This window comes from Pseudoalteromonas rubra (genome assembly GCF_005887095.1).
In the GTDB taxonomy this organism is placed as follows: Bacteria; Pseudomonadota; Gammaproteobacteria; order Enterobacterales; family Alteromonadaceae; genus Pseudoalteromonas; species Pseudoalteromonas rubra_E.
In genome coordinates this window covers 1-46,636 of the sequence record NZ_PNCI01000054.1, presented here as the reverse complement: position 1 = coordinate 46,636, position 46,636 = coordinate 1, and the positions used below count along the sequence as shown (strand labels likewise).

The following is a 46,636-nucleotide window of genomic DNA, read 5'->3' as shown; positions in this document are numbered from 1 at the left end:
TCCAGCAACTGGCACCATGACACATCTGTGCATGCTGCAGATTTTTACCAAAACGGCGTTGCCCAGTTATTGCTACCGACAACGGAATTATATTCCACAAGCCTGGCTGTGATGGACATCAAAACTGAAACAGTATCCTACCAGCTAAATATCGATTCAGACGCAACGCTGAAGCGCGTTACAGGCGCAGATGCTAATGGCGATAACATCCCGGATGCCATTTATAGTACTTCTCGTGGCGTGGAGTTTGTTGATGTGTACAACGAGGCATTGATTGCAAGTTACAACACATCATCATACAACCTGTCTGACTTTAGCGCACATTATGGTGAAGCGCTTAATCTGGCAGTCGCTGAGGATACGCTCAAACTGCTTAAATCAAATGGTAACAACTTTGTACAGCTAAGCTCCGTCGATCAAAGTTGCAACCGTATTGCATTTTTTAACTATGACCAGGACCCTGAGCAAGAGCTGCTGTGCCTGCAAGTGTCTGAACACCATTATCAAGTGCATACTGCAACGATCTACATATATGAGATTGTTAACAATGTTCTGCAGCAGGTTCATCAACAGAGTCTCAATGAGCAGGTCAAAGATATTGTGGTATCTCCAACTCGGACAGCCTCACAAGAGCTCATCCTCGTCATACAAAACGGCAAAGATTGGGATTCTGAAGTATCATCACAGCTCATCTACACTGACTTCAGAGGCTACCCTCTGTGGTCTAGTCCGGTGTTCCCTGGTGCAGTTTCAGGCAATGCAATTAAAGTCAGACAAGACAGCAAAGGGAAATTGAACCTGCTAATGTCTACATCAGAGGCCATGTACCAGATACACTAGCCTGTTTACGGTGCCTCCGGTTCCCCGGAGGCACCGTCTCAAGCAAGTATCACGCACCAATGCAGCGGTCTTCAAAGAACAATGAGCCGGTCTTGTAGTCCAGTCTGGACCTTACTAAGCTTTCCATCTGTAAACCCAATAAGAACCAGCCAACTATTCTACGAGTGAGTATTGCGCTGTGCGTTGGTAGCTCCCGGCTCGCACGCGTCCGGGATGACGGCGGGGTTTGAACAGGACACAATGATGCTATGCGTCGGTAGATCCCGGCTTGCACGCGCCTTGGATGAGGGTGGGGTCGCTTGAATTCGGCGTGAACAGGTAAATACTGAGCAGCTTATTAGTAATTTCCCCATTCTCAAGCCTTCATTTCTACTACAGTTTTTTAAATACATTCCGTTTACTTTTTCCATCAAACCACCTGCGCGCAAAGACTCGGTCTTTTTCTAACCATTACAAGAAGCTATCTACACTCAAATCAAGCGAAATTAGAGCTAAAACTCTCATCTTCACACTTTTTGCACTTTTGAAGCCTATATTTGCCGCGGTTGCTCGTACGGAGTGCCTAAACGGCACTCTGATTAAGGACCAGCTTCACACTAAAAGGAGAGGATTTTGACTATGAAACCACACAAAACACTGGCGTTGCTGCTGGCAGGTGCAGTCGCGGCATCTGGCGTATCGTTTGCGGTACATGCTGCAATAGATACCGACGATGAGAAAGTGACACGACTGGACCTGCAAGGGCAGATAGATAACTTTGCGCCCTTTTCTAAAACCCTGTGGGCCGGGGCGCACAATGCCTATGCCTCACATGCCTGGAGCAAAGGTACTTATACCGATGTGAATCAGTACTATTCCCCCAAAAGTCTGCTAAAACGCGGCATACGGGTGATGGAATTTGATATTTACCCGGAAGGTACCTTTGATTCTACCCCTATGCTGTGCCACAACTCGCTGGAAAATAAAGCCATTTGTTCAAGCTTTCATGCAAAGCTGTCGGAAGGGTTAGACGATATTAAAGACTTTTTGAAAGACAACCCGGACGAAGTGGTGTTACTGAAAATCGAATCGTACAAGCATAACGACCATAAAAACTGGCACAACAAAATTGGCGAACGCCTGGAAAAAGACATCGGCGATTATTTGCTGATGCCCTCTGACTGGGGCTATGCCGATAAAAGCTGTGCCTCTTTGCCGGTGTCGCACCTCACCAAACGCGACATTCTGGCGGCGGGTAAGCAGCTGGTTGCCGTGGTGCAAACACCCAGGGATCACAGCAACCTGTGCTCTTATCACAGCAGCGGCAGTTATTCTAAATTCTGGAATACCGTGTTTATCGGTGTCGATGCCTTCGACGCCAGTGGCAAGCTGCAAAGCAATCAACCATTTTGCCAGAACGGCAGCAATGAGTGTGTGAACGGCGATCAGACCGCACATTATCTTGCCAACAATATGACAGTGATCATTGATGGCGCAACGCAGCTTAACCCTGACGGCCCCAGTTCAAGTAAGACTGGCAGCAATGTGATCAGTAAGTGGGCCAACAAAGGCGCGCAAATTCTTGAGCTGGCGCTGGTCGAGGCCAATAACACCAGCGCAGCCAGCGGCTATGGTGCCAATGAAGTCCAGATTGAAGACTTTATCTGGTCGTGGAAATCGAACCGACCCAATGGTTCGGGCGACTGTGCCAGCCTGGAAAGTGATGCCGCTATTGTCGATAAAGCCTGCTCTACCTATCAGTACCACGCTTGTGTGGATGACAACCGTAACTGGAAGCTGACCACCAGCAAGGGCAGCTGGGAAATGGGTTTTGCGAACTGTCAGAGCCTGGGTGGCAGCTATACCTTTGCGATGCCATTCAATGCCTATGAGCATGTGCAACTACAAAACACCATAGGTGCCAGTGCAGAGCACCATTGGGTGAACTATTACAAGGCGTTCGATGATTTCTGGCTCTCTAACGCAGCTGAGCATATCGACTGGCAGTATGTGAAAAACAACGCGGTGGGTTCGACCAGTAAAGGCGATGGGTTTAACGATATTGCCTTGTTAAAACGTAAAGCCCTGGTGGGCGGCACCTTCAATCTCAGCTCAGTGCGGGTGCGCTCAAACAACCGGGTGGATGGCTTTCAGGCCTGTTACGAAACCAAACAGAGCCTGTCTCATGCCAGTGTTGGCACATCAGAAATGTGCGTTACCTACGGCGGCAGCGGCGGTAGCTGGGGTGATAAACTGACCTTTGATAGCAGCAAGGGCGAGCACCTAAAAGGCCTGCAGATCTGTAAAGACGATGGCAAATATGGCTATGATACGGTGTATTATCTGAAGCTGACTTCCAGCAATGGCAGTTCAATCAAAGGTGGTACTTCGTCTGGCAGTTGTACAACCTACTCGGCCAGCGCCAGCCAGCAACTGTTTGCCTTTCATGGCACCGATAATAAAGAACTTAACTCACTGGGCGTTTATCGCATTGCCAGTTCACAGGTTAACGGCGGGCTCTATGCCACCGGCTGGCTTGACCGCGATGATCCGGCCAGCGGTGATAATGAGTTATTCAGTTCCCACCAGTCAGTGGGTAACATCGGCGCCAGTTGCAGCACCAGCGATGTTGCGGGAGTGATTGCACGGGTCAAAGGCAGCAAGCTGGACTCAAGCCTGACCGGACAAAACCTGGTTAACAACAGCTCAGGCTTTGCCTGCTGGAACTCCAGCAATGGCGGAAGCAGCAGTTACACCACCTGTGAGGACTACGAAGTAAGATACTTCTTCACCAAGGCCAGTTGTTTACCTTAACCGGTTTACCTTTATTGGTTTAACATGCCACCTTCAAAAAAAGCGCCCCTGGGCGCTTTTTTGTTATTCACTTGCTTGTATCGACAACGTCATGGTCGACGACAAGGTTTCCTGCGGCCCCACTTTGGCAGCGCCTCCAATAATATGGACCTGCTCGTTAAACGAGACTGAGCCATGACCATGGCGCGGTTGCGGCAAGTTGGGCAGTGCCTGCCACAGATCCGTTTGCGGATCGTATGCCCAAACGTCATCGAGGGCTTTGCCTGCCTGCCAGTCCCCATTGGGGCCAAACACCTCGCCACCCGACACTATAATTTTACCATCCAGCACACTGGCCGACAGCCCGGCCGATGCAACAGGTAAAGGTGCAATCGGTGACCAGCTATCCGTTTTGGTGTTATAAACTTCGCCGTGGCTGAGGTTTACGCCCTCTTTGCCGCTGGTGCGTCCGCCAATCACGTAAATTTTATGACCAATCACCGCGCTGGCAGCGGAATTGCGCGCCACAGTTGCAGACTTGACCTTACGCCAGTAGGCGTTGTTAACCAGCACATAGTGTGCGTCGGTATCTATATTTTTACCGCTGTCCCGGCTGGGCGTTTTACCGCCAATCACATGAATGTTTTTGCCGACACTGGCATACACAGATTCAGCAAGCGGCATAGGTAAAGACGGCGCGTTACGCCAGGCCTGCATATTGCCATCGAGTCTGAATACCGAGCGCTGAATTTGCCAGGCATCATCCTTAGCCCCCGTAAAACCACCAATGGCATACAGAAAATGCTGGTTAGCAACCATGCCCAGATGATGTCGGGCAGCGGGCAAAGCAGGCGCTTTGGTCCATCGCGCGTGAGCCGGGTGAAGTAAAAACACGTCAGTGGTGGGACCTAAGTCAGAAAACGAGGGGAGATCGGAGGGCGTAAAACCGCCCCCCACGAAAATACGCTTGTTAAAAACAGCAGGATACACTTCCTGCAGCGCAATGGGTAAGTCGGGCCCAGCCGACCAGCTAAATGACGTCCGAGGCTCAACGTTTTGCTCTGCCCCAAGCGATCCCGATAGCAACATTGCTGTTATTACCATAAAGACCCGATTTGCAGAGAATAGGCGCATTCTGACTCCTTAAAATTTAATCAAACTATGATACGGTACTGCCAGGGCGCAAGATCAGTGCGCGCGTCATCCTATACAGTTACCGTAAAACATAAGCAACATCAAATAAAAGAGCCAGCATGCGAGCCTGGTTAGGCATCAGACAGTGGTGTACTGAGGATTTCCTTACGCACAATTTCAGCACCGGCACTGAGGGCATTTAATTTGCCCCGAGCCACTTCCCGTGCAAGCGGTGCCATGCCACAATTAGTGCAGGGATAAAGCTTATCGGCATCCACATATCTGAGCGCTTCTCTGAGTGTTGCTGCGACTTCTTCTGGCGTTTCTATGGTATCCGTCGCCACATCAATGGCACCGACCATGACCTTTTTGCCGCGCACCAGGGATAATAACTCAACCGGTACCCGCGAGTTATGGCACTCCAGCGAGATAATATCTATGTTCGACTTTTGCAGCTTAGGCAACACTTCCTCGTACTGACGCCACTGCGAACCCAAGGTTTTTTTCCAGTCGGTGTTGGCTTTAATGCCGTAGCCATAGCAAATGTGTACGGCCGTTTCGCACTTCAGCCCTTCAATGGCACGCTCCAGGCAGGCTATGCCCCATTCATTCACCTCATCAAAGAACACATTAAACGCCGGCTCATCAAACTGAATGATGTCGACACCAGCCGCTTCCAGTTCTTTGGCCTCCTGATTCAGTACCTTGGCGAATTCCCAGGCCAGCTTTTCACGGCTCTTATAATGATCATCGTACAAGGTATCTACCATGGTCATCGGACCGGGCAGCGCCCACTTTATTGGTTGCCTGGTTTGCTGACGCAAAAACTTCGCGTCTGCAACAAAGACCGGCTTCTGGCGGCTAATAGGACCAACCACGGTCGGTACACTGGCATCGTAGCGGTCACGAATTTTAACCGTTTTACGGTTTTCAAAATCCACGCCGTCGAGGTGTTCAATAAAGGTGGTCACAAAATGCTGACGGGTTTGCTCGCCATCGCTGACAATATCAACCCCTGCCAGCTGCTGCTCCTGCAACGACACACGCAGTGCATCTTGTTTGCCGTCAACGAGTGCCTGTCCTTCGAGCTTCCATGGCGACCAGAGTACCTCAGGTTGTGCCAGCCAGGCAGGTTTAGGCAAGCTGCCTGCAGTGGAGGTAGGTAAAAGTGTTTTCATAATTTCTGCCGCTTCTATCTCGTTAACTATCAGGCGTAATTCGCCGACCACTGCTCAAGTACATTCTGGTAAGGTTTAATAAAGTGCTCATGGGCAAATTTACCCTGCTCCACCGCCAGCCTGCTACGCTCCTCACGGTCGTACACAATTTGCGTCAGTGAGTGATCCTGGTTTTTTAGGTTTGGCTGGTAACGTCTGCCTGCCACTGCATTGGCGTTATAAATCTCCGGGCGATAGATTTTCTGGAACGTTTCCATCGTGCTGATGGTGCTGATCAACTCCAGGTTGGTGTAGTCATTCAGCAAGTCACCGAAGAAATAAAACGCCAACGGGGCAACACTGTTTGGCGGCATAAAGTAGCGCACCTGCAAACCCATTTTCTTAAAGTACTGCTCTGTCAATGACGACTCATTTGGCTCATATTCAAAACCCAGTACCGGATGCTGGTTTTCGGTTCTGACATAGGTTTTGCTGTCCGACACACTCAGGCAGATCACCGGTCGCTTTTTAAAGTTCTGTTTATAGGCACTGGAGTTCACAAAGTGTTTAAACAGTTTGCCGTGTAATTCCCCAAAGCCTTCGGGAATACTGAACTGCGGTTTACCTTTATTGTGATCGAGTAGCACCACACTGAAGTCGTAATCGCGAACATAAGATGAAAAGTTGTTACCGACTATGCCTTCGGTGCGCTCACCGGTTTTGTGGTCAATAATATTGGTTTTCAGTACTTCGATTGAAGGAAAAGCTTCGCCGCTGCCCGCAATGTCGATGTCTACCGAGATGATCTCCAGCTCAATGGCATATCTGTCGCCATTTGGGTTGTCCCAGCTCGCCAGCGCATTAAAACGGTTATCGATCATCTTTAATGCATTACGCAGGTTCGCCTGACGACTTTCCCCTCTGGCCAGGTTGGCAAAGTTGGTTGTGATCCGTGTATTGTCTGACGGATGATAGTGCTCATCAAAAATGAGGCTTTTGACTGTAAAAGTAAACTCGTTGTTCATGGCGTTCTGGTATCCAATTTTCTTTATTTAACCCAAATGTACAGTGCTCTTCTTGGTGCAGCGCTTGCGCTTAGCCATAATCAAGTAGGTCCGGCGTTGAGAGCACATACATTGTTACCCGGGCAAGCACTTGAAGAAAAACGGTTTAATTTCACCTAAAACTTGAGCTGTGCTCATGCTTGTTACTCAGCTGCGTTTTTTCGTCGGCCAGCCACAAGAAAAGGGTCGGAAAAACACCTAGAAATTTAAACATCTGGATGGCTAGATGTTTAAGTTGAATTTCCTTCAACTAAAACGTGAGGAATATTCAAAGCTTATCTGAAAAGCCTGCGCCCTTATCTTGGTATACTCCTGTGGAACTTGGCGAATCGGTTGTCTGCAAGGCAATCCCCTCGTCATCTGTCTAAATCCGAATAATAAAATGAGACAAACACAATGAGTGACTTGTTGTTATTGATAATATGCTGCGCCGTGCTGGGCAGCGGTGTGGGCTTTCTGGCCGGGCTCCTTGGTATTGGCGGCGGGCTGGTGATTGTTCCGGTGCTAAGCAGTATCTTGTTGTACTTTGCGGTGTTGCCTCCTGAGCAGGTGATTATCGCCGCCATTGCCACCTCTTTGGCCTCTATTTTGTTTACTTCGACTTCCTCTGCTATCGCCCACCACAAAAATGGCAATGTGCCCTGGGAACTGGCTCCCTGGATCATGACGGGGGTGGCACTGGGCGCGCTGATCAGCGGCTTTTTAGCGGCCATGCTGCCCGAGCAAATTGTACGCTGGGTGTTTGCCATCAGCGTGATCCTGATTGCACTGAAGATGTTTTTTGGCAATAACAAACCCGCGTCTGACGAGCGCACTATGCCCAATAAAGGGGTGTTAACGGGGTTTACAACCTTAACTGGCGGGCTCTCAGCCATGATTGGCATCGGAGGCGGCGCACTGCTGGTGCCACTGCTGACGTTTTTCTCAATTGATATGAAAAAAGCCATTGGCTGCGCCTCAGCCTGTGGCATTGTGATTGCCCTGTTTGGCTCTGTTGGTTACGTCACGTCGGGCAGTGCTCAATTTGCCTTAGCAGATGGGTTTGCCGGGTTTGTCTACCTGCCAGCACTACTGGGAATTGTCTGTACGTCCTGGTTTACTGCACCGCTGGGTGCCAAAGCGACTCACCATTTACCCGTACCCACCATCAAGAAAATTTTTGCTGGGTTACTGGTGGTGGTTGCAGCCAATATGACACTCGCTTAACTCGGTGTTAGTTCGCCTTAACCGGTATTGCCCAGTTCACACTCAGCACAAAAACGAGTTGCAGCGCCAAACGCGCAGCAACTCAAATACATTTAACATATGAATGTCGTTTCGCAAGCCGTCGGATAATATGAAGGGCAGTCGTTGGCAAGACTTGGAAAAGTAGGATTGATAGTTACCAGATTTAGGTCTCGTCCACCTGCCACATTGGGTGTGTCTTCAAGTGCCAAAGTCGCCTGGGTGTTGCTCAAGTTTTTAATCTGTTTTTTCTTAAATGTCAGTTTCATAGTCATTCCTTGTGTTGATAAGTAAGTCTCATTAATTATCTTAACTTAATTTAAATTGTTTGCAATAAAGGAACACACTTACAACTCCGCCTCCGTTCAGAGCGAGCGATTGAGTGGTATCCGCTGTGGCGCCTTTATATAACCGGCTTCACTCAGTTGCAGCCTGAATGCTAACAGGGCATTTTTACCGTCCGGATAATCCTCAAAAAAGAAACAGGGGCTGTACGAGCAACCTGGCATTCGCCTACAGCTCATGCTCCTCAGTCACCCCGCTGTCATTCAGAACACTTTTGCTGCCTGCTGTTTTGCGGTTAAGGTAAAACGCTGTGATAAACCAAGGCGTTTGTATTTGGCCCGCATAGCTAGTTGCTTGTCATTACCTTTGCCGTAAAATCCGTTGTGAAATCGCAGCCCTTGCTTATGGTCAACGCCGACAAACTTGCCCATCACCACAATCTGATCTACCTCGGTCTGGTCGCCGTGATGAGCGGTCTGCGGTGAGAGGATCAGCCCTTCAATCTTCTGTGTGGTCTCGCCCTGAGTCATAAAGACTTGCTGCTGAATTGCGTTGAATATATCCCTGTGCGCTCCTTTAAATTCATGAACTGACAAATGCCCATCGTTATCAGCATCCGCATCTGGAAAACTCGTCGGGTCGATGGCCACCACCAGGTAAGCACCCGACTCGTCAAAATTCAGGGTGCCCTGCTCGGCCACCATTAAGTGAGCATGGGCTGCGCAGCTTAGTGAAAGGCTGGCAACCAGCAATAATTCTGTGATGAAATTTCGCATGTTTAGATCTCCCAGTGACTATAACTGACCTTTTACACAGCGCTGAAAATACGGATAGGTGTCGGTGGCATAGTAATGGTAAATGCCTTGAGGGAACTCAGGAGTGACGCCATAGCGGCCATTACATTCGTCCAGGTCGCCACTGCCCGCCACATACTCCCAATCCTGGGCAAAGGTCCCCAGTGCATACACAGACGTTGAGGGGCGGTTGCTGCTGATGTCCTCCACCAGCTGATAACTCCCCGTCATCGCCTTTAACGACGAGGTTGCGTCTTGTGCATCGCTGTAACCATAACGGGCGTAAATAGGGAAGCCGTCTGCGGCCCAGCCAATCAAGGTCATGCTGGTATTGTCACCACCACGCAGGGCAATAAAGCCTTCCGGCATACCATGGTAATGATAAGCGCCATTGGGCTGTACATGGGCATTGTTATCGTCAGTACCAAAGTCAAAGCTGGTCTGGCCAAGCGCTTCGATATGCCAGTTTCCGGTGTTGCCGACCAAACTACAGCTGTTGCCGGAATCATCGCACGAGCCTGCCGTATTGGCGTCTATTTTAACGCCATTCAATACGTACCCCGTTGCGCCTCTTGGCCCGCCGAGCGTTGAAACCGTATCCGTTTGTTCGGGCGTCAGGGTGTAACTAACAGAAACCGCAGTCTCGCTGATGGTGTTCGGGTTTCCCGGGTTAGGAAAAGTGCCCGTTTCATGGTCTGGAATGCCGTTGGCTGTGAGTTGTCGGGAGGTGCCTGTGCAGCTCCAGTCGGCATTGCTGGTCATTTGTACCGAGGCGGAATCATTGAACTCGCTGTAGAAGTAATCACACAGCACGCCGTCGGTCGAGCCGGATGTCACTGCGGTACCATTGTCGGTTTCGAGTCCTGTTTCTGAGCCCTCAGAGCCTGAGTCGCCAGTTCCTGATCCGTTGTCGGATCCCACAGTGCCCGAGTTATCAGCCTGCGTTGCAGAACCTGAACTCGTGCTACTGACATCTGTGGTTACAGAGTCATTCTGAGTACTACCCTCACCACCCGATCCGGACCCACACGCGGACAACATAAACATCGACATCCACAACGCCAAAACAGACTTTTTATGCAATGTAACCATATCTGATACTCCCACAGAGCTAACCACCTGGTAGCCTGTCGGCTACCTCTGGTTTTCACTATAGGAGTGGACTGTGCAAATACGGCGCAAAAAAAGTGCAAATAGTGTGCAAGTTGCAGACTCTTCACTGGGGATGAGCGCCCTGAGATTAGACTGCTCGACCAACAACAGGGCTAACCTTTCGGGCTTTGGAGTGACTTTTCCATAAAGAACAAGGGCTGCCCATTGTGCTCCCCCTGTTTAAACTGCCTGTAACCAAGCTTCTGATAAATATGAATACCGCGGGTATTTTCGGCAAAGACATCAAGCCAGATACGCTTGCACCCCAGCTCATCGACGCAGTATTTTTCCATTTTGATGATAGCGCGCTGACCAATACCGCGGCCTTTAACGCCGACCACAATTCTGCGAAATTCCACACAGGTTTTACCATCGCGTGCCAGAATGATAAAACCGACTAACGACTGACTGTCGTAGATAGACAAATACACTATGTGTGGCAGCGCCATCGCAGCGCGGTGTTGCTCTGCACTGTTTGGCAGAATAAAACCAGATGTATCAGCCGCCCCTTCCATTTCAACAATTCGCGCTATGTCTGATGGGTTTGATTTTTTTAGTTCAATAGTGCGTGGGTCAGTAGTAGGGTCCATATTGAACTTCCTGTATCTGATATCTTTTGGTTTCAAAATCAAAGAATAAACAATTATGCACCTTACTAAAAGCGGATGGCTGCGTGATAACTCTGTCTTTATGGATAACCAATAGTCATTGAGAGCAAAAGCAGTAACGATGCATTCCAGTGTAAGAAAATATGAGTGCCGGGCCTGTATATCTTAAGTTGTCTGGCTCTACAATCACTAATATGCGATGACCCCAAGGACCGACATAGCAACGTCAAGGGTCCGTCCATCATATCGGATGTGATTAAGCCTTTATCATGACAACAGCTGGCAGGCAAAGCCATGTAAGTAATCGACCAATAAACACGGCCATTGGAGTTTAAAATTGCCAGAAGTGAGATAGTGCCGCAAGACTTAGTTCAAACTACTTACGTACGACAGGCATAACCGTTATTTTTATCAGTACTGTCCATGAAGTGGCGCGCCTCAGCGGTTAATTATCTCAAGGTTGCGCATACTTTTCCTGACTGGGTGGCGACCACGAAATACACTGAACTTGCGGCACCCAGATATAGCCTTGCTGGTCGCAACCATAGGTTATTCCGGACACTTTAGTCTGGTACAGCCCGGCAATGTATAAACAGAAAATGGCATCCAGTGCGTCTTCATTGCTTTTAAGGGCTTGCCCGCTCAATGATTCTATGTAGTCCTCAGACAAAATACGCGAGAACGACTCTGGCACCTCAAGCGCTAAAACCGGTGAAGACGCTAATTGCGCAATTAAGCTGGCCAGCGCCCTTTGACCTGCCTTGCGCGTGGCCACATCGCCCTTTTTATAAAGGAGCCTCTCCGGTAATTCAAAGCACTCGATCATGGCAGGGTGCGGATAACACTCAATTTGCCATTGTGCCAATGCCAGATGCCCAAACCCCTTGTCCTGTAGGGCCAACGAGAGGCCGACACTGGCAGCGGCGGGATATAAGGTGGTGTTTGAGGTATGGCAAGACGCTTTGCGCGACCCATAGTCTCTGCTGAGCTGCTTTTCACATTCCCGCTGGCCCGTTTGATTTTCGATGATTAGCGGGGCATCAATGGCAATGCCAGTGAGCAATGGCTGATTTGAGATAAAAGCCAAAATATCGCTAAGCCCAAATAAAGCGGGCTCCAGCTCCTCCAGTGACAAAACACCGTTGTCCAGACGACCCACCGCGGCTGCAGAAGGGTTCTTTTCGCTATGCCAGGCCAGATCCAGTCCCATCAATCTCATAAAACTCTCCTTAACGTTTTCCCTATTTTTACGCTGGGCTTGTTTGTCTCACCGTACCTCAGTAGCCAGTTTAAGTAAATGTGCGCTAAAGTTCAGGCCTCGACGCTTTGCATCAGTCAGATTAACCCGAAAACTGAGGTTATTGGCGTCGGCTATCAGACCTATCATGGCGCCCTGACGAAACCCCTCACTGGTATCCGACACCACCAGCACAGGAGACTGCTCCAGATCCTCGAGCCAGTACTGAGTTTGCTGCCGGTTTTGCTGGCTCAGAAACAGAATGTCGCAGCGTGATATTTGTTCGTTGTTTGGTAATTCGATTACTTCAGTGTCATCATCCATATCCTGCGCATGCAGCAGTGAAGTAACCGCCTGATACAGCTCCGGGTTGCCCACAACACAAAAGCGCAATTTATCGGGTGGTGGCGGAGGCCACTTGCTGAACTGACTGAAACGATATAAAAACGCCGCTTTGAGCTCATTTTCGCTCAGGCTTTGCGCTTTCCCCTCGCCAGCAAATAACAATAAACACAGCGCAACCAGATGTTTAATCATTATTCCAGCTCCAGTTAACCGACAAATGCACTTGCCGGCGGCGCTGCAAATAAGGAGTAAAACCATCATCGGTGATTTCGAGTATGTCTTTATCTGTGATATTTCTGACTCCCAAAGCGACAAACAGATCCGGGTTATTTTGCCAGTTTAAGCTAATGTCATGGCTAACATACCCAGGTAAATGGCTATCAAAGGTTCTCCTTTTGCTGACACCATAAGTGTTGAGGCTCAGTGTAAGATCAGAGTTGCCAAGGGGCATGCTAAAACGCATTTTGCCAATAAATTCAGGTGAGTTCGCTATACCAAACCCGCCTTGCAATCTGGAGCGTTGAATGGCTAAATTGGTAATCAAAGACATCCCCCTCGACCAGCGTTTATCCATCCCGAACTCGAATCCATGACTCCTGATTGGCGGCGGATTAAAGTAAATTGGCCGAAAGAAGTCCTGGTGAATGAGGTTATTTATGTCGGCGTAGTAAAAAGTAGCAAAAGACGACAACGAGTCACTCCAGCGCTGCACAAGACTCAGCTCGTTGTAATCTATCGTTTCGTTTTGCGGGTTTGGTTCACTGAACACGCTGTTGGCGTTGCGTTCCAGAAAATTCGCCACTCTGAATGCCCGGCTGTGACGCAATAACAGATGATGACCTTCCAAAAAGCTGTATTTAAGGGTAAAACTGGGGGACCATCTGGCTGGGCTAAAATCAGAGTCATCGTGTCTTAAGGCCCACTGCAACTTAAATCTTGGCGTAATACGCCACAGATCCTGAAAATACAGGCCGTAGCGGCTTTCATTGCTTTTTTGTTCAAAGTTAAACTGAGACGGTAAACTGGAACGAGAGCTAAATTCCTGTCGGTGATCCTTCTGAAAATCAACACCTACCATCAGTTCATGATTTTCGACCCCTAAAAAGACCAACTGCCCGTCCAGATTGCTCCAGCGCCCGGAATTCATGGGCCTAACAAACTCCACTTCACCGCTTTGCAGTGTCAATGGCACGCTGCGTACCAGATCATTGCCATGGGTGGAGACATGAAAGTAGGCTTCCATATCATCTGAAATCTTGTCATCAAAGGTTAAAGCCAGAAAATAAGCTTCATTATCCAGCGTTTCAAGTTCAGGTGCCGCCTGCTCAGCGCCACCGCTAAATAACACACTAAAACCATCGGGAAAACTACGCTGACGCCTCGAAGCCGCAGCCTGCAGTTGCAAACTACCCGTTTGGTGGCTGAGCATAATTCTGCTGCTGCTCTCCTTGTTCAGATCTTGCCACACCAGCAACTCTGCTGGCGCGCCGGGCACAGGAAAGTCCTTTGATCTTAATCTGGAGCCACTGAGGGATAACCAGCTGTCGGCGCCTGAGTCAGAGCGCATTCCGACAGTTACCCGGCCATGCTGTGTGTCATCATTGGTCACAGACAAGGCGGTGTTCAGGCCTCGTAACTTACTACTGGTTTTAGTGACTATGTTAATCACACCCAAGAGCGCATTGTTCCCATACAAAGCCGCGGACGCACCCGGGCTGTATTCAACCCGTTCAATCAAACCTACATCGACAAAGTTTTCGTAACCCAACAGCCCTGCATCCAGCAGGTTTTCATTCATTCTGGTGCCATCAAGCAAAAACAAAAACCGTGAGTTAAAGTCGCCCGGCCGACCTATGCCTCGCGCGCCCAGATAAATAAACGAGCTGTTATCCCGCGTAGTGATCCCTACAAACATGGTGAGTATGTCGGCAAGTGATTGCAGGTTAAATTGTCTGATGTCTTTATCCGTGATCACATGGGTCACGGCCATACTGTCGCTACTGGAACGTTCGATCCGCGACCCGGCAGATATTTGCGTATTACTGGGCAACTGATTGAGCTGCTGACTGAGCAAGTCTTCAAGATCCGGGAGTGGGTCATTTTTTGCCTGTACGCTGAGCGACAACACGCCCATGAGTCCGGCAATAAGATAACGCTGTTTCATACTGATGCCTGTTTGCTAAAGACCTTAAAGTTGTTCTTGCCCGCACGTTTTGCCGCGTACATGGCATCGTCGGCGCAATTTAACAAGTCCATAGGTGCGCTGGCATCCAGCGGAGTATAGGCAAGGCCAATACTGATACCAATTGGCATCACAGTATCCTTTATGACAATAGGCCGGTTAATAATGGTAACTATCCTTGCAGCCAGTTTTTCTGCGTTTTCTGTCGACTCTATGCTTGGCAGAAGCAATGCAAACTCGTCGCCCCCTAATCGACATAACAAATCATCACTGCGGATCATGGCACTGATCCGCTTACCAACTTCAATGAGGGTTTCGTCGCCGGCATCATGCCCATAGTTGTCATTGACGAATTTAAAGTTGTCTAAATCAATGAACATAAGACAACTGAGCGGTCTTGGCATGCATGCCTCGCAGGTAATCTCTTTGAGCATTTGATTTAACGCAACCCGATTAGGGAGGTTAGTGAGCGGGTCGGTTCGTACCATTTGTTTGAGTTGCTGACCCTGCGCCTGTTCCTGCTCTAATTGTTGGCGCAGTTCCGCCTGAGAAATATCGACACGTTTAAGCAGCTCATTAAAACTGCGGGTCAGAATGCCGATTTCATCGTCCCGGATCACGGTTGCCCGCAACTGAAAGTTATGCTCACTGGATACCCGCTGGGCCAGCTCTGACAGTGCTATCAGAGGTGTCAGGGCTTTGCGCTGTACACGCGATAGCAGAAAAGCCGACACCGTAAACAAGGCGGCAATCAGTAGCGCCAACATCAGCACCAGATGCAAATACCAGTACATCATACTGGTTAAATCGATCACCATAATGAGATCACCTTCGACTTTGCCTTTAATGGCAACCGGGTAATATAAGCGCATTCGCACGCCCTCGTACTCGCGCTGCGGCTCAGATCCTATTTGCTGGTATAGTGCAGAGGCAGGAACAAAACTGGGGTCGGCATATTCACTGAATACTTCACCGGAGGTTTTTCGCAAAGACACAAACAGTACATCCTTTTTGATCCCAACCAGTGTGAGCTCTTTGGTTGCGGTATCTACATCGTTGAATACCAGCATAGGCACCACATTGTGTGCCAGTTGAGCAAGATTAATTTCAGCGGCTTCGGCCTGGCGGTCTCGAACGACAAACCACAGCAAAATGGATGTCAGTGAGAACACCAACAGCATGCTACTTGCCATCACCGACAAATTTAGCTGGGTGAGTCTCTTTACCAGAGACATAGATGGTAACGGCTCGCGCAAGTGCCCCCCAATAAACCAGATGACTGTATTGTCTTAATAAATATAGAAGAGAGCTGTACAAAAAACAGTAAGTAGCAGGTAATTCACGAAGTTTATTGAGTTTATTGCAATATCAGTAGCATCAGTGGAGCAGTTCATTGCTCTCAGCAAATCGCGCACAGAGTGTCAGTGGCGTATCCGATTAAAGGCACTCTGTAACTTGATGTTCCTTCAGCAAGGCTGATAATGTGTCCTGGGAGCGGTAACCCTGGGTGTAAAAAATAAGCTCGCCATGCGCATTAAATATCAAAGTCATGGGCACGGGTGGCTTTTTCCCCAGAGACTGAGTGATTGCCGGGCTACTCAGAAAGGCCGGAAATGTATTGTGTTTACGTCGCAAAGCGCGCCGCAGGTCTTGTCGATTGCCATTGACCCCCATCATAATCGGCTGTACCCCGGCGCAGTGCTCAACCAGATTACTTAATGCCGTATGCTGCTTTTCACACCAGCGACAGTTTGGCATAAAAAAAGACATCACGACTGGCGTCCCACTAAAAGGGGTCAGCGTTTGCTGCTCACCATATACAGCGTCATCAAGACGCTGCATAGGTTGGGTATAAAAGTCAGTCGCCTGACTCTCAAACCCCAGGCAAGTGACCAGCAACATGGCTACCCATTTAAAACTCATAGGTGAGCCCAAGGTAAGCCTGCCTGCCTCTCAGTGGACCGTGAATATACACCACATCATAACCCCCTTCAGCATCGTACATCAGCGGGCTCCCCAAATCTTCAGCCTGGTTATAATCAAACAGATTGCTGGCACCAGCATAGAGGCTGAGCGCTTTGGAAAGAGGCTTTACCACTTTAACGTCAACCGTGACATAACTCTCAGCCGTGGTGGGTTTGGCAAACTCACCATTGGCATCGTTAAAACCTTCATAACCATATTCTGTCAGATCTCGACTCGCTACCCAGATAGCGCTGGTTATGATTTCCCAGTCATTAATATGCAAGTCAGTGCTAAGTGTCGCGCGCTTTTCAATGGGTGCGATGCCAAATGAGGCTTTAAAGGTTTTATCATAGTGATATTGCTCGGCAATGGCCGACACTGTCAGAGTGTCAGAGACCTGCCAGTTTGCAGAAATATCCGTTGCTGTCACAGCCGCGGTTTCTGTTAACTGAGTGAGCACCGGCGTGCCAGAATCGGTATGAGATAAAGTTGCCAGGTGATCCACTTTGGTATGAGCGGCTGACGCTGTCACAGTGAGCATTTCTGTTTCGTAACTGAGTGAGTAAGTTGCCGACTTAGAGCGCTCCGGCTCACTGACGTTTACCTGAAACCCTTTACCTGAATCCAGGATGCCATGATCACTTTCAAAGAAGGATAATGGCGCACGATAGCCCTGGCCCAATGACAGGCGTGAGGTAAAGGTTTCGTTGTGAAAATAACGCATATCAACTCTGGGCGAAAAGATGGTTTTATCGATTTCTATGCCGGGCTTTTGCGGGTCAACAAAGTCGGCCTGGATCTGATCTAAACGCAGCGCCGCTGACACTTCAAATGACTCATCAGGTAACCAGGTATCCTGAATATAGAGGCCGGTTGTATCGTAATCGAAGCTGTCGGATACATAATTTGCCGTGTTTTGCAGCGCAGCAGACGATGAGCGCATCTTCTCATCTCGTTTGTCCACCCCAAAGGTAAGCAGGTGCTCTGCATTCAAATCATAATTAAAACGTACCGAGTAATAGTACATAGTGTCTTCAGCATAGTAATCTGTGCTTTCGTAGAATGAGTCCTGAATATGATCCACATAAGCCAAACTCGATGTGACATTCAGGCGCGAAGAAATTTCATGTAACCAACTGATGCTGGCCTCTTCTCGCTCTGTTTTAACCCATTCTGCGGTTTCCCAGGCATTACCGATATAACGATTTCTCACATCATCGTTCACAAACAAGGCGTCAGCTTCTCCCTGGCTGACACTGGCCAAAGTGGCAGAAATACTGGTTGCGGTATCACCCAGAACCGGGCCGCCAAACACTTCTGACTGGGTTTGATTCAGACGTACACGGATATTGTCTGAATAACCAATATCATGAGAGACCATTAACGTCAGTGACTGGTTGGTCAGAGCCGGGTTTTCACTGACGCCGTTGCCATCGCCGTCAAACTGATCTTTATTATCATACTGACCAATCAGGGTTGCGCGGGTATTGCCGTCTGCACTAATGCCGCTGGCCAATGCCGAGATGAGCTTGTATCCACCTGTCCCCATCGCCATATCAAGCTCAATTTTATCTTCGGTAGGCTCAGCCGTTACCAGGTTAACTGTGCCTCCAATCGCCTCTGGTGCAGTCAGTGACGCGCCTGCTCCACGGGCAATCTCTATTCGACCAATTCCGGATGCCGCCACTGAGTCCATACCATAAAAACCGGAAATCATGGTGTGCATGGGGATGCCGTCAACCAGAACGTTCGTGTGTTCTCCTTTAAGGCCATTGATCATGATCCGCTTTGCGCCACACATAGCACACTCATTGGACACCCGAATGCCAATGGCATTTTGGATTGCATCAGCCAAACTGGAGGACTGGGTATTTTTTATATACTCGTTTGAAAGCAGCTCTGTTTTAGCGATATCGTCTTTTAATGCACCCGACTTGATCAGACGTGAGCGCACACCTTGTACCTCAATTTTTTCTACCGGCTTTTCCACCCCTGTTGCAGGCGCAGATGCAGCTGACGCAATAACCGTTAGCGTTGGCAATAGCAATGACATGTTTGTGAGTCCTAGTTCTTATCTTAGTTATAACACAAAAATGTTATAATATAACATTTCAATTATCACTAAATTGGGGTTAATTACTAAAAACGTAAGACGAAGTGAATAATTTAGTCGGTTGAAGACCGATTGTTGTGCCGACAGGATCGCTCGTATTTTTACGTTGCTTGCCAGTAAGTCACTTGCCAAACAAAGCGCCTGTCGATTTAATGACCTTATCCCTGTGCAAAGTCAGGGCGACCCACATGTTTTAAATAAGGAGAATTGACATGTCAGCACACAAGCATATTGACCTGATCGAGGCTTATATTCATGCCTACAACACCTTTGACATTAGCGCTATGCTGGCGCTGCTGGATGATCAGGTCGTTTTTGAAAACGAAGCAAATGGCGAGATAACAACACGTACTCAAGGTAAAGCGGCATTCGAACAACTCGCTGTAAAGAGTGCGGCGTTATTCGAAACCCGCCAACAGACAATCACCGAGCTGGCTCTGGGGGAGTATGCGGTTACAGCCTACATTCAATATCAGGCAACCCTGGCAGCCGACTTGCCAAATGGCTTGAGCGCAGGAGATACACTAGAGCTTAAGGGCGAAACCCAATTTCGATTCCACAATAACAAAATCACTTATATTAAAGACGTAAGCTGAGATATGATCCGTCTGGATGTTTTATTGAGCTAAAAAGGATAGAGTGCATGACCTTTGAACATTATCTCGCATTATTTATTGCCATGTTTCTTGTCGCCGTCATACCCGGCCCCGCCGTATTCGCGATTACTTCGGCCTCCGTTGCCAGTGGCTATAAGCGAGGTATAAGTATGACACTGGGCTTACTGCTGGCCGACTATGTGTTCATTTTACTTGCGATTTCAGGTCTGGCAGTCGTCGCCGAAGTGCTGGGCAGCGCCTTTGTTATCATCAAGTACCTCTGCGCGGCTTATCTGATCTGGATGGGAATTTCCCTGCTACTGTCCAAGCCCGATACAACGCCTACAGACACCGCAACACACAGCACTCACTCGGCCATACTGAGCGGTTTTTTGCTCACGCTGAGTAACCCTAAAGCCATTGTTTTTTATGTTGCTTTGTTTCCCACCTTCGTGGCCATAGAAAGTATGACCTATGTGGATATTTTGGGGATCATGGTATGTGCAACGCTGGCATTTGGCTCAGTTAATCTGGGCTATGTTTATTTGGGTGGCCAAGCCAGAAAGCTGATCTCAACACCTCGACGACTCACCTTGCTCAACCGATGTGCCGGTTCTGTATTAGCAGCATCTGGTGTGACGGTCGCTATGCGCTGAGAGTTTCAGTAACGACCACACTGGCATTTGTGTGGTCCCCACTGATAATGCTCTGCATTATTTTTTGAAACTGGGGTCATAGTTACTCCTGTGCAAATGCCCTTTACAGTACTGTGTATCACTATGCGGTTACCAGAGCACAACAGCATAGAGGTAATCCATTTGGCGTCATTCCGTGTTTTGTTGTTCAATCCTCTTTTACAGCTCACTATACAAACATACAAGTGGCAATTTTAGAACAAACCAACCTGCTCGTTATACTTTATTGGCTTTGCTCCTTTTCACAAACTCAGTCTATACTCGACACAAAATAGATTTATACCGATGGAAATATGCACAGACTAGAAAAGGAACTCTACGATCGTATCAAAAGTGATCCTGCGCTGTTTGAGTTTGTTCAAGAGTCTTCGCTGGATGGGATCTGGTTTTGGGATCTGGAAAACCCCGATGAAGAATGGATGAGTGACAAGCTCTGGCGCACTCTGGGCTACGACCCCAACACAAAAACACATAATATATCCGAGTGGCAGTCAATCATTGATCAAGATGACTTGGCAAAAGCTATAGAAAACTTTAACCGTCACGCTGAAGATCCAACTCACCCATACGACCAAATCGTCCGTTATCAGCATGCCAATGGGTCAACTGTGTGGATCCGTTGCAGAGGTATGATCCTGAGAAATGCGCAAGGAGAGCCTGTACGCATGCTCGGTGCGCACACTGACGTCACCAAAGTGAAAGAAAGTGAGCAACAGGCCATTGATGCTTTGCGTGCCAGAGATCGCTTTTTTGCTCGTATGTCTCATGAAATTCGCACGCCTCTATTTGGTATGTTGGGGGTTGCTGAATCGTTAAAAAACACCGTACAAAACCCCGATATACTGCGTGATTTACACACTATATTAGATTGCGGTGAACAACTTCAATCGCTGCTCAATGACATTCTCACACTGACTAAACTGGAAGCCGGAAAACTTACCACCAGTCTTGAAACCGTTTCATTGCAACAAATATTTTTGCATCTCCAGCGACTCTATGAAGGCACAGCAAAAGAAAAAGGGCTGACCTTGGAGGTCGCAAATACGAATTGCCAGGCTTTATTTTGTAAAACTGACAAAGTCCGCCTGACTCAGGTCCTCAGTAACCTTTTGAGCAACGCCATAAAATACACCAAACAAGGCAAAGTCTCTGTGAATGCCAAGTACCATAATGGCAAATGTGATCTCATGATTCAGGACACTGGTGTTGGAATAAAAGACGTAACAGCAGTTTGCGAGCCCTACTCACAGGAAAAACATGCGGATCTCACAGGAATAGGCAGCACCGGACTGGGGCTGGATGTTGTAATACAACTGTGCGATATTCTTGGATACGAGTTTTCACTACAGTCAGAAGTAAATGTGGGCACTACAGCCATCATACGTTTGGCTGCACAGAAGGATGTATCACAAAAGAGCAGTTCAACCGAGCATGAACAACACAGTCCCGAGTCGACTTTGCAGCTGGGAAATGTGCTCGTAGTCGACGATAACGCCATAAATCTAATTGTGGCAAACCGAATGCTAGAAGGCCATTGCGCATTGTTAGACAATGCACAGAACGGAATAGAGGCACTTAACAAACTTAAGAGTGGCCCTGGCTACGACATTGTATTACTCGATATAAATATGCCAGGTATGAGCGGTTATGATGTACTTAAACAACTCACTGAACTCAGGTTACCAGTCACACCAAACATCGTGATGCTTTCTGCGGATGCATATGAAGCCACCAAAGTTACCTGCCTTGAACTGGGCGCACATGATTATCTGGTAAAGCCGTATTCGCAAAATCAACTATTTTCAGTCCTCAGTAGATTGCCATAACACGTACCTTCATCAGTGGTAAAGCTTGGTTTGTTTGCTGAACAAGGTCACAAAGTGTGGCAATACTCGCTCGCTGATCCGTTCACCGAAGAGGCTGCTGTGGTCGCCTTCAAACACCTCAACCTGTACTTTGCTGTTACTTATCTTGCTCAGCTCACGAAGACGCTGGTTTCCTTGCGCAATCCAGCTATATTCGTCTTTATTACCCACTTCAACGCGCACTGTATCCAGTTTATTGAGGATCTGTGTAAAGCCGTAACAACTCGCCAAATCCACTTTAACCTTAGAAAAAAGATGAGTCACAGTCCATTTAATTAAAAATTAATATTTATTTACTTGATGTTTAGAAACATAAGTAGATAAATTGTTGCACAAAACCAAAATACAAAGGAAATGAAAGATGAGTACAAAAGTAAAAGCACTGACACTGGCAGCGGTTTTAGGCACTAGTTTTTTGCCTGGTATGGCATCAGCCGCAATCAACAACAATATCGGTGAGTGTGATTTCTACAGTTTATTTGAGCAACACCATAGGGACGATTATGTTACCCGGGTTACCGCGTCTGTTTCTTACAAAAGCTATCAAGGCTGTGCACTGAACAGAAACAATCACGTAAAATCAGTACTGACAAAAACCTCTTATCGCAGGCAAGCACTCGAAGCTGATATCCGCCAAAAGGTGTATCAGAGTATCGACTCTAACCTCAATGGCAGCTTTGACCTGGACTACGTAAACACCAACCTCAATGGACCTTTGGTATTTGAATTACGTGAATCTGGCGGCCGTATTTTAGCTAAGGCAGGTGGCATAGGTATTAGCTCTACGGCAAAAATTACGTTAAAAAACACCCCATCCTTTATTTTCAAAGCCTATGGCAAAATCAATTCTCCTGAAATCTGGGCAACTGCAGACTACAATCCTTATAGTGGTGAAGTTAGCAACATCAGAGTTAACCCGGTGAACCTGAATATTGACTTTGAAACCCGCTTTTTGGGGATCAGCATTCCTGGCTTGTCAAACCTGATAGACAACTTTGTTGAGTCCAAGCTATCGAGCATGGTTTACGGTGCCATTAACAGTGATAAACTAACGGGTTCCCGTACTATTTTCTCCCTAGATAAAGCCATCCCGAGTGGTGAATTTTTCTATGGTGGTGAAGATTTAGGTGTAAAGGCAAAAGATGCTATTCAACACATCATCAGTGGGCAGTCAGTCCGTATTTCAATCTCTGGTAATTCGCTGGGATACACCACGCACTCCGCTTCTTTAAACGTCAAGCTCTCTGACACACTGGAAATACAATTAGACAGTCAACGCAGAAAGAACCCGCTGGGTCCTGATACCTGCCCTGTTAGTTGTCTCTAAATATAGAAACTGAGCAAGTACGCAGAGGCACCTTCATAAGTGCCTCATTTCTCAGCGATCAACCTGCGCTTATCTGGTCACCCACTCTAGGTAAAGCGTTTATCGAGTAGCTTAAAGGTACTCAGGTCAATCAGTGCACTAAACACCTGTTCCTGCCTGGAAAATACAAGCAACAAGTTACCCTCGTTGTTCACAGCCTGAGTTATTATTTCAGTATAGCCTTGAATAATTTCGGTATAGCCTTGAATAATTTCGGTATAGCCGGAGCCATCCAGACGACTCAAAGCAAAAATGAGTTCATCCTCATAATCGAGCTGCTTATCCGCATTAGAGTCCTCATTGATAAGCTCATAAAAAATTGCCTGGTTTTGCTCGCTGAGCCGACCGTTTTGCCGCTCCAGCGTACCATAACGATAGATAAGCTGATCCACAGAGTCGAATAACCAACGAGATTCATTGTTACTGGCGTTGATCAATATCGCGTTTTTCATACGAGATTCTCGATAACGACTATACACTTTAAAAGAACTGTTGCTACGCTTGAACCCCTCTACACTTGGGGTATCTGTCGCGTCGACGATGAGCTTTTCAGATTCCAAAGGTATAAGAAAATAGTCATAGTCTCCAAGCTGCACCGGGAAACCCAGATCCCAGTTTTCTTCCTGATCTTTATCCTCCGCCAAATTTAACGACACATTCTGCTCGTCGTGCTCTCTGAACACCCCCTTGCCCACTTCATAGGCAAGGATTGCGCCCAAAAATAACGCCGAGAGTAAAATTATTACGCCGTTAATCCGCCAGACCCAAGTAAAAAAAGCGTTTGTTTTCATAATAAAGCAGCACTAGATGTATTGAGACAGTAACGATAGCACGGCTATCTTTTAGGCACAAAAAAGGCGCTGTGACAGCGCCTTTTCTTTATGAGTTATGCCTGGGAGGCGATGGGCTCCACGTCTGTGGGTGCCACCTGTTTCTCGCCTGCATATACCCGCTTCATTGCCCCAACACAAATTACAGATAATAACAGTAAGATAGCATCAACCAGTAAAACGTCGCGTAACACACTCCCTTCAAGCTGGCTGGAAACACCATACAGCAAGGTCCAGTCTGCAACTGCGACCAGAGCAAACAATGCAGCACATATACCGAGTAGCCCCTTACAGAACAACTTTTGATTGGCAAACAATTGAGCAATGACGATGCAGGCAATCCACACGGCGTAAAAACTGCGTTCAATTAAGTCCGCCCTGCCAAGCTGCTCTATCGGCAGTACTCTTGCCAAAGCAAAGCCTACTGCTGTCGCCAGAACAACCCCGATAAAACCGCCAGAGGTTAGACGTCTGACAAAGTTCAGACTGCGTACACTTTGCTTACGTTGCTTGGCACGTTTGTCGATCCACATTAAATTACCTGTGATAATCAGATATGCTGTTGCCAGGCCAAACAAGAAAAAGGCCATACGCATGCCATAGCCGGCAAAATCACCAAAATGCAAACTCGCAATGGTTGATAAGCCACCACGTACTGCATTGTCGTAATTGTCCATCGTCAGGTAAATTTGCTCCTGACTACTCATCAGATAACGTACTTCACGCCAAAGAGAAAAATCGTCATTACTGGTAGCAGCAAATACCAGAATGGCACTCTCGTCACCATAGTGCTCTATGCTAATACGCTCTAGTGTCACATCACCCATGGTTGCCATCGCACGCCGGTACATCTCGTCTAAGCCTGTCATGGCCATGCGCTTATCTACTTCTTCCAAATGAGGCTGGTCGAATCCAGCGGCATCAAGTAACGCGTCCTGGTTGCCTTGATACAAAATCACGGCATAAGAGATCTGATAAATAATCACCAGGTTGAATACCAAACCAGTAAAGGCATACATAATATGCATCGGCAAACCCATAGTGCCAATGAGGTTGTGTGCATCCAGCCATTTGTCTTTTTTGCCGTCTTTACGGTATTGAAAGAACTTGCTAAATAACTTGCGCCAATGGATCACAATACCGCTGAGTATCGCAACAAAGAAAAATAAGGTCACTAAGCCCACGAAATACAGACCCGGGCGGTCCAGCCCAAGATTGTAATGAAGCAAATAGACGAACTCGGCATAGTTATATTCATGACTGTCCCCGACCAGCTCTCCCGTGGTTGCGTCAAACAACAACGTGTGATGTTCATGATCTTCACCAGTCACTGGATCCGGCTGTGCTAACTCGCTTTCAAAGCCAATTTCGATATAAGGATTATGTTCGTCCGGGGGAAAGATGAAAAAGCCGCCATGCATTTCCACTTGGTATCGTTCTTCAATGGTTGCCAGTGCTTTGTCGAACGCTGGCGTGCCCGTTGCTGCCTTTGCATCGATCAACAAAGGGGTGCGTTCCCAACTGGTGATATTGGCCTTAAACAACGAGATTGCGCCTGCAAAAAAGATCACAAACAGGACAGTGGAAATGATAAGCCCAACCCAGGCATGTGCATTCGTGAGTGATTTTAACGTCTGATTATTCATCGTCATTGCCTACCTTAGCATCATCAGAGTTGTATTAAGTATGACGGAGGGCACAAACATGAGCATGAGTGCCTTAAAGGATTTCCACGCAGATGGGTAAGCATATGCCCATACGATGCAGCCCGCCCAAATGGGAAATGCCAGGATCAAACCAATCAGCAGCCTGGTTCCTTCAGAAAAAGGAAGCAATAAGTTTAAGTTCAGTACCAAAGAGACTGACAAAAATAAACCGATGAACAAACCAATTAATGTTCTAGGCCACATAACTTGCCCCTCCGAAAAGTAAACTCACCAGGCACAACGCCGCGGTTATTGAGAAGGTGCGTACTTTTGAGTAACCCGAACTAATGGTGACCGTAAACAAACTCAGCATAAACACCACTAAGGCCGCCAACATTGACGATACCCAGGGATAATCAAAACTAAATGTCACGATCCCGAGAATGAACAAAGAAAGCGCACTAAACCCAGCCAACGGCTTGGGCCATGCTCTTGAAATGAGGGTTTGCCGTTCACTGCCGAGGTATAAACTCAGTGCAGACAGCCACAAAGGAATAATTGCAATAAAACTCATATTTATACTAATCGTTATCATTTGCAATTATGGTACGGTTTTACACCCAGACATTCAACTGCAAAGCGCAAAATATAGTCGCTGATAAGGCGCGTATTGTGGCGCAGTCTTTTTATTCTGAGTGCCTCAGCGCCAGATTTTCAGGTTCATTAAAGTTTTGTTTCTTTGAACAATTTACCCTTGCAACCCCAAAAGCATTGGGATTAGATAAGCAATAGCACTATCCACTCTTCAGCTTGTGGTTCAGGATGGCGAGGTGCGGCCGGCGAGGTACCAACAAGATCTGAGCGACAGACCCAGACAATAGTGAGGGAATATGGAGATAGAACTAAGACAAGCCAGCAATGCCGACAAGCCTTACCTGTTACAGCTTCGCCTGCAAACCATGGTAGAACACCTTGAGCAGGCTGGCATTTTCCTCTGCGAAGAGGCACACCTGTGCCGGCTGGAAGAAGACTATGCCTGCTCCCACTTGCTGCTCATTAATAAGGTGGTAGTAGGGACTCTTAAATTTCGGCTAGTAAATGGTCAGGTAGAAATTATGCAGCTTCAAATTGCGCCTGAATTCCAGAAACAAGGGCTTGGCCGCTGCACGCTCAAACACTTGTTCGAGCAATACCCCGATACCCCCTTAATCCTGACAGTGCTCAAACACAATCCGGCGCGTCGTTTGTACCTTTCATTGGGTTTTGAGACCTATGATGAAGACGAGTATGAATATCTTATGCGCAGACCTGCACACAAAACATTTATGGCTTAGCTTGCGCTGAGCCGGATAACAAACGTTGAAAATGCAGGTCAATCAGTTCATCGATGGCAGCCCGATTACGTTCGATGGCCAGATTGAACTGCTGTAACCGTTTCTCGCTAAACAAGCCCGGCCGAATCATATAATGTGCGGGGTTTTTATGTACAGTTAAACGACTTGCCCTGACGTGTGCTTTATAGGGTTCCCGGTTGATTAGGTAAATGCCGGTGAACAAATCTTCCACCGCGTAATCAACACGCTTTCGCACCAGCAAATTAAAGCGCTCCGTCGCTAAATTGATATCGACCACACAATCCGGACACTGCTGAGCAACGCGGGAAAATGCTTCGCCATAGACACTGCCACGATTCACAGCCACAAGCGACTTGGTCAAAAAGTGCAGGGTTGGCGCAAATGCATGTTGCGGGCTCAGGGGGTTATCCGCATGGCGGAACAATTGCATGACTTCATCCCGGTACGGCACGCTGAATTCGGAGAATTTGCGTCGCTCCTGCGTGAAGCTGGCTGCAAAAATCACATCGACTTTGCCTTTTTTAAACTCTTCAAAAGTCCGGCTTGAAGAGGGAAAGGACACATAGCGCCAACATAAATTGGCATGTTTCAGAACCAGCTCCAGGATCTCTATATCCAGACCCTGATACTGCTCCCCCACTCGATAAGAGTATGGCGGCCAGTTGTCGCTGGCACTGACAGTGACCGTTTGATCGCAGGATTGTGCAAGGGCCATATATGGCGTCAGGCACACAACACTGACCAGCAAAAAGCTCATACAATAACGAAAAAAGCGCATAGTCCCCTCACACAACACTTACCAGCTTAGACCATAACACGCTCTTTAACCGAAGACTCTAATTTTGCGCAACAAATCAAAGCATTCAAATCTGGCAAAAAAGGGGGGGTTATCCAAAGCTCAACTGCTTAAAAGCCTTGACCAAATTCGCTGACAGCACGTCAAGCCAACGCTGACTTACAATACCCGTATCACTTTTCAATTCTACCGTCAAACCGCTCTCTTGCTCCCTCACAAAGCGGATCTGCAACCAGTGATAGAGCTGCCCAAAGGAAAAAACCTCTGCGTCGGTGAGCCAGTCGGTTGCACTCAAACCAAGCCCTGGCTGAGCAAATAATTGCTCCTCAGGCAGCTCAATATGATCGGCAAAAGCCACCGAAATTCTTGGCGCCTGAGTTTGAGCAAGCGCTTTAAAAGACGAGTCCTTGCTGAACAAACTCAGCCAGCCATAACTGTGCCCGCCAACCGGAGGTGCAAGCAAGTCCGCGCAGGTCGTTTCGAATTGCGCTTTAACAGACTCACAGCCATGCAGCAGCAAAGGAGCACTCTGAGCAAACCAGCCCACAGCCTGCCCTGTTTCGACGGTTATGCCGCACTCTGGATCTTTTAAAGGTTGCCTGCCGTTGTTTTCAAGCGCCACCACCATAGACTTTTCTGCTGTGCACCTCAGGTAACTGTGAGCCAGTGCCGCAAAGAGAATGGTCTGCAAAGACTGACCTTGCTGAGCGAGCCGTGACATCAAAGCAGCTACCTGCTCCGCTCCTCCCAACACAGCTTGATTACTGACTGAGTGTAGCCTGTCTATATGCTTGAGTTTGCGTTCTGCTTCCAGACAAAAAGCGCCCCTGCCGCTGAGCGCTCGTCGCCAGTAAACGAGATCCCTGTCAAACCAGCCAGCCATAACTGCACGATGCCACTGCTGCTGCCAATGTAGCAACGCCCAGTCTCGCTGCCTGTCAAATTGGCTCGGCGCATGAAGCAGGCTATCCAGATCATCGCTGAGCACCTGAAGGCTGATATCGTCCACTAACAGGTGGCTCAGCCCCATAGCCACAATATGACCGTAGCGACTGCGATAGCTGGCAATGGTCACCAACTGTTCCTGTAATGAAGACTCCGCGAGGCAGGACTTAAATGCATCGCAGGCCTGTCGTTTAAAGTCATCAAAACTCGCTACGTCAAGCTCATCCGTCAGGTGTAAAGCCCCTTTACTGATAGACTGTGTCATCTCTTTTACATTGAAGCGCAATCTCAGTGTGGGGTATTTACGCAGTATAATCCGCGCAACCTGGTGCACTTTTTCGCTGCTGAACTGCTGGCGGGTAAACAATACAGAACACACTTGCCAGCGGGCGATCTGCTCAACATGGATCATGGCCAGTTTATTCGGCAAAGCGTAATTGAGCAGCTCAGGTGAGAAGTGGAGCTTACTGGCACCGCCATAGTTTTCCAACTGAGCCAATGGCGTGTCATTCAGCAATTGAGACAAAGACAAGGTCCAGCCATGCTGCTTGGCACGTAGCTGCAGTGCCAACGCTTTGAGTGAGTCACCTCCTTGCTCCTTATACCCTTTAGACATGGCGAGCCTGGCAAGTGGTATATTCAAACTGTGTGCAATGAGTTCGCTCACAGATGCCACCTTGGAAGATTGCACAAACCGCTGCTGCGCGGTCCGCTGTAAAGCCTGTTTATCAATTTTGCCATTGGCCGTGGTTGGCAACTGAGAGTAATAATAGAACTGTGCAGGCAACATATAGTCAGGCAAAGATTGGCTCAACGCCTGGCGTAGCTTAGGTGTGTGTTTGTCATTAAGCGCTCCGGCAACAAAGGCTATCAGTTCAGTACCAACAGCCAGTACCGCTGAACTCTGTACACCGGGACAGTGATCCAGCACAGCCTCGATACCTTCAAGCTCTATCCGGTGTCCCAGTAAGTTAACTTGATTATCTTGGCGGCCCAGATAAGTGATAAGCCCTTGTTCGTCTCGCTTGACCAAATCACCACTACGATAGAAGCGCTGCGTACGGCCTAACCGCTGCATCGTTATAAACTTATCGGCCGTTTTTTGTGGCTCAGCCAGGTACTCCAAAGCCAGGCCCTCACCCCCAATCAGCAACTCCCCTTCTTTGGCTGGCCGGTTCTGAGCATCAATGATCAGTAAGATACTGCCTGCCGACGGACGACCAATGGGTACTCTTTGCCGCTTCAGATCCTGACGAGTAATCCGGTGCAAACATGATGTCACTGTGGCTTCGGACGGACCATACTCATTATAAAGCGCGACTCGCTCGAACAAGTTTAGCCGCTCCCAGTGGCGCACTATATTATGGCTGAATTCCTCACCGCCAAGAATTGCCGTGCTAAGTGTCATGTCAGAAAGCCAGCCTTGAGCACGCGGATCCGCCAGAAAGGTTGCCAGCAGGCTAGGTGGTACATCAATATGGGTGATTTTGTGCGAGATACACACAGCCGCAAACTCTGCCGGATCAAGGGCTGTACGCTGTGTAAAGTATACACAGGCACCGGCTGAGAGAAACATCAGCAGCTGCTGCAAATAAGCATCGGTCGAACTGGATAAAATACACAACGCACGGTCATCTGGGGTTAATTGATACTGTTGTCTTGCGGCCTGGATCTGCTGAGCCAGGCTGTACCGCGAAATGCTGATGCCTTTGGGCAGACCAGTACTGCCGGAAGTGTACACATGATAAGCAACATGCCGTTTTTCGTTATTGATATTGTCTGCAGAGGGTGTATGCACATAGTGCGCAGCAGGTGCTTGATCACAAGACAGGGCAATTTTGCAACCAGCGACACCTAATTGAGGGTAATTCTGGCTGTAAAGCGCTACCCGCACCTGACTAAGTGCCAGCATATGCTGCTTGCGAGCCTCCGGAAAACGGGTATCCAGGCATACAAAAGGGCATCCCATCAGCAACGCACTCAACACACCTGTCGCACTTAACCGAGGATCATCCCCATAGATGGCGACACACTCATTCGGCTGAACGTCAAATCTCTTCAGCTGAGCAAGGCAGCAGGCAACCCGTTCTCGCAACTCACCATAGGTCAATGTCCAGTCATCGCCAACTAAAGCCCGTGCTTGAGCCGGTTTTTCGAGGATCTGGGCGACCATATCAGCCACTGTGACAGGGTTCATGCCGACTCCTTTACAACGCTGAGTCCGGAAAATCCGTTGACACCCACTAACATATCACTCCAGTGCTGGAGTTCACGCCCTTCCATCCAGGGCTCATCATTGTCAAAAGTGTACTTACGGGTAAATGCCAATCCGGGTCGGCTGTGTTCAGACAGCTCATCGTGAAAGGTTGCCACCAGCAGGCCCACCTTTGCGTTTGGACACACCTGTTCAAGCGTTGCTTTTAAAGCCTGTATGTTAGCCAGGATTTCGTCGGGTGTTTCAAATTGCCAGTCTGCATGCTCCTCCATGGCTACACTCAGGAAGAACAACACACTATCGAGGCTTGTAAGCTCGGTAAAAAAGCGCTCGCAGATCCCATCAAATTTCTCGCGAAAGATCGGATACTCCCGAGCCAAATCGTGGTTTTCCAGCGCAAAATCGTGAGCTGATAAATATCCAGCCGAGGGGTCGGCATACTTGCGATACTCTTTGCAGTCAGGCTCGTAGGGCATTAAGTTTTCCAGTAACAGCACTTCTTTGCAGCGCGTTTGCAATGCTCTGTCGAGATCAGCAACAGAGCGCCCGCCGATCCAGTCGAACGGGCCACGCCGACACCCCAAACCCAGTTGACGGGTCAGGTGTCTGGGTCGACAGTCCATGCCCAGACTGTGCACCCGACTATAATTACCGGCAATATAAGGGTTGCCTGCCTGGACTGATAAGGGGTTACTCATGCACAGGCTCCTTTACCTTGTAATTTGTTTAAACAAACGCGCCCTATCACCCGCCACCAGGTCGGTACTTCCAGCATCACGCGCGCAAATGGGATCAGACAGAGTTTGAGCTTATGGTGAGGGATAGTCCGAAACTCACTGCTCGCCTTGCTGTATAGCCAGAAGGTTTCGACAAACCCCAGCGCTGTCCAGGCCAGCACCAGAGCAACACCAACCGCCGTACTAAACAAAAATGCGCTTAGCAAAATCAAAGGCATCAAAAGAAAGATACTGACGGAGATCATGTCAATACGATGGCGCAGGCCCAGAATGGTTTTTTCTGCCATCTGGGCACGATAAAACTCGGCCTTATGCAGTGCCACTTCCACAAACCCCTGCGACCAGCGACGGCGTTGCTGTAGCAGCGCACTGAAGGTTTGCGGGGGCTGCGTCAGTGCCTCTATTTCGGGCGCATAAAACACGGTATAACCCAGTTCCAGGCCCAACAAACAGGTTTCTCTGTCTTCACCGCTACGCAACCCGCTATGGCGAGATAATAAATCAGTGATGATGGGTCGCTTGTACAAGCACCCTGCCCCCGGCATGATAGGCACGCTGCCTTCATTTTTGCTGAACTGATAGCTGGCTCGCTCCAGAGCATATTCCAACATCTGAAACTGCACCGCAGGTGTATTGCCCGCCGTGGGGCGCATGCTGAAATAGCACCCCATAGAAGAGGGATCAGCTGCCAGTTTGCGATGTACTTCAGGCAGATTATCCAAACCATGAAGCTCTGTATCAAAATCGGTGAAAATGATGTATTGATGCGGTAAAGCTTTGATCAGGGTGTAAAGTGCCCCAATTTTTTGCCCATTTGGCGTCACCCGGCTAAGGCTAAGATGTGTCAGCTGCTCAGTATTGGCCGAAAATGGTTGGTCGGTAGAGCCATCATCAATCAGGATGATATCGAGCTCAGGATGGCGCGCAGCCAGCGCATCAAAGTATACAAGTCGCTCGGCAAAGTGCGTTTTATCGCCCGCTTCGTTATAAAACGGCACCAATACTGCCGTCGTTTGAGTGGTTACCCGCTGTGCCAGCCAGGTTAACTGATAATCTTTCATCGCACGCTCCTTAGTGGGATTTGACCAGCGACAGCGGCTGTGCCGGATAAGGGTGAAGCTGACCATCACGCATCAGGTAATGGCTGTCACAACAATCAAAGTAAGCCTCGTCATGGGTGATCACAAACAGGGTTTTACCCATTTCTTTGAGTGTGGGTAACCACTGACGATAAAACACCTGACGGCTTTGCGGGTCGATATTGGCAGCAAATTCATCCAGCACCAGAATCGGCCGCTCTTCCATCAGCGCCTGCACCATGGCCAGGCGTTTTAGCTGGCCCGTCGACAGGCGCGTATTGGTAAAACGACCGTCACGAAACTGCACTTTGTCGCTCAGCGCAAGTTTGTCCAGCCATTGATTAATTTGCGCCTCGCCCATCGGCTGACCATAACGATTAGCAAATACCACACTGTCTGCGGAAATCCCTGCAAAGAGCTGCCGATAGGCCAGTAGCTGCCCCTTATCCAGCGCAGCGTTATCGAGCCAGACTTGTCCGCTTTTTGGCGTATACAGGCCACTCAGCAGACGCATAAAAGTGGTTTTACCGGAGCCATTGCCGCCGGAGATAAACACGATATCGCCTCGATTCACCGTCAGATTGATTGGCCCCACAGCGAACCCTTGCTGATACTCAAAGGTTAGCTTTTGCAGTATCAGCTGATGTGAAAACGAAGCCTGATTAAACGCCGCATTGTCTTCGCTCGCGTCACAGGCCAGTTGTTTAATTTCGGCCAGCTTATCTTGCGAGACCTGAAGCTGGCTGAGCACCCGAAACAGCTCCATGCTGCTGTGAAATGGGCTCACCATAAACAAAGTGATGATCACAAAGCTGATACTCTGCTGAGGCGACAAGGCAAACCACAACGGCGCGACAAATACCGCCACTGCCGCCAATAGATAAAGTGCAGCCATCAGCATCAGCTGATTATGAGCAAAGCGACATTCGGCCATGATTTTGTTGTGCTGAACGGCGGTGGCATCGCGACTCAGGTGCTGTTCATACAGGCTGTCATTGCGCAGCGCGTTTTGTTTTACTTCGCGGATCCCCATCAGCAGGTCGTGCAGATGAGTAAAAAAGCTGTCTTCGGCTTCTCTTGCACGCTCATATCCATGATGAATGCGCCCGAAGCGCAAACAATAGGCCGTCACTGCCAGCGCTATCAGTCCCAACGCCAGTAATGCGCCCAAAGGGGCAATCACAAACATGTATATCAATGCCGCAATCACGGTGAACAAATGGCCCACACTCAATGCGACGAACTGATTGAGCTGGCTGAGTGTGTTGGCATCATAAGCAATCGCCGAGAGGATCCGCTCCTGGCCAAACTGCTCTATCATCTGCAACCTGGCATGGCGCACCGCGTCGAGAATATCCAGCCGCACGGCCTTAATGGTGGTTTCGGTCAGCCGGATCACACTGCGCTGAAAAACCAACTGCACCACCACAAAGCCAATGAATGCCACAGAGAACCACACAGCCCCCTGAACCAGATTAGCCGGATTGCTGCTATCCAGTTGCAGTGCCATAGTGAAAGTGTGCAAGATCAAAATGGTGGTGCAAGCGCTTAAGCTGCTCAATAAAACTAGTTTTAGCGACAGCACCTGCCACAGGGCTCGGCATTTTTCTATCATGCTTGTCCTCCCAGACTGCGAGCATACAGGCGCGGCGAAAGCTGCCACAGTACGCCCCCAAGCAACAAGGAGCCGTAATAGCGTAAGTAACCATGGGTGCGAAATTTGCGCTCATTGTGGACAAAATAACAGCGCCCAAGCCATTGATAATGACCGCCCTGACGCTGACAACGCACGCCCAGGTCGGTATCTTCACCACGCAATAAGTCCGTGTTGAAGCCCCCTACCGCTTTAAACAAATCGGCCGACACAAAACAATTGCCGCCCATACTCAAATGGCGCCGATTAAAGCGGTTGATATCGGCCGCAACAAACCGACCGAGCCAGTGGCCGCTGTCACTTTTCAGTGGCGCGGTGCCATACACAGCTCTGTGACTGCCTTTGCCAAACTGAGCAACCTGCGCTGATAGCTGTGCACTGCACACGGTATCAGCATCGAGAAACAGCAGCATATTGCCACTTGCCTGTGCAGCGCCAAAATTACGCGCCGCAGCGGCACTGCCTGCTGAGATAGTAAATACTTGCTCAGTGTAGGCCCTCGCCACCTGTACAGTTGCATCTAAGCAGGAATCACAGACCACGATCAGCTCAGCATCCAAAGGCAACTGTTCAACCAATCGCGGCAAGGTAATTGCTAATGTTTTTGCTTCATTGTGGGCCGGCAAGATCACAGACAACATACGCACCTCTAGAGCAAAAAGTTATGCGCATCGGGGCAAGCATTAAGCACTTTAAGGCTCTGCTGACGCATTGTTTTAGCCGCTCGTTGATATGGCTCGGAAGCAATTAACTCCTCAATGGGCGTGTCGAGCACATTACCAAAGACCAGATCAGGGAACTGCTTGGTCATCACCAGCTTGCCACCAATATCAACATCCAGTTTCACACCCATTTTGAGATAATGTGGCCGAGCCGGCATTTTGCCGCGATAGTACTGACGAATTTCATCAGCATCGTAGTCTGGCCCGAATAGCACCGGGATCTGCGCAGGATACGCACGCAATCTGTCTATGGTCTCGATTACCTGCTCAATGTAGTCCGGGCGGAAATCACCCATATCGAACCCGGTATACGAATTTGGTACTGTGTCATAGTCCTCACAAAAACGGTGATATTCACTGCGCGCCATCATGTCCACCACCCACAGGTGGTTGTAAATCATCCAGTCGACACCCGCTTGCTCGCATTCATTCAGTAACTCAGTCGCTCTGTCCAGGTTCTTGGCCATCATGGTGTTTTCCACCCCAATCAACCATTGTTTGCCTTCTTTTTTACCCTCTGCCAGCAGCTTAATACCGGCCATGGTTTTGTTGTAGGTGCCTTTGCCCCGGATCGAGTCATGGATGTCTTTTGGTCCGTCGATGGAAATTAAAAAGGCCAGCTGATCGTGATACTTGCTCAGCACCTCAAAGTGACGCTTGATCATCAGACCATTGGTACAGATATAAATAAAGCATCCGGCTTCTGCCAGACGGCTGAGAAACTTTGGAAAGTCAGGGTGTAAGGTAGGCTCACCACCGGTTAATATAATGTCGCAGCGCTGACGCTCAACAAAATCAAACAGGTGCCCACTCTGATCATAAGGAATGGCGGTGGGATCCAGGCCATGGTGAAAACCGGTTTCACGCCACTGAAAGCACTGTTCACAGCGCAGGTTGCAGCTACTGGTCATTTTAATTACCAGCTTGCAGATATTGTCTGCTTCAACTTTTCCGCTCGCGGCATAGCGTCTCAAGGCATTAGCCACACGCTCGGTACTGGCCTGGTGATGAGCGGTAAAGCCCGGATTTCTGGCCATAAAGTTTTGGTGTGCTTGCGGTAATTCGCTGACCGCTAGTTGCGTGGCTTTTTTAGTCCACATATTCGACTCCTACAATCTTATCTGCTACTTGCGAGTAAATGATGACAAATCTGTTGTGATGCATTGGCATTAACCAAAGAGGCTGCTCGCATGGCCGTCTGCCTGCGCAGCTCGGCAGATGTCTGCAAGCGGCTGAGCAACTCGCTCAGCTCCTGCTCGCACTGAGCATTCAGCGCAGCGCCCTGTGCGACAAACACCGCGCGGTTGTGTTGCTCCTGCCCGGGTAAAGCGTCATGAATGATCAAACAGGTATTAGCCAGCGCCGCCTCTGTCAGCGTCAGGCCACCTGCTTTTGTGATGATGATGTCGGCTTGCGCATAAAACGGCTGCATGTCAGACACAAAGCCAGTCAGCTCTAGTCGCTGCTGTGTAATATCATTGCTAAAACGTATTTTCAGCTGTTCATACAACGCCGTATTCTGACCACAAATGACTGTTACTTTGCCAAACTGCGCTTGTGCCAGTAGTAGCGCAACCGTAGAGGCAGAAATGCCCAATCCCCAGCCGCCGCCACACAGCAAAACACTGAGTCTCGCGCCACATGCCTGGACTGCAGTTTTAGATGAAATAGTCAAATCCTGCGTGCCCTCAGTGGGGATACCCAGAGGTAAAATGATGGTCCCCTGGGCACGATGCCAGTCCAGTACAGGATGGTCGTACTGATGAGAAATAAACAGGCGTGTTAAAGGGGTACGCCAGCCGTTGGAAATTTGATAGTCGCCCAGTACACCACTGATCTCAATCTCGTGCCCTGCCAGTTTGGCAAAGTAGCGGGCGAAAAAAGCGCCATAGTAACTACATGCCACCACTTTATTGTGACGACGCAGCACTGCTTTGGCTTCGCTCAGCTTATTGTTGCCCTTGAGCGCCAACCATACCGGTAACAGCCGATAGAGAAACGGGTAGAACCAGCGACTGGCATACAACTTACTGTGATGCTGCTTGCCCGACATACACCACTCATAGTATTGGCCAAATAGTATGTCGGATAACCACTGTGGTAACAGCTCTGACACCGACATCAGCTCGACCAGTTCACCTTGTCTGCGAAAGCTGTTCGCCAGCGCCAGTGCCAGTGCTCGCGAGCCTGCACCAGATTCAACATACAAAAGCAGCATATTACTGAACTCGCTCAAGTGGACGAGTGGTGTTTAACCACAGTGCCCTGACCTCAGCCAGCTCCAGTTTCATCACCACCATATCCTGTTTCGGCCCGTAGAAACTCTCAAAACGTCCAAGCGACGTGAACTGTAAAGAATGATAGATATTGAGAATATTTGACTGCTCAGTATCGGCGAAGACCTCGATGTACAACTCTTCGTAGTTGGTCTCTTCCAGCAATACCTTGAGCGTATCAAGCAGCATCGCCATTTTTACCAGAGGCGACACATTCTGATCAGCAACAAACCAGCCACCCCAGACAATGCTTTTTGGATCCCACAACCGATAGTGATAGCCTGACATGCCAATCAATTGCTCGTCCTGCTTAAAGCACCAGTAGTGACGACCATTATCGATGCCCGCAGCCAGACAACGACGGTGAAAGTCGATGGTACGTATGGTGTCTTCATTGAGACCATCGACCATGGCGTGCTCAATGAACTCTAGTTGCTCATCACCAAATGACACCGCTGTCTTTTTAAGCCCTTGATGATTCATAAAGCGCTCGGTACGGCGCATTTTTTGTACTAAAAGTTCTGCTCTGCGATCTTTAAATTGCTGTTCCATATCCGGCCACCCATTTTGTTGCTGTGCTCTGATAGCCTGCAAGTTATTATAATTATTAGATAAAATCGCTTATGAAAAAGTGATGAATGGTTACGAGAGCACAATGAACACTGAGCAATGGTTATTCTAACTGATGATAAAACAGCCCATTTCAATACTATTAACATGGACTTTTTTGCTTAACATTGGGCGGTGAATGCCTTCATGATTCTGGTCAGGAAATGCGTGTTGTTCTGTATGACATGATCCGGCATTTTACGCTAGAAAATGACCTGTTAAGCTGACTGAGCGACACAACCCAATACCTTCTTGTAGCTCAGAAAAACATCCAGTCACTGTAGCTCCGTCATGCCGGCCTTGAACCAATATCTATTTGCAGACGACTACTTTGCCAGACAATACACACTCACCCCTCGTCATGCCGGCCTTGAGCCGGTATCTATTGGCAGGCGACTATTATGCCAGACAACACACACTCACCCCCGTCATGCCGGCCTTGAGCCGGTATCTATTGGCAGACGACTGTTATGCCAGACAACACACTCTCCCCTTCGTCATGCCGGCCTTGAGCCGGTATCTATTGGCAGACGACGGTTATGCCAGACAACACACTCTCCCCTCGTCATGTCGGCCTTGAGCCGGTATCTATTGGCAGACGATTGTTAGTTCGAGAAATACGTCATTAATGGCGTGGTCTTCAGCAAGATCCCGTGTCGAGCACGGGATGACGGATGAAAAGGCTCAGCTTTGCACTTTACCGTAAGACATCTGCAAAGGCTGGGCTCTGCAATCAAACACAGACCCTGATTGAAACACGGACACCTGATACGCACACTCTCCCCTTCGTCATGTCAGCCTTCAGCCGGTATCTATTGGCAGACGACTGTTAGTTCGAGAAATACGTCATTAATGGCGTGGTCTTCAGCAAGATCCCGTGTCGAGCACGGGATGACGGATGAAAAGGCTCGGCTATGCACTTTATCGTAAGACATCTGCAAAGGCCGGGCTCTGCAATCAAACACAGACCCTGATTGAAACACGGACACCTGATACACACTCTCCCCTTCGTCATACCGGCCTTGAGCCGGTATCTATTGGCAGACGATTGTTAGTTCGAGAAATACGTCATTAATGGCGTGGTCTTCAGCAAGATCCCGTGTCGAGCACGGGATGACGGATGAAAAGGCTCGGCTTTGCACTTTACCGTAAGACATCTGCAAAGGCCGGGCTCTGCAATCAAACACAGACCCTGATTGAAACACGGACACCTGATACGCACACTCTCCCCTCGTCATGCCGGTCTTGAGCCGGTATCTATTGGCAGACGACGGTTATGCCAGACAACACACTCTCCCCTTCGTCATACCGGCCTTGAGCCGGTATCTATTGGCAGGCGACTGTTAGTCCGCGCTACGCACCAACTACGGAGCAGCCAAAAGCATAAAAGTCCCTAAATCTTATCCAAATAAGTCTTGCACTCATTAAGCAGCTGAGTTAGGTTACGGATGTACACGGCGTGTACATATAATTTTAATAAACAAGGAATTGATGATGAAATTAAAATTAAATAAAAAGAAAATGAAGGCTTTATCAGCAGATAACACTAATCTACCTGCCAACATGACACCTAATGTAGCAGGTGCCGGTGCTCTAACTCCAGCATGTGAAACTACAAACCCGAGTGGATTCGGGCGTACTCACTGCATTGAGTTCTCTTGCCACCAGGGTAAAGAGTTTACATGTGGCCCAACACTGTAATGACTGTTTTCAATTCTGATAATTGAAAATACACAGAGCACCTCAACGAGGTGCTTTTTGATCTAGTCTCAGTTCAATTCTGACTTGCTATTAGCAAACTTAGCAGCGCAATATCATTGGCCGTCTTCTTTAACCAACAGGCAGGCTCACCGCTTAGGACATACCACTTTCTCTGCCTTCAGGTGATACATCTCAATGTCAGGATGACTGAAAAACCCCACTTCCCAGGGATTTTTAGAGATAAACAGCTCTCTCACTTCAATAAACAAAGCACTGTTGGTGGCTACCTGATGCACCCGCCCGGTAATAATGGAATAGTTCCACTCTACATAGTTTTCAAAGGTAAAGCTGGCACGATTGTCGATGGCAAAATAGCACTGGTTATCCCACTTCATCAAGCTGGGCGCAAAGTGCTCACTCTATGCTCAATGGATTAAGGATGACTACGAGTAGTAGGGTTGGTCCTTTATACTCTCCCATGAATACGCACTGAATATCTGAAATCTGGATTATAAAGAGCTTTACCACCATACCTATACGCATTTTAATAAAAAAGTACTGTTTTCACATTTGGTACTATTGTATTATTTATAGAGACTTATCGTTAGAGTGATTCGCTGAAAATATTTAATCAGCTTGTTTCTTAAAAAGAACAAAAAAATAACAAACCATCGATTGTGCGTAGTTTTTTTGCTCACCTCTTCTTATAAACATAACCACTATAAATTTATTTACACAGTAAAAGTCACATGAGGTAGTTGTGAACAATAACGAGCAAGATATATTCTTATCTGGCCTACAATGCATTGCCCTATTGGGCAAATTCCACCAAATCAATGTTAATACCGACGAGCTATACACCAAATATAACCATCAAAAAATGACTGAGCTTGCTCTAACAGAGACTCAGCTTCTGCGTGCAGCAAAGTCAACGGGGTTTAAAGCAAAATTCATTTCAATCGACATCGATAATATTAATGAACACAGTTTGCCTGCTATTGCCCAAAAAAAAGATGGTCATTTTTCGATCATCGCAAAGATTAATGACAAAGGGGTTTTGATACATGACTTGTCTATAAGCAATGCACCCGAAGTAATAAGCTTTCATGATTTTGAGCAATCTTTTACTCACAGTTTTCTATTTTTATCACCTAGAAAGCAAGCGCTTTCTGAAAAAGCAAAGTTTGGTATCAAATGGTTTGTTCCGGCAGTTAAAAAGTATAAGAAACTTTTTATTGAGGTATTAGTTGCATCATTTTTTATACAGCTTTTTGGCTTAGCTTCACCAATATTCTTTCAAGTAGCCATTGACAAAGTCATGGTACATAACGGCCTTACAACATTAAATGTATTAGCTACAGGTTTTTTCTGTGTCATATTATTTGAAGTGCTGCTTTCAGCCATCCGAGCCTTCTTGTTTAGCCATACAACCAATAGAATAGATGTCGGGCTCGGCAGTGAAATTTATCAGCATATGTTAAAGCTGCCATTAGCCTACTTTAAATCGCGGAGAGTGGGCGATACCGTAGCTAGGATAAAAGAGCTCGATAGTATTCGAGAGTTTATGACAGGTACTTCACTCACCCTGATTTTAGACCTGCTTTTTACATTCGTGTTTTTTGCGGTGATGTTTTATTACTCCAGCGACCTTACATGGATTGTTGTTGCTAGCCTCCCCTTCTACTTTGTGATTGCATACTTGCTAGGCCCCTCTATTCGTAGCACATTAGAGAAAAAATTTAAGCACAGCGCGGAAAACCACTCATATTTAGTAGAGTCAGTGCATGGGGTTGAGACTATTAAGTCGATGGCCGTAGAGCATACAATGGGTAACAAGTGGGATGAAAAATTAGCACAGTATACAAATGTGTCTTTTAAAGCATTTCAATTGAACAACTTATATAGCCAAACTTCAAATTTTATCACTAAAACTGTCGGCTTATTAATTTTATATTTTGGCTCACTGGCCGTAACCGAGGGAACTTTAACCATTGGCCAGTTCATTGCCTTTAACATTCTGGCACAGAGAATTGCCGCACCTATTATGCGATTTGCCAGTGTATGGCAAGACTTTCAACAGGCAAAAATTTCTATTGAACGTTTAGGTGATGTGCTTAACACACCGACCGAATCCGGCACAAATAGCAAGTTAGAACTGCCCAAATTACGGGGAGAAGTCATTTTTGAACATACTTGTTTTAGCTACTCGCCGGAGCGAGCCAATGTATTAAATGATATCAATCTAAAGGTCTCTGCTGGAGAGGTAATTGGGTTAGTAGGACGTTCTGGATCTGGAAAAAGCTCCCTAACTAAACTAGTACAAAGACTATATTTACCAAACTCGGGGCGAATTTACATCGATGGCGTTGATATCAATTTGATCAATCCTGCTTGGTTAAGGCCTAGAGTCGGTGTTGTGCTACAGGAGAATTTTTTATTTAGCGGCACGATTCGTGAAAATATCGCTCTTTCGGATCCTTCCGCTTCACTTGAAAGAGTGATTGAAGCTGCGCAATTAGCGGGGGCTGAAGAGTTTATTTTAAAACTACCTGAAGCCTACGATACCCAAGTTGGTGAGCAAGGCTCAGCCTTATCAGGCGGACAGCGTCAGCGTTTAGCTATCGCAAGGGCACTGTTGTCAAACCCTGCAATACTCATTTTTGATGAAGCCACCAGTGCTCTTGATTATGAGTCTGAACGCATTATTCAACAAAATATGCAAAAGATAGCCAAAGGCAGAACCGTTTTTATAGTGGCGCATCGCTTGTCGGCCGTTAGAGACGCTGATCGTATCTTGGTACTAGACAACGGCCGTATCGTTGAACAGGGTGCGCATAAACACTTACTAAAATTAGAAGGTATTTATGCACATTTAGCAAGCCTGCAAGATAACACGGTCGCGCAATCAAAAACGCCCAAAAGAGCGAACGTATCATGAGCAAATTAATTGTAAATACCAAGCTCATTGAGTTCTTACCCCCAGTATTAGAAGCGCAAACTGCTCCGCCGCCTAAACTGGTGCGCGGCGTACTTTGGGTACTCGTTGCCTTTTTTAGTCTAGCAATCATTTGGGCCATAATTGGGCGAATTGATATTGTGGCAAAGGCACAAGGTCAGTTAATACCGCTTCAAAAAGTCAAGGTTATCCAACCACTCGAAACGGGCTCAGTTCAGGAAATACATGTTAAGGATGGCGACAAAGTAACTAAAGGCCAGCTACTCGTGTCGTTAGAGCCTGTACTGGCTGAGTCAAATTATAGGCAAACCCTGCAATCGCTGACTAATTTTGAGCAGCAGCGGTTAAGACGGCTAAAGCTCCTACAGTTAATACAAAACCCGCCAACATTAGATGATGCGAGTTCAGCGTTAACAGCGGAGCATAAACAACTATTAAAGGCCGAGTTTATACAATATCAGAATGAACAAGCCGTGTATGAAGCAAAACTCTCAGAGCTAGAAGCGCAGCTTGCTGGCGCAAAAGCCAAGCTTGTGCAGTTAGACAAAATTTTGCCTTTGCTCATCGAGCGTGTTGACTCGCTTGAATCGTTACAAGACCAAAAACTTGTTGCTCGATCCACATACTTAGAGCTTAAGCAGCAAGCCGTACAGCAACAAGAGCAACGCCTAATTGAACTAACCAATGTGAGTTCAATTAACCATGCCATTAAAACAAACGCTCAGGAGCAAAGAACCCACTCAACAGAGCTTCAAAAATTGCTTCACTCAGAAATTAGTCAAATCAACGAAGAAATATTAACGCTGCAACAAGAGCTTGAAAAGCAACAGTACCTAACGGAAAAAAATCAATTGTTAGCGCCTGTAAGCGGCGTAGTTGAGGCATTGCAACTATCGACCATAGGAGAGGTTGTCACCCCGGCGCAGCAATTATTAACCGTAGTACCTGACGATGATGAGCTTATTGTGAATGCACAGCTATTAAATAAGGACATTGGTTTTACCTTTGTGGGACAAGACGCTGTAGTAAAGATAGACAGCTTTCCCTTTACCCGATATGGCTCTATCTCGGGTGAAGTGATTGAAGTATCGACCGATGCAGTTAAAGACGACCAACTCGGTTTGTATTTTCCGATTAAAGTGCGATTGCACAATCAGCACATTAATGTGGAAAACAGGGAGGTCCCCTTAAGTGCAGGCATGAGCGTTAACGTTGAAATTAAAACCGGCAATCGCCGCATCATAGAATTTTTACTGTCGCCCATTATTCAGCACTTAGATGAAGGGGCGAGAGAGCGTTAATTCAGGATAAACAGAAGTGCAATTTAAAAAGCAAATTTTAAAACAGCTAGAAAATATAAAGTATAAAACCTTAAATGAAGAATAGAATTATATTAAAGAATAAATAACATGTATAAAACATTACTAATCACGGGGTTAGTTACAACAACTTTCAGTTTTAGCTTGTATGCTCAAGCTATTGATTTCCCCGAATCAAAACGCGCTTTAAATGAGCTTTGTATAACACTGTATAGTCAAAAAGATTACCTAAATGCACAATCTTGCTTTACAGAACAAGTGAACCGTAATGAGAAAAACTATCATGCTTTAGGTAATTTAGCCCTTGTTAAGATAAAAAATGGGGATTTTAAAGGGGCTATAGAGACCGCTGATATTGTTTTGCAGCAAAGTAACAACAGAAAACAACAAGCCAGCGCAGCCTATAACCAAGGACTTGCTTATGAGCGTTTGAAAAATAAAGAGGCTGCGCTCGCCGCTTACACACTATCTGTTCAGCTTTTTTCGACCAAAGTCAGAGCAGACAGCGTTCAGCGACTCACGCGTGCTATAGCTGAGCCCAAACAGAACGCTGAAATTACTAAGCAGCCAGCAACCAAAACATACACACAACATCATGCTGGTAATAAGCTGCACCTGCCACGTTTTAAACTCTCCAGAAATCATTTGGATAATGGGTTGTGTGAAGCCTTTTTGGCTGAGCTTAACCGAAGCCCGTGGGATGAATTACTGTCCTGTAAATTACCTACCATACATAACCCGGATATTAGAGAGTTGGTGTTTACCCCTATCGAAGGGGAAAGAATTAAAGAAATTGACCAACTGATATACCGCGGCAGACAGGCTTGGGAGCAAGCTTGGCCTGAGAGAGAAAAGGATTACCAACTAGGCTACTTCCGACTCGGTGAAGCGTTTTTTGATGCCAATAATGATGGCAAGAAAGAACATGTCATTCGAAGGTTAATGCCTCTACAAACTTGTAGACCGCTTGAAAAAGGCGAGGCAGGGAATGATGTGGATGTTGTTAGTATGTCAAGGAGCCGAGTTAAGCAATGGGAAGCCATGACAAAAAAACAACAGTTACAGCAAGCAGAAATTAACGGTTTTTACAGTAGTTACACCATTTTAGAAAAGAATTATAAAAAAGGTACTTTTAGTGCTAAAGGCCGACTTTTAATATATCAGGATAAAATATATCCAACTTACCCTAGCGGGATGAGCTTTAAGAATATACCAGACCTTAATCATAGCACCTGGTTTTCAATTGCTGAATTTTCAGGATATATCAGTTCAAAAAACACCTACGGTGCCACTCCGGTATGTTCTTATAAGTTAAATAAATAAAGATTAGAAGATTAAAATGAGTTTATTCACCGAAATTAAAAACCATGAAAGCGCAGTCACAACTATCTATATCGACTCAAAAGGCATTCCGACCATTGGCGTCGGTTTTAACCTTAGAGAAGAAAAAGTACTAGAGGCCATACTCGAACAGTTTAATTACTCTACAACATCTCTATCAGAGGCGGACTTTAATACATTAAAATTAAGTTTGGAAACTATATTTAGAAGGGAATGGACAGAGTCTAATAAAGATGACCGAATAAAAGAAGTCAACGAGGTATTAAAAATTTACCAGGCGGATGAAAAACGGCTTGATAACTCCATTCCAGAGGAAACCTTTGCTTTTCCTGATGACACCAGCAGTATGGAAGCTGTATTCAATGACATCCTGCCTACTTACCAAAAGCTGGCAATTGATGGACTAGATAATAATCTGGATGGAGACAGAGTTGCTGCACAAGCCGTATTTGATGGTTTATCCGACACGAGAAAGGCGGTGCTGATTTCTTTGACCTTTAATGGTGGCTCTCCTATGGTGGGGCCAGGTATCTCAAAGGCATTGAAAGATAAAAACTGGGCTGAAGCATACTACCAAATCGCTTATTCAAGTAACTCAAACACCGTTAATGGTGAAAAAGTACGCATAAATGGTTTGCATAATCGCAGATTAAAAGAAGCGTCAGCCATGATTGAAGGGATCTCGATTGATGACAAGCAAAAACTTTACGAAAAGCTATATGAAAAAAGAGCAGAAATCACAAAATACATTGATGAGTTGCAAGCTGATAAAACAAATAATGTTTATGAGCCAATAACTAAAGCCAGACGTGATGAACTATTTGCTGCCCTTAATGATCAAATGACGACTTTAGCCGCTGAGCTTGCGGCAGAAAATATAGAAGTTACGGCATACACTTTTAAAAGTGCAATTGATGATTCAGGTAACCCTGGAGATGGTGGCTCAGGCGACAATGGCTCGGGTGACAATGGCGGTGGGGGGAAGGGGGGTGGTGGGAAGGGGGGGGGGGGCGTGGGGGCGTCGGGGGTGGGGGGGGGGGGGGTTGGGGGGGGTGGGGGGG

Annotated in this window: 41 protein-coding genes; 14 read left to right on the top strand and 27 right to left on the bottom strand. The window is 47.6% G+C overall.

What is annotated here, in order from left to right:
- Nucleotides 1-840: hypothetical protein (locus CWB99_RS24200; RefSeq protein WP_171045406.1), on the top strand; the 840-nt coding region annotated here is incomplete at its 5' end.
- 618 nt (nt 841-1,458) lie between these two features.
- Entirely contained in the window at nt 1,459-3,633 is a 2,175-nt protein-coding gene (locus CWB99_RS19810) for a phosphatidylinositol-specific phospholipase C domain-containing protein (RefSeq protein ID WP_138553176.1), read from the top strand.
- Between the two features lie 63 nt (nt 3,634-3,696).
- On the opposite strand, the gene CWB99_RS19805 is transcribed toward CWB99_RS19810, so the two are convergent.
- The 3 genes from CWB99_RS19805 to CWB99_RS19795 form a co-directional block, all read right to left on the bottom strand.
- Nucleotides 3,697-4,746 (bottom strand): Kelch repeat-containing protein, encoded by a 1,050-nt coding sequence (locus tag CWB99_RS19805; protein WP_138553175.1) that lies wholly within the window; start codon nt 4,744-4,746, stop codon nt 3,697-3,699.
- Nucleotides 4,747-4,877: 131 nt separating this feature from the next.
- Nucleotides 4,878-5,924, bottom strand: a complete 1,047-nt coding sequence (locus CWB99_RS19800; RefSeq protein ID WP_138553174.1) for a methionine synthase — start codon at nt 5,922-5,924, stop codon at nt 4,878-4,880.
- A gap of 29 nt (nt 5,925-5,953) precedes the next feature.
- Complete coding sequence (locus tag CWB99_RS19795) at nt 5,954-6,928, bottom strand: DUF1852 domain-containing protein (RefSeq protein ID WP_138553173.1); 975 nt, start codon at nt 6,926-6,928, stop codon at nt 5,954-5,956.
- Between the two features lie 435 nt (nt 6,929-7,363).
- Between CWB99_RS19795 and CWB99_RS19790 the strand changes: the two genes are divergently transcribed.
- The gene (locus tag CWB99_RS19790; RefSeq protein WP_138553172.1) at nt 7,364-8,173 is read left to right on the top strand and encodes a sulfite exporter TauE/SafE family protein; all 810 of its coding nucleotides are present in this window, start codon (nt 7,364-7,366) and stop codon (nt 8,171-8,173) included.
- Nucleotides 8,174-8,265: 92 nt separating this feature from the next.
- Here CWB99_RS19790 and CWB99_RS19785 read toward each other — a convergent pair whose 3' ends face one another.
- From CWB99_RS19785 to CWB99_RS19735, 10 genes are all read right to left on the bottom strand, one after another.
- Nucleotides 8,266-8,460: a hypothetical protein gene (locus CWB99_RS19785; RefSeq protein WP_138553171.1), complete on the bottom strand. Its 195-nt coding sequence runs from the start codon at nt 8,458-8,460 to the stop codon at nt 8,266-8,268.
- 279 nt (nt 8,461-8,739) lie between these two features.
- The gene (locus tag CWB99_RS19780) at nt 8,740-9,252 is read right to left on the bottom strand and encodes a hypothetical protein (protein WP_138553170.1); all 513 of its coding nucleotides are present in this window, start codon (nt 9,250-9,252) and stop codon (nt 8,740-8,742) included.
- 18 nt (nt 9,253-9,270) lie between these two features.
- Complete coding sequence (locus CWB99_RS19775) at nt 9,271-10,362, bottom strand: YHYH protein (protein WP_249332008.1); 1,092 nt, start codon at nt 10,360-10,362, stop codon at nt 9,271-9,273.
- Nucleotides 10,363-10,535: 173 nt separating this feature from the next.
- A complete protein-coding gene (locus CWB99_RS19770; RefSeq protein ID WP_138553169.1) occupies nt 10,536-11,012 on the bottom strand; it encodes a GNAT family N-acetyltransferase in 477 nt (158 codons plus the stop codon).
- 472 nt (nt 11,013-11,484) lie between these two features.
- Nucleotides 11,485-12,249 carry a DUF429 domain-containing protein gene (locus tag CWB99_RS19760; RefSeq protein ID WP_138553168.1) on the bottom strand — a complete coding sequence of 255 codons (765 nt, stop codon included), beginning with the start codon at nt 12,247-12,249 and terminating at the stop codon, nt 11,485-11,487.
- Between the two features lie 48 nt (nt 12,250-12,297).
- Entirely contained in the window at nt 12,298-12,804 is a 507-nt protein-coding gene (locus CWB99_RS19755; protein WP_171045405.1) for a YfiR family protein, read from the bottom strand.
- The gene (locus CWB99_RS19750) at nt 12,797-14,776 is read right to left on the bottom strand and encodes a TonB-dependent receptor plug domain-containing protein (protein ID WP_138553166.1); all 1,980 of its coding nucleotides are present in this window, start codon (nt 14,774-14,776) and stop codon (nt 12,797-12,799) included. The genes CWB99_RS19755 and CWB99_RS19750 overlap by 8 nt, the downstream gene beginning before the upstream one ends.
- On the bottom strand, nt 14,773-16,050 hold the full coding sequence (locus tag CWB99_RS19745; protein ID WP_138553165.1) for a sensor domain-containing diguanylate cyclase: 1,278 nt from the start codon (nt 16,048-16,050) through the stop codon (nt 14,773-14,775). Before CWB99_RS19745 ends, CWB99_RS19750 begins: the two co-directional genes overlap by 4 nt.
- 181 nt (nt 16,051-16,231) lie before the next feature.
- A complete protein-coding gene (locus CWB99_RS19740) occupies nt 16,232-16,717 on the bottom strand; it encodes a TlpA family protein disulfide reductase (RefSeq protein WP_138553164.1) in 486 nt (161 codons plus the stop codon).
- Nucleotides 16,707-18,812 carry a TonB-dependent receptor plug domain-containing protein gene (locus CWB99_RS19735; RefSeq protein ID WP_138553163.1) on the bottom strand — a complete coding sequence of 702 codons (2,106 nt, stop codon included), beginning with the start codon at nt 18,810-18,812 and terminating at the stop codon, nt 16,707-16,709. The genes CWB99_RS19740 and CWB99_RS19735 overlap by 11 nt, the downstream gene beginning before the upstream one ends.
- 272 nt (nt 18,813-19,084) lie before the next feature.
- Here CWB99_RS19735 and CWB99_RS19730 point away from each other — a divergent pair, with 272 nt between their 5' ends.
- The 3 genes from CWB99_RS19730 (at nt 19,085) to CWB99_RS19720 (ending at nt 21,989) form a co-directional block, all read left to right on the top strand.
- Nucleotides 19,085-19,468: a nuclear transport factor 2 family protein gene (locus CWB99_RS19730; protein ID WP_138553162.1), complete on the top strand. Its 384-nt coding sequence runs from the start codon at nt 19,085-19,087 to the stop codon at nt 19,466-19,468.
- Between the two features lie 47 nt (nt 19,469-19,515).
- Nucleotides 19,516-20,124, top strand: a complete 609-nt coding sequence (locus tag CWB99_RS19725; RefSeq protein ID WP_138553161.1) for a LysE family translocator — start codon at nt 19,516-19,518, stop codon at nt 20,122-20,124.
- Nucleotides 20,125-20,456: 332 nt separating this feature from the next.
- Nucleotides 20,457-21,989 carry a hybrid sensor histidine kinase/response regulator gene (locus CWB99_RS19720; RefSeq protein WP_138553160.1) on the top strand — a complete coding sequence of 511 codons (1,533 nt, stop codon included), beginning with the start codon at nt 20,457-20,459 and terminating at the stop codon, nt 21,987-21,989.
- Between the two features lie 12 nt (nt 21,990-22,001).
- Here CWB99_RS19720 and CWB99_RS19715 read toward each other — a convergent pair whose 3' ends face one another.
- Nucleotides 22,002-22,292, bottom strand: coding sequence for a hypothetical protein (locus tag CWB99_RS19715; RefSeq protein ID WP_138553159.1), 291 nt, complete (start codon nt 22,290-22,292; stop codon nt 22,002-22,004).
- A gap of 97 nt (nt 22,293-22,389) precedes the next feature.
- Between CWB99_RS19715 and CWB99_RS19710 the strand changes: the two genes are divergently transcribed.
- The gene (locus tag CWB99_RS19710) at nt 22,390-23,355 is read left to right on the top strand and encodes a hypothetical protein (RefSeq protein WP_138553158.1); all 966 of its coding nucleotides are present in this window, start codon (nt 22,390-22,392) and stop codon (nt 23,353-23,355) included.
- 86 nt (nt 23,356-23,441) lie between these two features.
- Here the strand turns inward: CWB99_RS19710 and CWB99_RS19705 are convergent, their stop codons facing one another.
- The 3 genes from CWB99_RS19705 to CWB99_RS19690 form a co-directional block, all read right to left on the bottom strand.
- The gene (locus CWB99_RS19705; protein ID WP_138553157.1) at nt 23,442-24,185 is read right to left on the bottom strand and encodes a hypothetical protein; all 744 of its coding nucleotides are present in this window, start codon (nt 24,183-24,185) and stop codon (nt 23,442-23,444) included.
- Between the two features lie 95 nt (nt 24,186-24,280).
- A complete protein-coding gene (locus CWB99_RS19700; RefSeq protein WP_249332006.1) occupies nt 24,281-25,876 on the bottom strand; it encodes a PepSY-associated TM helix domain-containing protein in 1,596 nt (531 codons plus the stop codon).
- A 247-nt stretch (nt 25,877-26,123) separates the two neighbouring features.
- Nucleotides 26,124-26,444: a hypothetical protein gene (locus CWB99_RS19690; protein ID WP_138553155.1), complete on the bottom strand. Its 321-nt coding sequence runs from the start codon at nt 26,442-26,444 to the stop codon at nt 26,124-26,126.
- 316 nt (nt 26,445-26,760) lie between these two features.
- On the opposite strand from CWB99_RS19690, the gene CWB99_RS19685 reads away from it, so the two are divergent.
- On the top strand, nt 26,761-27,204 hold the full coding sequence (locus tag CWB99_RS19685) for a GNAT family N-acetyltransferase (protein ID WP_138553154.1): 444 nt from the start codon (nt 26,761-26,763) through the stop codon (nt 27,202-27,204).
- Here CWB99_RS19685 and CWB99_RS19680 read toward each other — a convergent pair.
- From CWB99_RS19680 to CWB99_RS19640, 9 genes are all read right to left on the bottom strand, one after another.
- Entirely contained in the window at nt 27,194-28,003 is an 810-nt protein-coding gene (locus CWB99_RS19680; protein WP_138553153.1) for a substrate-binding periplasmic protein, read from the bottom strand. The two genes, CWB99_RS19685 and CWB99_RS19680, sit on opposite strands and share 11 nt — an antisense overlap.
- A 109-nt stretch (nt 28,004-28,112) precedes the next feature.
- Nucleotides 28,113-31,163: an amino acid adenylation domain-containing protein gene (locus CWB99_RS19675; RefSeq protein WP_138553152.1), complete on the bottom strand. Its 3,051-nt coding sequence runs from the start codon at nt 31,161-31,163 to the stop codon at nt 28,113-28,115.
- Nucleotides 31,160-31,879 (bottom strand): DUF1796 family putative cysteine peptidase, encoded by a 720-nt coding sequence (locus tag CWB99_RS19670; protein WP_138553151.1) that lies wholly within the window; start codon nt 31,877-31,879, stop codon nt 31,160-31,162. The genes CWB99_RS19675 and CWB99_RS19670 overlap by 4 nt, the downstream gene beginning before the upstream one ends.
- Entirely contained in the window at nt 31,876-32,979 is a 1,104-nt protein-coding gene (locus CWB99_RS19665) for a glycosyltransferase (protein ID WP_138553150.1), read from the bottom strand. Before CWB99_RS19665 ends, CWB99_RS19670 begins: the two co-directional genes overlap by 4 nt.
- Before the next feature lie 10 nt (nt 32,980-32,989).
- Nucleotides 32,990-34,612: an ATP-binding cassette domain-containing protein gene (locus CWB99_RS19660; protein WP_138553149.1), complete on the bottom strand. Its 1,623-nt coding sequence runs from the start codon at nt 34,610-34,612 to the stop codon at nt 32,990-32,992.
- Nucleotides 34,609-35,292, bottom strand: a complete 684-nt coding sequence (locus CWB99_RS19655) for a glycosyltransferase (RefSeq protein ID WP_138553148.1) — start codon at nt 35,290-35,292, stop codon at nt 34,609-34,611. The genes CWB99_RS19660 and CWB99_RS19655 overlap by 4 nt, the downstream gene beginning before the upstream one ends.
- 8 nt (nt 35,293-35,300) lie before the next feature.
- Complete coding sequence (locus CWB99_RS19650; protein WP_138553147.1) at nt 35,301-36,473, bottom strand: radical SAM protein; 1,173 nt, start codon at nt 36,471-36,473, stop codon at nt 35,301-35,303.
- A 17-nt stretch (nt 36,474-36,490) separates the two neighbouring features.
- Entirely contained in the window at nt 36,491-37,591 is a 1,101-nt protein-coding gene (locus tag CWB99_RS19645; protein WP_138553146.1) for a glycosyltransferase, read from the bottom strand.
- 1 nt (nt 37,592) lies between these two features.
- Nucleotides 37,593-38,201 carry a hypothetical protein gene (locus CWB99_RS19640; protein WP_138553145.1) on the bottom strand — a complete coding sequence of 203 codons (609 nt, stop codon included), beginning with the start codon at nt 38,199-38,201 and terminating at the stop codon, nt 37,593-37,595.
- Nucleotides 38,202-38,549: 348 nt separating this feature from the next.
- On the opposite strand from CWB99_RS19640, the gene CWB99_RS19635 reads away from it, so the two are divergent.
- Both CWB99_RS19635 and CWB99_RS19630 read left to right on the top strand, forming a co-directional pair.
- Nucleotides 38,550-38,867, top strand: a complete 318-nt coding sequence (locus tag CWB99_RS19635) for a hypothetical protein (protein ID WP_138553144.1) — start codon at nt 38,550-38,552, stop codon at nt 38,865-38,867.
- Nucleotides 38,868-39,752: 885 nt separating this feature from the next.
- The gene (locus tag CWB99_RS19630) at nt 39,753-39,959 is read left to right on the top strand and encodes a hypothetical protein (RefSeq protein ID WP_138553143.1); all 207 of its coding nucleotides are present in this window, start codon (nt 39,753-39,755) and stop codon (nt 39,957-39,959) included.
- Between the two features lie 146 nt (nt 39,960-40,105).
- On the opposite strand, the gene CWB99_RS19625 is transcribed toward CWB99_RS19630, so the two are convergent.
- Entirely contained in the window at nt 40,106-40,354 is a 249-nt protein-coding gene (locus CWB99_RS19625; RefSeq protein ID WP_212748530.1) for a hypothetical protein, read from the bottom strand.
- Nucleotides 40,355-40,719: 365 nt separating this feature from the next.
- Between CWB99_RS19625 and CWB99_RS19620 the strand changes: the two genes are divergently transcribed.
- The 4 genes from CWB99_RS19620 to CWB99_RS24435 all read left to right on the top strand — a co-directional run.
- A complete protein-coding gene (locus tag CWB99_RS19620; RefSeq protein WP_138553142.1) occupies nt 40,720-42,897 on the top strand; it encodes a type I secretion system permease/ATPase in 2,178 nt (725 codons plus the stop codon).
- Nucleotides 42,894-44,216, top strand: a complete 1,323-nt coding sequence (locus CWB99_RS19615; protein WP_138553141.1) for an HlyD family type I secretion periplasmic adaptor subunit — start codon at nt 42,894-42,896, stop codon at nt 44,214-44,216. Before CWB99_RS19620 ends, CWB99_RS19615 begins: the two co-directional genes overlap by 4 nt.
- A gap of 108 nt (nt 44,217-44,324) precedes the next feature.
- On the top strand, nt 44,325-45,557 hold the full coding sequence (locus tag CWB99_RS19610; protein WP_138553140.1) for a tetratricopeptide repeat protein: 1,233 nt from the start codon (nt 44,325-44,327) through the stop codon (nt 45,555-45,557).
- Between the two features lie 16 nt (nt 45,558-45,573).
- A partial coding sequence (locus CWB99_RS24435) for a hypothetical protein (RefSeq protein ID WP_212748529.1) occupies nt 45,574-46,636 on the top strand: 1,063 nt, incomplete at its 3' end.

What these genes read in the sequence shown, in the direction of transcription:
- CWB99_RS19810 (WP_138553176.1), top strand. Translation starts at nt 1,459, where the DNA reads ATGAAACCACACAAAACACTGGCGTTGCTGCTGGCAGGTGCAGTCGCG.
- CWB99_RS19805 (WP_138553175.1), bottom strand. Translation starts at nt 4,746, where the DNA reads ATGCGCCTATTCTCTGCAAATCGGGTCTTTATGGTAATAACAGCAATG.
- CWB99_RS19800 (WP_138553174.1), bottom strand. Translation starts at nt 5,924, where the DNA reads ATGAAAACACTTTTACCTACCTCCACTGCAGGCAGCTTGCCTAAACCT.
- CWB99_RS19795 (WP_138553173.1), bottom strand. Translation starts at nt 6,928, where the DNA reads ATGAACAACGAGTTTACTTTTACAGTCAAAAGCCTCATTTTTGATGAG.
- CWB99_RS19790 (WP_138553172.1), top strand. Translation starts at nt 7,364, where the DNA reads ATGAGTGACTTGTTGTTATTGATAATATGCTGCGCCGTGCTGGGCAGC.
- CWB99_RS19785 (WP_138553171.1), bottom strand. Translation starts at nt 8,460, where the DNA reads ATGAAACTGACATTTAAGAAAAAACAGATTAAAAACTTGAGCAACACC.
- CWB99_RS19780 (WP_138553170.1), bottom strand. Translation starts at nt 9,252, where the DNA reads ATGCGAAATTTCATCACAGAATTATTGCTGGTTGCCAGCCTTTCACTA.
- CWB99_RS19775 (WP_249332008.1), bottom strand. Translation starts at nt 10,362, where the DNA reads ATGGTTACATTGCATAAAAAGTCTGTTTTGGCGTTGTGGATGTCGATG.
- CWB99_RS19770 (WP_138553169.1), bottom strand. Translation starts at nt 11,012, where the DNA reads ATGGACCCTACTACTGACCCACGCACTATTGAACTAAAAAAATCAAAC.
- CWB99_RS19760 (WP_138553168.1), bottom strand. Translation starts at nt 12,249, where the DNA reads ATGAGATTGATGGGACTGGATCTGGCCTGGCATAGCGAAAAGAACCCT.
- CWB99_RS19755 (WP_171045405.1), bottom strand. Translation starts at nt 12,804, where the DNA reads ATGATTAAACATCTGGTTGCGCTGTGTTTATTGTTATTTGCTGGCGAG.
- CWB99_RS19750 (WP_138553166.1), bottom strand. Translation starts at nt 14,776, where the DNA reads ATGAAACAGCGTTATCTTATTGCCGGACTCATGGGCGTGTTGTCGCTC.
- CWB99_RS19740 (WP_138553164.1), bottom strand. Translation starts at nt 16,717, where the DNA reads ATGAGTTTTAAATGGGTAGCCATGTTGCTGGTCACTTGCCTGGGGTTT.
- CWB99_RS19735 (WP_138553163.1), bottom strand. Translation starts at nt 18,812, where the DNA reads ATGTCATTGCTATTGCCAACGCTAACGGTTATTGCGTCAGCTGCATCT.
- CWB99_RS19730 (WP_138553162.1), top strand. Translation starts at nt 19,085, where the DNA reads ATGTCAGCACACAAGCATATTGACCTGATCGAGGCTTATATTCATGCC.
- CWB99_RS19725 (WP_138553161.1), top strand. Translation starts at nt 19,516, where the DNA reads ATGACCTTTGAACATTATCTCGCATTATTTATTGCCATGTTTCTTGTC.
- CWB99_RS19720 (WP_138553160.1), top strand. Translation starts at nt 20,457, where the DNA reads ATGCACAGACTAGAAAAGGAACTCTACGATCGTATCAAAAGTGATCCT.
- CWB99_RS19710 (WP_138553158.1), top strand. Translation starts at nt 22,390, where the DNA reads ATGAGTACAAAAGTAAAAGCACTGACACTGGCAGCGGTTTTAGGCACT.
- CWB99_RS19705 (WP_138553157.1), bottom strand. Translation starts at nt 24,185, where the DNA reads ATGAAAACAAACGCTTTTTTTACTTGGGTCTGGCGGATTAACGGCGTA.
- CWB99_RS19700 (WP_249332006.1), bottom strand. Translation starts at nt 25,876, where the DNA reads ATGACGATGAATAATCAGACGTTAAAATCACTCACGAATGCACATGCC.
- CWB99_RS19690 (WP_138553155.1), bottom strand. Translation starts at nt 26,444, where the DNA reads ATGAGTTTTATTGCAATTATTCCTTTGTGGCTGTCTGCACTGAGTTTA.
- CWB99_RS19685 (WP_138553154.1), top strand. Translation starts at nt 26,761, where the DNA reads ATGGAGATAGAACTAAGACAAGCCAGCAATGCCGACAAGCCTTACCTG.
- CWB99_RS19680 (WP_138553153.1), bottom strand. Translation starts at nt 28,003, where the DNA reads ATGCGCTTTTTTCGTTATTGTATGAGCTTTTTGCTGGTCAGTGTTGTG.
- CWB99_RS19675 (WP_138553152.1), bottom strand. Translation starts at nt 31,163, where the DNA reads ATGAACCCTGTCACAGTGGCTGATATGGTCGCCCAGATCCTCGAAAAA.
- CWB99_RS19670 (WP_138553151.1), bottom strand. Translation starts at nt 31,879, where the DNA reads ATGAGTAACCCCTTATCAGTCCAGGCAGGCAACCCTTATATTGCCGGT.
- CWB99_RS19665 (WP_138553150.1), bottom strand. Translation starts at nt 32,979, where the DNA reads ATGAAAGATTATCAGTTAACCTGGCTGGCACAGCGGGTAACCACTCAA.
- CWB99_RS19660 (WP_138553149.1), bottom strand. Translation starts at nt 34,612, where the DNA reads ATGATAGAAAAATGCCGAGCCCTGTGGCAGGTGCTGTCGCTAAAACTA.
- CWB99_RS19655 (WP_138553148.1), bottom strand. Translation starts at nt 35,292, where the DNA reads ATGTTGTCTGTGATCTTGCCGGCCCACAATGAAGCAAAAACATTAGCA.
- CWB99_RS19650 (WP_138553147.1), bottom strand. Translation starts at nt 36,473, where the DNA reads ATGTGGACTAAAAAAGCCACGCAACTAGCGGTCAGCGAATTACCGCAA.
- CWB99_RS19645 (WP_138553146.1), bottom strand. Translation starts at nt 37,591, where the DNA reads ATGCTGCTTTTGTATGTTGAATCTGGTGCAGGCTCGCGAGCACTGGCA.
- CWB99_RS19640 (WP_138553145.1), bottom strand. Translation starts at nt 38,201, where the DNA reads ATGGAACAGCAATTTAAAGATCGCAGAGCAGAACTTTTAGTACAAAAA.
- CWB99_RS19635 (WP_138553144.1), top strand. Translation starts at nt 38,550, where the DNA reads ATGCCGGCCTTGAACCAATATCTATTTGCAGACGACTACTTTGCCAGA.
- CWB99_RS19630 (WP_138553143.1), top strand. Translation starts at nt 39,753, where the DNA reads ATGAAATTAAAATTAAATAAAAAGAAAATGAAGGCTTTATCAGCAGAT.
- CWB99_RS19625 (WP_212748530.1), bottom strand. Translation starts at nt 40,354, where the DNA reads ATGAAGTGGGATAACCAGTGCTATTTTGCCATCGACAATCGTGCCAGC.
- CWB99_RS19615 (WP_138553141.1), top strand. Translation starts at nt 42,894, where the DNA reads ATGAGCAAATTAATTGTAAATACCAAGCTCATTGAGTTCTTACCCCCA.
- CWB99_RS19610 (WP_138553140.1), top strand. Translation starts at nt 44,325, where the DNA reads ATGTATAAAACATTACTAATCACGGGGTTAGTTACAACAACTTTCAGT.